55 protein-coding genes and 1 pseudogene (2 of these 56 only partly in view) are annotated in these 54,510 nt (G+C 70.6%); 35 read left to right on the forward strand and 21 right to left on the reverse strand.

The window, feature by feature from the left end:
• Window positions 1-242: the final stretch of an FAD-binding oxidoreductase gene (locus ACZ7L4_RS12820; protein WP_472101792.1), read on the forward strand. The gene continues 1,177 nt to the left of window position 1, outside the view; the window shows 242 of its 1,419 coding nt (coding positions 1,178-1,419); the start codon falls outside the window, past its left edge; the stop codon is at window positions 240-242.
• Window positions 243-269: 27 nt separating this feature from the next.
• Here the strand turns inward: ACZ7L4_RS12820 and secD are convergent, their stop codons facing one another.
• The 4 genes from secD to ACZ7L4_RS12840 form a co-directional block, all read right to left on the reverse strand.
• Window positions 270-2,606 carry a protein translocase subunit SecD gene (gene secD / locus ACZ7L4_RS12825; protein WP_472101794.1) on the reverse strand — a complete coding sequence of 779 codons (2,337 nt, stop codon included), beginning with the start codon at window positions 2,604-2,606 and terminating at the stop codon, window positions 270-272.
• An 89-nt stretch (window positions 2,607-2,695) separates the two neighbouring features.
• Complete coding sequence (locus ACZ7L4_RS12830) at window positions 2,696-3,142, reverse strand: hypothetical protein (protein WP_472101796.1); 447 nt, start codon at window positions 3,140-3,142, stop codon at window positions 2,696-2,698.
• Between the two features lie 208 nt (window positions 3,143-3,350).
• Window positions 3,351-3,974 (reverse strand): AAA family ATPase, encoded by a 624-nt coding sequence (locus tag ACZ7L4_RS12835; protein ID WP_472102034.1) that lies wholly within the window; start codon window positions 3,972-3,974, stop codon window positions 3,351-3,353.
• A gap of 58 nt (window positions 3,975-4,032) precedes the next feature.
• A complete protein-coding gene (locus tag ACZ7L4_RS12840; RefSeq protein ID WP_472101798.1) occupies window positions 4,033-4,881 on the reverse strand; it encodes an NmrA family NAD(P)-binding protein in 849 nt (282 codons plus the stop codon).
• Window positions 4,882-5,012: 131 nt separating this feature from the next.
• On the opposite strand from ACZ7L4_RS12840, the gene ACZ7L4_RS12845 reads away from it, so the two are divergent.
• The 3 genes from ACZ7L4_RS12845 to ACZ7L4_RS12855 all read left to right on the forward strand — a co-directional run bounded on the left by ACZ7L4_RS12845 (window position 5,013) and on the right by ACZ7L4_RS12855 (window position 7,328).
• Window positions 5,013-5,627, forward strand: a complete 615-nt coding sequence (locus ACZ7L4_RS12845; RefSeq protein ID WP_472101800.1) for a TetR/AcrR family transcriptional regulator — start codon at window positions 5,013-5,015, stop codon at window positions 5,625-5,627.
• A 239-nt stretch (window positions 5,628-5,866) separates the two neighbouring features.
• Entirely contained in the window at window positions 5,867-6,571 is a 705-nt protein-coding gene (locus tag ACZ7L4_RS12850) for an HAD family hydrolase (protein ID WP_472101802.1), read from the forward strand.
• 1 nt (window position 6,572) lies between these two features.
• Window positions 6,573-7,328, forward strand: a complete 756-nt coding sequence (locus ACZ7L4_RS12855) for an SDR family NAD(P)-dependent oxidoreductase (RefSeq protein WP_472101804.1) — start codon at window positions 6,573-6,575, stop codon at window positions 7,326-7,328.
• Window positions 7,329-7,444: 116 nt separating this feature from the next.
• Here the strand turns inward: ACZ7L4_RS12855 and ACZ7L4_RS12860 are convergent, their stop codons facing one another.
• From ACZ7L4_RS12860 to ACZ7L4_RS12875, 4 genes are all read right to left on the reverse strand, one after another.
• Window positions 7,445-8,605, reverse strand: a complete 1,161-nt coding sequence (locus ACZ7L4_RS12860; protein WP_472101806.1) for an LLM class flavin-dependent oxidoreductase — start codon at window positions 8,603-8,605, stop codon at window positions 7,445-7,447.
• 113 nt (window positions 8,606-8,718) lie between these two features.
• A complete protein-coding gene (locus ACZ7L4_RS12865; RefSeq protein WP_472101808.1) occupies window positions 8,719-9,324 on the reverse strand; it encodes an AAA family ATPase in 606 nt (201 codons plus the stop codon).
• 93 nt (window positions 9,325-9,417) lie between these two features.
• A complete protein-coding gene (locus ACZ7L4_RS12870) occupies window positions 9,418-10,122 on the reverse strand; it encodes an AAA family ATPase (protein WP_389281173.1) in 705 nt (234 codons plus the stop codon).
• A gap of 226 nt (window positions 10,123-10,348) precedes the next feature.
• Entirely contained in the window at window positions 10,349-10,975 is a 627-nt protein-coding gene (locus ACZ7L4_RS12875) for a TetR family transcriptional regulator (protein ID WP_472101810.1), read from the reverse strand.
• A 374-nt stretch (window positions 10,976-11,349) separates the two neighbouring features.
• On the opposite strand from ACZ7L4_RS12875, the gene ACZ7L4_RS12880 reads away from it, so the two are divergent.
• From ACZ7L4_RS12880 to ACZ7L4_RS12925, 10 genes are all read left to right on the forward strand, one after another.
• Window positions 11,350-12,315, forward strand: coding sequence for a helix-turn-helix domain-containing protein (locus ACZ7L4_RS12880; RefSeq protein ID WP_472101812.1), 966 nt, complete (start codon window positions 11,350-11,352; stop codon window positions 12,313-12,315).
• A 77-nt stretch (window positions 12,316-12,392) separates the two neighbouring features.
• Window positions 12,393-13,868, forward strand: coding sequence for an MFS transporter (locus ACZ7L4_RS12885; RefSeq protein WP_472101814.1), 1,476 nt, complete (start codon window positions 12,393-12,395; stop codon window positions 13,866-13,868).
• A gap of 290 nt (window positions 13,869-14,158) precedes the next feature.
• A complete protein-coding gene (locus ACZ7L4_RS12890) occupies window positions 14,159-14,944 on the forward strand; it encodes an HAD family hydrolase (RefSeq protein WP_472101815.1) in 786 nt (261 codons plus the stop codon).
• Complete coding sequence (locus tag ACZ7L4_RS12895) at window positions 14,941-16,287, forward strand: class I adenylate-forming enzyme family protein (protein ID WP_472101817.1); 1,347 nt, start codon at window positions 14,941-14,943, stop codon at window positions 16,285-16,287. Before ACZ7L4_RS12890 ends, ACZ7L4_RS12895 begins: the two co-directional genes overlap by 4 nt.
• Window positions 16,284-17,033 carry an SDR family NAD(P)-dependent oxidoreductase gene (locus tag ACZ7L4_RS12900; RefSeq protein ID WP_472101819.1) on the forward strand — a complete coding sequence of 250 codons (750 nt, stop codon included), beginning with the start codon at window positions 16,284-16,286 and terminating at the stop codon, window positions 17,031-17,033. The genes ACZ7L4_RS12895 and ACZ7L4_RS12900 overlap by 4 nt, the downstream gene beginning before the upstream one ends.
• Window positions 17,027-17,314 carry a phosphopantetheine-binding protein gene (locus ACZ7L4_RS12905; protein WP_472101821.1) on the forward strand — a complete coding sequence of 96 codons (288 nt, stop codon included), beginning with the start codon at window positions 17,027-17,029 and terminating at the stop codon, window positions 17,312-17,314. Before ACZ7L4_RS12900 ends, ACZ7L4_RS12905 begins: the two co-directional genes overlap by 7 nt.
• A gap of 1 nt (window position 17,315) precedes the next feature.
• Window positions 17,316-18,341 carry an AvrD family protein gene (locus ACZ7L4_RS12910; RefSeq protein WP_472101823.1) on the forward strand — a complete coding sequence of 342 codons (1,026 nt, stop codon included), beginning with the start codon at window positions 17,316-17,318 and terminating at the stop codon, window positions 18,339-18,341.
• A 90-nt stretch (window positions 18,342-18,431) separates the two neighbouring features.
• The gene (locus ACZ7L4_RS12915; RefSeq protein WP_472101825.1) at window positions 18,432-18,863 is read left to right on the forward strand and encodes an acyl carrier protein; all 432 of its coding nucleotides are present in this window, start codon (window positions 18,432-18,434) and stop codon (window positions 18,861-18,863) included.
• Window positions 18,835-19,593, forward strand: coding sequence for a 4'-phosphopantetheinyl transferase family protein (locus ACZ7L4_RS12920; protein WP_472101827.1), 759 nt, complete (start codon window positions 18,835-18,837; stop codon window positions 19,591-19,593). The genes ACZ7L4_RS12915 and ACZ7L4_RS12920 overlap by 29 nt, the downstream gene beginning before the upstream one ends.
• 1 nt (window position 19,594) lies before the next feature.
• Entirely contained in the window at window positions 19,595-20,350 is a 756-nt protein-coding gene (locus ACZ7L4_RS12925) for a thioesterase II family protein (protein WP_472101829.1), read from the forward strand.
• Window positions 20,351-20,429: 79 nt separating this feature from the next.
• Here the strand turns inward: ACZ7L4_RS12925 and ACZ7L4_RS12930 are convergent, their stop codons facing one another.
• A complete protein-coding gene (locus ACZ7L4_RS12930) occupies window positions 20,430-21,536 on the reverse strand; it encodes a Gfo/Idh/MocA family protein (RefSeq protein WP_472101831.1) in 1,107 nt (368 codons plus the stop codon).
• Window positions 21,537-21,582: 46 nt separating this feature from the next.
• A complete protein-coding gene (locus tag ACZ7L4_RS12935) occupies window positions 21,583-22,098 on the reverse strand; it encodes a flavin reductase family protein (protein ID WP_472101833.1) in 516 nt (171 codons plus the stop codon).
• A gap of 161 nt (window positions 22,099-22,259) precedes the next feature.
• On the opposite strand from ACZ7L4_RS12935, the gene ACZ7L4_RS12940 reads away from it, so the two are divergent.
• A complete protein-coding gene (locus ACZ7L4_RS12940; RefSeq protein ID WP_472101835.1) occupies window positions 22,260-23,180 on the forward strand; it encodes a LysR family transcriptional regulator in 921 nt (306 codons plus the stop codon).
• 56 nt (window positions 23,181-23,236) lie between these two features.
• Here the strand turns inward: ACZ7L4_RS12940 and ACZ7L4_RS12945 are convergent, their stop codons facing one another.
• Window positions 23,237-24,781: an amino acid adenylation domain-containing protein gene (locus ACZ7L4_RS12945; RefSeq protein ID WP_472101837.1), complete on the reverse strand. Its 1,545-nt coding sequence runs from the start codon at window positions 24,779-24,781 to the stop codon at window positions 23,237-23,239.
• Between the two features lie 193 nt (window positions 24,782-24,974).
• Window positions 24,975-25,562: a CGNR zinc finger domain-containing protein gene (locus ACZ7L4_RS12950; protein WP_472101839.1), complete on the reverse strand. Its 588-nt coding sequence runs from the start codon at window positions 25,560-25,562 to the stop codon at window positions 24,975-24,977.
• 142 nt (window positions 25,563-25,704) lie between these two features.
• Between ACZ7L4_RS12950 and ACZ7L4_RS12955 the strand changes: the two genes are divergently transcribed.
• The 17 genes and pseudogenes from ACZ7L4_RS12955 to ACZ7L4_RS13035 form a co-directional block, all read left to right on the forward strand.
• A complete protein-coding gene (locus ACZ7L4_RS12955) occupies window positions 25,705-27,030 on the forward strand; it encodes an MFS transporter (protein ID WP_472101841.1) in 1,326 nt (441 codons plus the stop codon).
• A 218-nt stretch (window positions 27,031-27,248) separates the two neighbouring features.
• Entirely contained in the window at window positions 27,249-27,503 is a 255-nt protein-coding gene (locus tag ACZ7L4_RS12960; protein WP_472101843.1) for a phosphopantetheine-binding protein, read from the forward strand.
• Complete coding sequence (locus ACZ7L4_RS12965) at window positions 27,500-30,682, forward strand: non-ribosomal peptide synthetase (RefSeq protein ID WP_472101851.1); 3,183 nt, start codon at window positions 27,500-27,502, stop codon at window positions 30,680-30,682. The genes ACZ7L4_RS12960 and ACZ7L4_RS12965 overlap by 4 nt, the downstream gene beginning before the upstream one ends.
• Window positions 30,682-31,413 carry a thioesterase domain-containing protein gene (locus ACZ7L4_RS12970; RefSeq protein WP_472101853.1) on the forward strand — a complete coding sequence of 244 codons (732 nt, stop codon included), beginning with the start codon at window positions 30,682-30,684 and terminating at the stop codon, window positions 31,411-31,413. The genes ACZ7L4_RS12965 and ACZ7L4_RS12970 overlap by 1 nt, the downstream gene beginning before the upstream one ends.
• Window positions 31,410-32,150, forward strand: coding sequence for an SDR family NAD(P)-dependent oxidoreductase (locus ACZ7L4_RS12975; protein ID WP_472101855.1), 741 nt, complete (start codon window positions 31,410-31,412; stop codon window positions 32,148-32,150). Before ACZ7L4_RS12970 ends, ACZ7L4_RS12975 begins: the two co-directional genes overlap by 4 nt.
• Window positions 32,151-32,156: 6 nt before the next feature.
• Window positions 32,157-33,440, forward strand: a complete 1,284-nt coding sequence (locus tag ACZ7L4_RS12980) for a glutamate-5-semialdehyde dehydrogenase (protein WP_472101857.1) — start codon at window positions 32,157-32,159, stop codon at window positions 33,438-33,440.
• Window positions 33,441-33,471: 31 nt separating this feature from the next.
• Window positions 33,472-33,750: an acyl carrier protein gene (locus ACZ7L4_RS12985; RefSeq protein ID WP_472101859.1), complete on the forward strand. Its 279-nt coding sequence runs from the start codon at window positions 33,472-33,474 to the stop codon at window positions 33,748-33,750.
• Window positions 33,747-35,114 (forward strand): TrpB-like pyridoxal phosphate-dependent enzyme, encoded by a 1,368-nt coding sequence (locus tag ACZ7L4_RS12990; protein WP_472101861.1) that lies wholly within the window; start codon window positions 33,747-33,749, stop codon window positions 35,112-35,114. The genes ACZ7L4_RS12985 and ACZ7L4_RS12990 overlap by 4 nt, the downstream gene beginning before the upstream one ends.
• Window positions 35,104-36,306 (forward strand): acyl carrier protein, encoded by a 1,203-nt coding sequence (locus ACZ7L4_RS12995; protein ID WP_472101863.1) that lies wholly within the window; start codon window positions 35,104-35,106, stop codon window positions 36,304-36,306. Before ACZ7L4_RS12990 ends, ACZ7L4_RS12995 begins: the two co-directional genes overlap by 11 nt.
• Window positions 36,306-37,823 (forward strand): class I adenylate-forming enzyme family protein, encoded by a 1,518-nt coding sequence (locus ACZ7L4_RS13000; protein WP_472101865.1) that lies wholly within the window; start codon window positions 36,306-36,308, stop codon window positions 37,821-37,823. The genes ACZ7L4_RS12995 and ACZ7L4_RS13000 overlap by 1 nt, the downstream gene beginning before the upstream one ends.
• Window positions 37,807-39,123: a type III PLP-dependent enzyme domain-containing protein gene (locus ACZ7L4_RS13005; protein WP_472101867.1), complete on the forward strand. Its 1,317-nt coding sequence runs from the start codon at window positions 37,807-37,809 to the stop codon at window positions 39,121-39,123. The genes ACZ7L4_RS13000 and ACZ7L4_RS13005 overlap by 17 nt, the downstream gene beginning before the upstream one ends.
• Window positions 39,120-39,395 carry an acyl carrier protein gene (locus ACZ7L4_RS13010; RefSeq protein WP_472101869.1) on the forward strand — a complete coding sequence of 92 codons (276 nt, stop codon included), beginning with the start codon at window positions 39,120-39,122 and terminating at the stop codon, window positions 39,393-39,395. Before ACZ7L4_RS13005 ends, ACZ7L4_RS13010 begins: the two co-directional genes overlap by 4 nt.
• Entirely contained in the window at window positions 39,392-40,579 is a 1,188-nt protein-coding gene (locus ACZ7L4_RS13015) for an acyl-CoA dehydrogenase family protein (protein WP_472101871.1), read from the forward strand. The genes ACZ7L4_RS13010 and ACZ7L4_RS13015 overlap by 4 nt, the downstream gene beginning before the upstream one ends.
• Window positions 40,572-41,714, forward strand: a complete 1,143-nt coding sequence (locus ACZ7L4_RS13020; protein ID WP_472101873.1) for an acyl-CoA dehydrogenase family protein — start codon at window positions 40,572-40,574, stop codon at window positions 41,712-41,714. The genes ACZ7L4_RS13015 and ACZ7L4_RS13020 overlap by 8 nt, the downstream gene beginning before the upstream one ends.
• A complete protein-coding gene (locus ACZ7L4_RS13025; RefSeq protein ID WP_472101875.1) occupies window positions 41,711-42,352 on the forward strand; it encodes a 4'-phosphopantetheinyl transferase family protein in 642 nt (213 codons plus the stop codon). The genes ACZ7L4_RS13020 and ACZ7L4_RS13025 overlap by 4 nt, the downstream gene beginning before the upstream one ends.
• Window positions 42,343-43,290: a hypothetical protein gene (locus ACZ7L4_RS13030; protein WP_472101877.1), complete on the forward strand. Its 948-nt coding sequence runs from the start codon at window positions 42,343-42,345 to the stop codon at window positions 43,288-43,290. The genes ACZ7L4_RS13025 and ACZ7L4_RS13030 overlap by 10 nt, the downstream gene beginning before the upstream one ends.
• Before the next feature lie 7 nt (window positions 43,291-43,297).
• Window positions 43,298-44,236: pseudogene (locus ACZ7L4_RS13035) on the forward strand (hydroxyacid dehydrogenase); the annotation flags it as partial.
• Window positions 44,237-44,359: 123 nt separating this feature from the next.
• Here ACZ7L4_RS13035 and ACZ7L4_RS13040 read toward each other — a convergent pair.
• Window positions 44,360-45,301, reverse strand: a complete 942-nt coding sequence (locus ACZ7L4_RS13040) for a ScbA/BarX family gamma-butyrolactone biosynthesis protein (RefSeq protein ID WP_472101879.1) — start codon at window positions 45,299-45,301, stop codon at window positions 44,360-44,362.
• Between the two features lie 254 nt (window positions 45,302-45,555).
• Between ACZ7L4_RS13040 and ACZ7L4_RS13045 the strand changes: the two genes are divergently transcribed.
• A complete protein-coding gene (locus tag ACZ7L4_RS13045; RefSeq protein ID WP_472101881.1) occupies window positions 45,556-46,185 on the forward strand; it encodes a ScbR family autoregulator-binding transcription factor in 630 nt (209 codons plus the stop codon).
• Between the two features lie 205 nt (window positions 46,186-46,390).
• On the opposite strand, the gene ACZ7L4_RS13050 is transcribed toward ACZ7L4_RS13045, so the two are convergent.
• The 5 genes from ACZ7L4_RS13050 to ACZ7L4_RS13070 all read right to left on the reverse strand — a co-directional run bounded on the left by ACZ7L4_RS13050 (window position 46,391) and on the right by ACZ7L4_RS13070 (window position 49,971).
• Complete coding sequence (locus tag ACZ7L4_RS13050) at window positions 46,391-46,723, reverse strand: hypothetical protein (protein ID WP_472101883.1); 333 nt, start codon at window positions 46,721-46,723, stop codon at window positions 46,391-46,393.
• Window positions 46,724-47,475: 752 nt separating this feature from the next.
• A complete protein-coding gene (locus ACZ7L4_RS13055; protein WP_472101885.1) occupies window positions 47,476-48,297 on the reverse strand; it encodes an SDR family NAD(P)-dependent oxidoreductase in 822 nt (273 codons plus the stop codon).
• A gap of 104 nt (window positions 48,298-48,401) precedes the next feature.
• Window positions 48,402-48,836 (reverse strand): DUF2267 domain-containing protein, encoded by a 435-nt coding sequence (locus ACZ7L4_RS13060; protein WP_472101887.1) that lies wholly within the window; start codon window positions 48,834-48,836, stop codon window positions 48,402-48,404.
• Between the two features lie 70 nt (window positions 48,837-48,906).
• Complete coding sequence (locus tag ACZ7L4_RS13065) at window positions 48,907-49,302, reverse strand: DUF2267 domain-containing protein (protein WP_472101889.1); 396 nt, start codon at window positions 49,300-49,302, stop codon at window positions 48,907-48,909.
• 237 nt (window positions 49,303-49,539) lie between these two features.
• The gene (locus ACZ7L4_RS13070; protein WP_472101891.1) at window positions 49,540-49,971 is read right to left on the reverse strand and encodes an Hsp20/alpha crystallin family protein; all 432 of its coding nucleotides are present in this window, start codon (window positions 49,969-49,971) and stop codon (window positions 49,540-49,542) included.
• Window positions 49,972-50,146: 175 nt separating this feature from the next.
• Between ACZ7L4_RS13070 and ACZ7L4_RS13075 the strand changes: the two genes are divergently transcribed.
• Window positions 50,147-50,806, forward strand: coding sequence for a type III effector protein (locus tag ACZ7L4_RS13075; RefSeq protein WP_472101893.1), 660 nt, complete (start codon window positions 50,147-50,149; stop codon window positions 50,804-50,806).
• A 196-nt stretch (window positions 50,807-51,002) separates the two neighbouring features.
• Here ACZ7L4_RS13075 and ACZ7L4_RS13080 read toward each other — a convergent pair whose 3' ends face one another.
• Entirely contained in the window at window positions 51,003-52,013 is a 1,011-nt protein-coding gene (locus tag ACZ7L4_RS13080) for an NADP-dependent oxidoreductase (RefSeq protein WP_472101895.1), read from the reverse strand.
• A 111-nt stretch (window positions 52,014-52,124) separates the two neighbouring features.
• Between ACZ7L4_RS13080 and ACZ7L4_RS13085 the strand changes: the two genes are divergently transcribed.
• Window positions 52,125-52,715, forward strand: coding sequence for a TetR/AcrR family transcriptional regulator (locus ACZ7L4_RS13085; RefSeq protein WP_472101897.1), 591 nt, complete (start codon window positions 52,125-52,127; stop codon window positions 52,713-52,715).
• A 368-nt stretch (window positions 52,716-53,083) separates the two neighbouring features.
• On the opposite strand, the gene ACZ7L4_RS13090 is transcribed toward ACZ7L4_RS13085, so the two are convergent.
• Entirely contained in the window at window positions 53,084-53,545 is a 462-nt protein-coding gene (locus ACZ7L4_RS13090; RefSeq protein ID WP_472101899.1) for an AsnC family protein, read from the reverse strand.
• Between the two features lie 57 nt (window positions 53,546-53,602).
• Window positions 53,603-54,510, reverse strand: the 3' portion of a protein-coding gene (locus ACZ7L4_RS13095) for an LLM class flavin-dependent oxidoreductase (RefSeq protein ID WP_472101901.1). The gene runs 82 nt beyond the window's last position; 908 of the gene's 990 nt are visible here — the last part of the coding sequence; its start codon lies off the right edge, out of view; the stop codon is at window positions 53,603-53,605.

Here is a 54,510-nt window from a genome sequence, read left to right on the forward strand (position 1 = left end):
ACGTCATCTTCGACCGCGACGACGCCGACGAGGTGCGCCGCGCCCACGAGACGTTCGGCGCCATCATGGACCTCGGCCTGCGCCTGGGCGGCACCATCACCGGCGAACACGGCGTGGGCCTGCTCAAGCGCGACTGGCTCGCCAAGGAACTCGGACCGGCCGGTGTGCGCGTTCACCAGGGGATCAAGGAGGCTCTGGACCCGCACGGGATTCTCAACCCCGGGAAAGTGCTTGCCAGTTGAGCGGCCTCGTCCTGTCTTGTCGTGTGTCTATGTCGCTGCCTTGGCGCGCTCGGTGCTTCGTACGCGTCCGCCCCCTCTCCTCGGCTCCGCCATGACGATGGCCAAGGGTGACGCCGTGAACACCGAGGAGTACGTGCCGACGGTCACGCCGATCAAGAGGGCCAGGGCGAAGTCGGTGAGGGAGTCGTCGGCGAGGACCGCGAGGGACGCGAGGATGAGGACGGCGCCCATGCCGGTGTTGACCGTACGGGGGAGGGTCTGCAGGATCGCGTCGTTGGTGAGTCGGGCGAACGGTGTGCCGCGGCCCTTGCCCCACAGTTCGCGGATGCGGTCGAAGAGGACCACCGAGTCGTTGACCGAGTAGCCGATCACGGTCAGCAGTGCGGCCAGGAAGACACCGTCGATGGGCTTGCCGAGCCAGGCGAAGACACCGACCAGGATGATCACGTCGTGGACCAGTGCGCTGACCGCTGCCGTGCCGAACAGGAGGCGGAACCGGGCTGCCAGGTACAGGAGTTGGGCGCCCAGCGCCAGGCCCAGGGCGATGAGGGCGCTTCGGCGCAGCTCGTCGCCGAGGCTGGGGCCGATCAGTTCGTCGCGCTGTTTGTCGGCCCCGTCGCCCAGGTCCGCGACGGTGTCGGTGACGGTCGCCGCCTCCGCGGCGCTCAACTCCTGGGTCCGTACGGTGAGGTTGCCGTCGCCGGATGACTGGACGACGGTGTGCGGCAGCCCGGCGTCGGAGAGTGCGTCCCGGGCCCGGTCGGGGTCGACGTGGGTGGCGGTGGAGTATTCGACGAGGCGCCCGCCCGTGAACTCGATGCCGAAGTCCAGGCCGCGGACGAGGATCCCGGAACCTGCCACCACGAGGGCGACGAGCGAGACGGCCAGCCAGCGGCGCGGTCGGCGCATCAGGAAGGGGTTGCGGCGCAGCAGGGCGTCGCGGACCGGGCCGGTGGTCGAGATGCCGGTGATGCGGGGGCGGGCGAGGACCGCCGGGCGGCTCGCCGCGAAGTCGGCCAGGACCCGGGTGATGAGCAGGGCGCTGACCATGGAGGCGAGGACGCCGATGCCGAGGGTGACACCGAAGCCCTTCACCGGCCCGGACGCGAGGAAGAACAGGAGCACCGCGGCGATGAGGGTGGTGATGTTGGAGTCGGCGATCGCGCTGAACGCGTTGCGGAATCCGGCGGTCAGCGCGGAGCGGGGGCTCGGCCGGGCGCGGGCGGCTTGTTCCTCGCGGGCCCGTTCGAAGACAAGGACGTTGGCGTCGACCGCCATGCCGATCGCGAGGACGAAGCCGGCGAGGCCGGGCAGGGTCAGGGTGGCGCCGATCGCGGCGAGTGCGGCGTAGGAGATCAGGCCGTAGCAGAGCAGCGCGACGGTCGCGAGGGAGCCCATCAGCCGGTAGACGACGGTGATGAACAGGGCCGTGAGAGCGGTGCCGATGACGGCGGCCCGGGCGCCGGCCTCGATGGCCTCGTCGCCGAGGGTGGCGCCGACGGTGCGCTGCTCGATGGTCTCGACGGGCACGGGCAGGGCACCGCCCTTGATGAGCAGGGCGAGTTCGCGGGCCTCGGTGTCGTCGAACGATCCGGTGATCTGGGTGGAGCCGCCGGTGATGCCCGTCCCGCAGGCCACGGAGGGGTCGACCTGCGGCGAGGAGATGATCTTGTCGTCGAGCACGATGGCGACCCGCCGCTGCGGGGCACCGTCCGGGTGGCAGGCCGCATCGCCGGTCACCTGCGCCCAACGGTCGCTGCCGGCGTCCTTGAAGTCGACGGTGACGTGCCAGCCGGCGCCGCCCTGCTGGTCGATCCGGGCGTCGGCGCCCTTGACGTCCTGTCCGGTCAGCGCAGCGGCCTTGAGGTGCAGGCGCTGCCCGGACTCGTCCGCGAGGACCCGGTCGTCGCGATTGCGTGTGGGGGCGTTGTTCTTGTCGGCCTGGCCCAGCACCGGGTGGACGGTGAGTTGTGCCGTGCGGCCCAGGACGTCGGCGGCCTTCTTCGGGTCCTGTACGCCGGGCAGTTCGACGACAACCCGGTTGTCTCCGGAACGGACGATGGTGGGCTCGGCGACACCGAGGGCGTCGATGCGGCCGCGCAGTACTTCGACGGTGCGGTCGGTTGCCTCGCGGTCGGCCTTGGTGGTGGCGGTGGATCGGGTCTCCAGCACGATCTGGGTGCCGCCGCGCAGATCGAGCCCCAGGCGGATCGGCGTGGTCAGTGCGATGGCCACGGACGCGGCGAGCACCGCGAGCGCGACGAGGGCGCGGACGAGCGGGGCGCGCGAGCGCCTGCGCGTACGCGTACGTGGGCGGGGGCGTGGACGGCTTTGGGGACTGTTTTGGGGACGGGAGCGTGTCAACTCGGGCCTCCGGCAGGCATGCCGCGGCGGCGGCCGAGCGCGGCCGCGGCAAGAGGTGTGTGATGTGCGGGGGTTGGGTCGTTGGTGTCTCAGGTGCCGGAGGAGACGGGTGGGGCCCGGTTGCCGTCGTGGCCGGGGCGACCGGGGGAGACGGGTGGCGCATCGGGGCGGGGTGCGGCGGTTCGGTGCGCGGACGCGGCAGGGCCGAGACCCGCGCCGTACGGGGTGACGGGCGCGTGGGCGGGCGGCGGGGCGGTGCGTTCGGAAGGCTGCTCGTGCCGGACTCTCGGCTGGTTGGCGCAGAGGGGCGTACAGCCGTCGTCGGCGTGGTGGTCGAGGGCGGCGGCGAGGGTGGGGTGTGATGCGGGGGCCGATGCGGATGTCGATGCCGGTGCCGCGCTGCCATGGGTGTCGGGTGCGGGCGGGGCGGTGGTCAGCAGTACCGACAGGAGTGCGATGAGGAGCAGGGCCAAGCGGTGGCCCGTCGCAGTGGTGGCAGGGGTGCCTGTGGGGGCGGCGGCGCGTGTCGGGCGCATGCACCGTCCCCTTTCGCAGTGGCTGCCGGTCATCGCGCGCCCTCGGTGGGACCTGCGGCCCAGGTGGGGACCGAGCAAGCGTCCAGCTTGCCCGTTCGTGGCCGTGGGGGCGATGGGGTCCGGGCCCCATTCCTGGTGGTGTGGGATGCCCATCCGGCGGGCCGGGCGACGGCGCAGACCGCACCCCACGGTGCGTCGCCGCGAGTGATCACAGTCCCGTGGCTGAACGCCCCACCGCGACCTGCGCGTCGGCCGCCGCGAGCACAGTGTCGGCCAGCTCCTCGGCGGACTGTCCACGGCCCGCGTCGATCCGGTCCAGGCCCAGCCTGTCGATGGCGTCGAGCATGAGTGACTGGAAGCGCTCCGTGCGGGCCAGGAACTTGTCCATCAGTTCCCGTTCCTCGCCGGTGGCCGCTTCGTAGCGGCCTGCTGCGTGAACCCGTGCGCGTACGACGGAGTCGTCGGCGGTGAGCCACACGGCGGCGGTGTGCGGGGTCTGCAACTGCGCGACGCGGACGGGCCAGAGCGCGGACCCCTCCAGCACCAGGCCCGTCCTGCCGTGGTCCGCGGTCGCGCGGTCCGTGACCAGCTCTTCGATGCGGGGCCACAGCCGGTCGTAGTGGGCGAGAACGGACGTGATCAGTTCGTCGACCGAAAGCGACCCGTAGTGCTCGGCGACGTGCGCCGGCACCTCCCGCTCGGGGGTTCTCCAGGGCCGCCCGGGGTGCCGGGCAAGCCCGTCGGTGCTCAGGTACTCGAACCCGAGCCTCTCCGCCGCCACTTGGGCGACCGTCGACTTCCCGACGTTCGACGTCCCACCGATCAGCACCACCCGCACATCAGACACATCACGCACATCGACGACCCTACGGGCCGGAAGAAGCCGAACATCAGACTTGGGCCGCAAGCCGCTCCGCAGCACTGCGTGGCTCGCGGCCCAGGAGTTCACCGAGCAGGGGGCCGGTCTCGGCGAAGTAGCCGGCCCGGCCGGCCTGGTGCCAGCTGAGGATGAGTCGCGCCACCGGTTCGGGGACGCCGCTTGCGATCTGGTCGGCAACCCACTGCTCGTCGTCCACGACGACCCGCTCGACGGTGCGGCCGGTGAGGCCGGAGGCGATCTTGGCGAGGTCGTCGAAGGTGATGGCCGTCGGCGCCGTGAGGTTCACGGGCCCTTCGACGGCGCGGTCACCGGCGAGGAGGGCCGCGGTGGCCTCGGCGATGTCGTCGCGATCGGTGTACGGGACGGGCCCGTCCTCCGGCTGGACGATCCGGCCGGTCTGCCGCCAGGGGCCGAGCACCTGGTCGAGGGGACCGTAGGCGCCGTTGCGCAGCGCGGTCCAGGCGACCCCGGACTCGGCGAGGATCGCTTCGGTGGCGATGTGGAACTCCGAGGGCAGGTACGGGTTGCCCGGGACGGCGCCCTGCTGGCTGGTGTAGACGATCCGTTGGACGCCGGCCTCGACCGCGGCTTCGACGGCATTGCGGTGCAGGCCGATCATGTCGGCCGACGGGTCGTTGCCGGACACCACCAGCACCTGCTCGGCGCCCGCGAACGAGTCGCGCAACGCGGCCGGCTCCTCGTACGAGCCCTGCCGTACCCGGACACCACGGTCGGCGAAGTGCTTCGCCTTGGCGGCGTCGCGGACGCTGACGGCGATCCGGTCGGCGGGCATGCGCTGGAGGAGGTGCTCGACGGTGGCACCGCCGAGCCCGCCGGTGGCGCCGGTGACGACGATCATGACGTGGCCCTTCAGTAAGTTGACTCAATGAGTCAATTTAGATCTCGGAGGTGACCGTAGGTAAACTGACTGGCCGAGTCAAGTTATGCGGCGGTAGTGCAGCGCAGCGCAGCGAGAGGCGGGGTTCAGTGATGGCCGGTGCATCCGGAGCGACGACGTCCTCGGGTCAGGGGCGGCCACCTCGGCTGCGCGCCGACGCCAAGCGCAACGCCGAGCAGATCCGCGCTGCCGCGATCGGCGCCTTCCAGGGCCGCGGCCTGTCGGTGCCGCTGGAGGAGGTCGCCAAGGCGGCGGGGGTGAGCAAGGGCACGATCTTCAACCGGTTCGGCGGCCGGATCGGCCTCATCGAAGCCGTCATCGCCGAGGTCGTCGCCACGGAGATCCACGCCATCATCGACCGCAGCCGAGCCATCGAGGACGTCTGGGAACGGCTGACGTGCTACGTCACCGCCATCCGCGACCTGCAGTACCGTCAGCCGGCCACCGTGGACACCATGTTGCAGGTCTATCCCGACGCGCCGAGCCTCATGGAGATCTGCCGGGTGGGAGGCGAGATCAACGAAGAGCTCGCCGCCGCGGGCCGGGCCGCCGGCGTACTGCGGCCGGAATTCACGGCCGGCGACCTCCACGCGCTCCTCCACGACAGCGCACTCGTCCTCAAGCACGGCACCCGCCCCCGCCGGGAGGACTACGACCGGCGCACCGCCTACGTCCTCGATGGCATGCGGGGGCGCGGGAGGCCCTGAAGCGGGGCACTCCGGGCGGGTCGTGCCCAGATCGCGCCTCCATTCCCTCGGTCTCATCCACCAGGTGTGCGTGTGGGCCGTTGCGCTACGACGGCCAGGCCTGTGAGTCGAGGGGCTGTAGACACGGGCTGCGTGGATCCATAACATAAAGAACGTTCTGATTGTTGGGTGAGTACGGCCGTTGCGATCCTTCGACGGAGCACGGCCCCGCCCGCGCTTCCGCCGACGGAGAGGCATTCATGTCGCACGCTCACGGTTTCGCCCGGTTGCGTTCAGTGGCGCTGAACATCGACGGTGTTCTGCTCAACGACACGTTCAGCCCGGTCATCCATCGCTACATCACCAGCCGCGGCCGTGCCTACACGGCGGATGTGGAGCGGACGATCTTCTCCCAGCCGCAGAAGGTCGCAGGGGAGCGCATGGCCGAGGTCCTGGACAATGGGCTGAGCGGCCCGCAGGCGCTCGCCGAGTACTTCAGGGAGCGAGAGGAGTATCTGCGGCAGAACCCGGTCACCGTGCAGCCTGGAGTCGTCGAGCTTCTGACGCGGCTGCGCGCCCTTGGGCTGCGGACCGTTTGCTACGGAGGCTTGGCCAAGGACCACTTCGACCGGTTTCTCGGTGCGCATGCCGCCCTGTTCGATGGCCCCGGCTACGTCTGTACCGACGCCATCCGCCCAGGACTTCACGAGATCACGACCGAGGTCTTCGCGCTCCAGTGCGCTCAGGTTCTGTTCGTCGACGACGTGGCGCGGGTGGCGGAGGCCGCGAGGGGGCACGGCATACCGTTCATCGGGTTTCCCACGTCGTTCGAGCACAGCTTCCAGGGGCACCTCATGAAGGAGGCAGGTGTCCGTCACACGATCCGGTCCCTGGACGAGATCGACGAGGAGCTGTTGCGGACCCTCGACGAAGAGTCCGCCGCCGGCACGCTGTGGGAGGACTGACATGCTGCACGGCAGAGTAGCCATGATCACTGGCGCCTCCAGCGGCATAGGCGCGGCGGCGGCCCAACTGTTCGCCGCCGAGGGGGCGGCCGTCGTCCTCATGGCGCGTCGCGAGGACCGGTTGGCCGAACTGGTGGCGCGGATCCGCAAGGACGGTGGGCGTGCGGTGGCCGTCGCCGGCGACGTCTGCCGACTGCCGGACGTGGAACGGGCTGTGCACGCCGCGGTGGAGACCTTCGGCGGGCTCGACGCCGCCTTCAACAACGCCGGCTTCGCCACCGCGGGGACCAGCCTGCACGAGACGGGCGTCGACATCTACGACCGCACGATGGATGTCAACGTCCGCGGCGTATGGAACTGCCTCGCCCAGCAGATCCCGGTGATGCTGGCGGGCTCCGGCGGTGCGGTGGTCAACACCTCGAGCGTCGCCGGTGTCGCGGCGACCGGCGCCTCCGCGGCCTACGTCGCCGCCAAGCACGCAGTCATCGGCATGACGAAGGCTGCCGCCGCCGAGTACGGGCAACAAGGGGTGCGGGTCAATGCTCTGGTCGTCGGGGCGACGAGGACCGAGATGATGCAGCAGGTCATCTCGGCGAACCCGGCTCTGGAGGGCGACTTCATGGCCGAGTCGGTGCAGCACCGGATGGCGGACCCGCTCGAGGTCGCCCGGGCCGCCGTCTGGCTGTGCAGCGACCAGTCCTCGTTCGTCACGGGTGCCGCCGTGCCCGTCGACGGTGGCGCCACGGCCACCGCCTGACCTGCGCGCTTCGTCCACGGCACGCGATACGGGGCAAGGGGGCCGCAGTACGCGATCGACGGTGCCGGCCCCGGGCGGCAGGTCCGCCGGGGCCGGCACCGTCGATCGCGCTCGCTCTACGAGTGGATGGAGCGCCCCTCCTGCTCGGCCCGCTCCCGGCGGGCCTGGGTGTGCGGGAAGACGTGCCTGTTGTCGACGCTCCACTGGATCGACTCGTCCCCGCGGGCGGTGCTGCCGGAGAAGCGCGGTGCGACCTGCTCGGCGAGCAGCTCGTAACTCCGCTTCGTCTTCTCGAACGAGGCCCAGTTCATGGCGTAGACGAGGAAGGTGCCGAAGCCGCCCGTCTCGTCCTGCAGACGCTGGATGGCGGCGGCCGCATCCTCGACGGACCCGACGATCGCGAGTCCCTTCTCGACACCGGCCTCGAGCTCCTGCGAGGACTTGACGCCCTCCATGCTCGAGGCGACATCGAAGCCCGCGGCCTTGCCCCAGTAGTCCCACAGCCAGGTCGAGAAGCCCTCCCGGGCGTCGCGATAGGCCTCTTCCCGGGTCTCGGCGATGTACAGGGGGGCCACGACACGCCACTTGCTCCGGTCCATCGTGGTGCCGTGCTCCTCGGCCGACTCCTCCGCGTAGCGCCACTGCTGCGCCAGGTCGGTGGCCGGGGCGCCGGGCGGGGGAGCGCCCCAGGAGACCAGGCTGAGACCGAACTGCCCAGCAACCTTGGGGCTGTTGGCGGAGCCGATGCTGGAGATCGCCATTTCGATGCCCGGCTTGCTGTAGCGGGGCAGCTGCATCTTGGCGTCCTGCAGCACGAACCAGTCGCTCTTGGCGCTGACCCGCTCCTCGCCGTTGACGAGCTCGCGGACGGCGGGGATCGCCTCGCTCGCCATGCGCTTCAACTCGTCCTGGTCCACGCCGAATTGGTGGGCATCGTTCGGTGTCGCGCCGGGGCCTATGCCGAGGATGTAGCGACCGCGGGACAGGTGGTCGAGCATGATCGCTCGGCTGGCGACGTTGTACGGGTGGTGGAAGGGGAGCGGGACGACGCCGTTGGCCAGCTTGATCTGGCGGGTGCGCTCCGCGGCGGCGGCGATGAAGGTCTCCGGTGCGCCGATCGTCGGCCAGGCCAGGGAGTGGTGCTCGCCGAACCAGCACTCGTCGTAGTTCAGCTCATCGAGGTGCTCCACCAGCTGCAGGTCACGGCGGATGGTCAGGTGCGGATCCTGGCCGGGCGCGTGCAGCGGTGAGAGGAAGGCTCCGATTCCGGTGTGCAAGGTGTGTCTCCTCGGTCGGTCTGGGCAAGGTGTGGTGACGCTGCGTCAAGAGCCCGGCCCGGGCCGGCGGTTGGTGTCTCGAGTCCTGCCCGGGCCGGATGGGGGCGGCGCGGTCAGGCGGACTCGGACACGCCGGGAATGCTCAGGATCTGGTTCAGGCGCTCCTCGAAGGTCCCGGTGACGATGTGTACCGGGGCGTCGAGCGTCTTCAGGATGTCGAGCATCAGCTCGTCGGACAGCGTCCGGAAGCGCTCGCTGATCGGGCTATGGCCCTCCGGCAGCGGGAACTCGACCGGGCAGTGGACGAACACGTCGTAGCCCGTCCGGGCGTGCTCCTTGGCGAGCAGGCCCAGCTGGTCGACGACGTCCTCGAAGCCCTGGGTGCGCGGGTCACGAACCGCCGTCTCCAAAGTGGCCTTCGGTTCCGGGTGGCGGCCGACAGCCAGGCGGACCTTGCTGTACACCCACTCGTGCAGGATCGAGCCGTCCGACAGGAAGCCCTCGGGGTGCGCGGCCTCCTCGACGGCCCGTTCGGTGTAGCGACGCACGGCGAGCTGGATCAGCTCGGGCTCGTTGGTCTCCTCCAACGCCTTGGGGGTGCCGCCGGCCGGGTCGCGCATGGCGCTCCCGTGGGTGCGCTCCAGGCCGAGCTTCTTGGACAGTTCGGTGGTGAGGGTCGTCTTGCCGTTCCCGTATGCGCCGACGAAAGCGATTCGCACGTGTGCCTCTCAGGAGTCAGTGGTGAGTGCAGGCGCGGCGCCTGCCTTGGGTGAAGTGCCCGGTACGGGCGGTGCTGGTGGCGGGGGAAGCCGTCAGGCGGCAGTGTCGGCGAGGCGTTCCAGCTCGCCTCGGGTGTCGAGCTGCGCGTACTCCTCCTCGGCGCGGGCGATGGCCTGCTCGATGGTCATCACCTGCGGGAAGTCGAAGATCTCGACGATCCGCGCGAGTCGCTGCGGGATTGTCCCGCCGACGATGTGCACCGGAATCTCGAGCTCGTCGAGGGTCTCCAGGAGCAGCTGTTCGGCGAGCTGACGGAATCGCTCGTTCACCGGGCGGTGCCCGTCCTCGACGATCGGGAACTCGATGGGCAGGTGGACGAACGCGTCGTAGTTGCTCTTGGTGTGCTGCTTCGCCGGGATTGCGATCTGCTTCATGACCTCGGCGTAGAAGCGGACGTCGTCCGGCATCTCGACGTTGTCGAGGTCGACGGACTCGTTGGGGTTGATGCCGACCTTGACCCGGACGTTGGCGTACGACCACTCGTGCAGGGCGGAACCATCCGATATGTATCCGCCGGGCAGGTGGCTCTCGGCAACTGCGCGCCCCTGGATCCGCCGCGTGATCAGCATGATGAGCTCGGCGCCGTTGCACTCCTCGAGCGTCTTCCCCGGCAGGGAGAGGGGGAGGAGTTCGCGCATGGTCGGGGCCGCGGTGCGCGGGATCCCGGTCAGGTGGGAGATCGCCATGCTGGTGATCGTCTTGCCGACGGAGTAGGTACCGGAGATGGACAGGTTCACTGATGCTCCCGGTGGAGTCGTGAGGGCGAGAAGTTGGGGTGAACGCGGCGCGCCACACTGCGAGTCGAGGACTCGACGGCCCATGTGAGAAGCATGGCAACGGCTCCAGAAGGTGCCCAGACTCCGGATTCAACAGCGTTGGTGGGCCAGCCATTGCGCACACCATTGCTGTCACCAACAGGGCGCCGGACACGGCCGGCGCCCTGTTGGTGACATGGTCTGTGGGTCAGGTGTCTCGATGTGTGTGCTGCACGAGCGTCGGGTGGGCGGCCTTCAGGCCCGAAAGGATCAGATCCCACACGTCGGCCAGCTCGGCGACCGGTGCCGTTCCGCTGTCGGGCAGGGCGGACTCCTCGAGGCCCGAGACCAGGTAGCGCGTCAGCGTCGTGACCGTGGCGGGGGCCACGCCCGGACTCAGCTCGTCGGCCTCGCGTGCCTCGTCGAGCAGGAGCCGCACGCTGGGCAGCCAGCTGTCCTTCCAGTCGGACTGGCTCGGTGTCCGCTCCCGGGTGAGACGCGCGGCCGCCCGGACCACGGCATCTTCCGCGAGGAGCTCGCCCAGGGCCAGCGTGATCTTCACGATGCGTGACAGGTGGGTGTCGGCGTCGTCGGGCGCCGTCGCCTCGGCGAGGGCGGACACGGCCTTCCGGGTGCGGGCCGCGCCTTGCACATGGATCGCGTATGCCAGGTCCAGCTTGGCGGGGAAGTGGAAGGTGAGGGCCCCCATGGTCACGCCGGCCGCCTTGCTGATGCGCTGTAGGGACGCGCCGTCGTATCCGAACTCCGACATCTCCGCGGCTGCGGCGTCGAGCAGGCGCTGTCGCGTGCGCTCGGCCCGCCGCTGGCTCGCCATCATCATCTGTCTCCTCGCGTCGAAGGGTGCCGCCGTGGCCGGAGCTAAAAAAACCAATCAATCTCTATAATTACCCAGGGTCATGGGTGGGGTGCAAGCTGCATGCGGCACGCACTCTGCCCGAGTGGGAGAGCGAATGTTCTGGTTCCATGTTCGGGTTGCGGGTCACCCGGGCGGCTAAATACCGGCAAAAACGGGCAAGTTGCACAGCCGTGTCCAGTGGTTCCGCCCCTCTTCGCGGGCTGGCGCCGTGTAAAAACAGAGCAAGGTCTCTGTTTGGGGTGGAGAACAAAAAGAGCGAACGCTATGTTGTTCAGTAGTGCCGCGCCCAAGGGGGGCGAGTGTTCGTCGACGCGCAAAGGAGGATGGCCACGATGACTGTCACGGGACCACCGGCACCCCGTGTCGCGCTATGGATGCGCGACGCGGGGCGACAGGGGGACAAGGGGGGTTGCCGGCAGAAGCTGACTCAGGACCTCGTAGCTGCCAGACCGTCGAGCCTGAAGTTCGCCGAGCTCGGCAGCTTCCTCGCGGCTCGCAGGGCCGAGGTGACACCCGAGCAGGTCGGCCTGCCGGGCGGCGGTTCGCGGCGGCTGACCGGGTTGCGCCGCGAGGAAGTGGCGATGCTCGCGGGGATCGGGGCGTCCTGGTACGCGTGGATCGAACAGGGGCGGGCGAAGAACGTCTCTCTCGAGATCCTCGAGGCCATCGCCCATGTGCTGCGTCTGAACGAGGTCGAGTGCCTGCACATGATGCGCCTCGCGGGATACGCCGTGCCGCGGCGGCCGCAGAACCCGGCGGACGGCGACCGTCGGCTGGCGGCACGAGTGGTCGACGGCTTCCTGCCCAAGCCGGCCTACTTCATGGACCGTTACTGGGACGTCCTGGCGGCCAACAGCACCGCGATGCGGCTGCTCGGCCTCGACGGAACGAACCACAACTATCTGGAGACGCTCTTCCTCGACCCGCGGGCCCGCGACCGGTTCGCCGACTGGGAACGGGTTGCCGACGAAGCCGTCGCGCGGTTCCGGACCCGCAGCGGCGAATTCCTCGGTGATCCGCGGCTCGCCGCTCTCACTCAGGACCTGTGCGAATCGAGCCCCGCCTTCGCCGAGTTGTGGGAGAGGCACCGCTTCGGCGACGGGACACATGTCACGCAGGATGTGTGTCACCCCGATCTGGGTCAGGTGTGCCTGTCCCAGATCTGTCTCGATTTCGCCGCCCGTCCGGGACTCCAGCTCATCCTGCTCGATCCGCAGTCCGGCGCCGTCGCGGACCGCGTGGCGCGGTGGGCCCGCGAGGTTCCTCTGTCGGGCACGCCGGCCCGCGTACCCGCCTGAAGCGGCCCTCGCCGACCGCTCGACGCGCGCACCACACACCTGTCAACTCCGGAACATCCAGAAAGGCATTCAGACCCATGACTTCATCGGGTTCCGCCCGCCGCCCGGCCTTGATCCTGGCCGCGCTGGCGCTGGCGCAGCTGATCATCGCGCTCGACTACAGCATCGTGTTCGTCGCGCTGCCGGACATCGGTGAGGGGGTGGGCTTCTCCGGCCAGCAGTTGCAGTGGGTCATCGGGGCCTACGCCGTAGCGTTCGGCGGCTTCCTGCTCCTGGGAGGACGCCTGTCCGACCTGCTCGGGCGCCGCCGCATGTTCCTCACCGGGCTCGCCCTTTACGCGATCGCTTCCGTCGTCGGCGGTCTGGCCACGACTCCGGGCATGCTCGTCGGCGCCCGCGCCGTACAGGGCATCGGCGGAGCGTTCCTGGCCCCCGCGACCCTCTCGCTGCTCACCACCACCTTCGCCGAGGGGCGCGAGCGCAACCGGGCGCTCGGGATCTGGGGCGCCACCGGCAGCAGCGGCATGGTCGTCGGGTCCCTGCTCGGTGGCGTGCTGACCCAGGCCTTCGGCTGGGAGGCGATCTTCTACGTCAACGTTCCCCTCGCGGTCGGCGTCGGACTGCTCGGCCTGCGGGTGCTGCCCGCCGACCGCCCGGTCGAGCGTCGTCAGGGCTTCGACCTGCCGGGTGGCATCTCCGTGACGGCCGGTGCACTGCTCCTGGTCTTCGGGCTCGTCCAGGGCCCCGAAGCCGGCTGGGCCGCGCCCACCACGCTGCTCAGCTTCGTGGCCGCGGTGGCGCTCATCGTCGCCTTCGTCGTCATCGAGTCGCGCACGTCCGACCCGCTGGTGCCCCTGAAGGTCTTCTCCTACAAGAGCTTGCGTCTCGGCTCGCTGATCACGTTCATGTTCATGGCCACCTTCGGCGCGAGCGCCTACTTCATCACGCTGGCGCTGCAGACCGTGCGGGACTGGAGCGCGCTGGCCACCGGCCTCGCGTTCATCCTGCCCTGCGCCTGCGTGCTGATCGGTTCCATGGTCGGCGGCAAGCTGTCCACGGCGATCGGCGTCCGCGGCACGCTGGTCATGGGCCTGTCCGTGGGTGCCGTCGGCACCGGCCTCTTCGCCGCCTTCCTGGGCGCCGACGCGAGCTATGCGCAGATGAGCCCCGGCATCGTGATCTTCAGCCTTGCCCAGGGTGTCATCTGGACCGCCATGTTCGCGGCGGCCACCGCGGGTGTCGAGGAGCGCCTGCAGGGTCTGGCCTCCGGCCTCGCCACGAGCGGGCAGCAGGTCGGCGCCGCCGTCGGCCTGGCCGTTCTGGTGGCCGTCTCCAATGCCGTCGCCGGCACCGACCCCACGCCGGCCAAGCTGTCCGACGGCCTGCAGGCCGCGACGTATACCTCGGCCGTGCTCATCCTGCTCACCGTCGGGCTCGCCCTGGCGCTGGGCAAGCAGCCCAAGGAGCAGCCCGTCGAGGCTGCGGCGACGAGCCCGCAGCCCGCCGAGAGCCCCGCTCCCGCGGAGCAGGACGCGCAGCCGCAAAAGATCTGACAGACGATCAAAAGTAGTCGGAGCAGACCGGGGCCCGGTATCGATTCACTCGATACCGGGCCTCACCCGTGAAGGGGGTGCCGCTGTGCGTATTGGTGGCAGCGGCAGGATTCTTGACGGTTGCGTCGTGGAAGCCGGTGACATTGAAGTCTGGGGCGCTGGGCTCTTCGCTGCGATGATTCATTTCGTAAGCAAGAACTTCCATTCGAAGTCCACGAAGAAACCGAACACCGCATTCAGTGTTCCGTCGCGTCGCTTTCCCCTCGCCCAGGCCCAGGAGGTACCGACAGATGAGACGCGCGAAAGTTGCCTTCTTCGATGTGGATCACACCTTGACCACCTCGGGCAGCATGTCCCGGTTATTGGCCTACTATCACGCGGCATTGGGCCACCCCCGCCGGGATTTCGACGACCGGATGTGCGAACTCAAGGCCATGACGGCCCTCGGATGTCCGCGTGAGGCGGTCAACCGCGCCTACTACGCCGGTCTCGCGGGCCTCGACGCGGAGCTGATGACCGCGATGGCGCGGGCCTGGATCGACGCCGAACTGGCCACCGGCGGCTTTTACCACGAGCCCGCCGTCGCCGAGCTGCGCCGGCACCAGAGCCAGGGCGCACACATCGTCCTCGTCTCCGGGTCGTTCCTTGCTCCGCTGCGCCTCATCGCCGAGCACCTCGGCGCGGACGACATCCGCTGCACCGTCCCGATCATCCAACAGGGCCGCTACACCGGCACGTTGGACGGGCCGCCCATGATTGCCACGGCCAAGGCCGACGCGGCGGTGAAGATCCTCATCGAACGAGCGGTGGACGCCTCCGAGTCCATCGCCTACGGCGACCACATCTCGGACCTTCCGCTGCTCAAGGCGGCGGGATCGGCCGTCGTCGTGGGAGGGGACGATCGGCTGCGCACGCTGGCACGCGCGCACGGGTGGCCCCTGCTGCCGGGCACACCTCCGGCACCGGGCCTCCCTCTGCCGAACTGGCCTGCCCGGCCCGCCCCCTGGGCCACGCCCGGACGCACCGCACAGACCCATCTCGCCCCAGCCCTCTATGACATGTCGGAGAGCGCATGACTGCCTGGTTCTTTCAACGACTGGAACAATTCGGGGACGCCGATGCGATCGTCTTCGACGGCCGAACGTACAGCTATGAGCGCGTACTTGAGCTCACCGCCCGGTGGGGCGCGCTGCTCGACGAGCACGGCATCAGGGCCGGGGACGTCGTCGCGCTGGAGGGCCCGAGCGGTGTCGAGGCCTGCGCCGGGCTGCTCGCCCTGATCGAGCGGGCGGCGATCGCCGTTCCGATGGCCCCCCTGCCCACCGCCAAGCGCGCCGAGTTCCTCGACGTCGCCGAGGTGGAGGCGGTGGTCACCCTCGGGGCCTCCGCCGCCGGGCACCGGTTCGAGCGCACGGGGCGCCGCGCGGCGCACGAGCTCTACGGCAACCTGCGCGGCGCCACGACCCCCGGCCTGGTGCTCTTCAGCTCCGGAACCACCGGGCGAAGCAAGGCCACCGTCCTCGACATGGCCAAGATGCTCGGCAAGTACCGCGAGATCCGCAGGGCGAGCCGCACACTCGGATTTCTCAACCTGGACCACATCGGCGGCATCAATACGCTGCTGCACACCCTCAGCCAGGGCGGGGCGCTGGTCACCATCGCCGAGCGCACCCCGGCCACGGTGTGCGCCGCGATCGCCGCCCACCACATCCACGTACTGCCCACCACACCGACCTTCCTGAACATGCTGCTGATCTCGGGGGAGTACGCGAGCCACGACCTGAGTTCGCTACGGCTGATCACCTACGGAACGGAGCCCATGCCGCTCGGCGTGCTCCACAAGCTCCACGAGGCACTGCCCGAAGTGCGTCTCAAGCAGACCTACGGCCTGTCGGAACTCGGCATCCTGGCCACCAAGTCGCGTGGCGACGACAGCCTCTGGGTCAAGCTCGGCGGCGAAGGGTTCGCGTACGAGATACGTGACTCCATCCTGTGGATCCGCTCGGACATGGCCATGCTCGGCTACCTCAACGCGCCGGCGCCCTTCGATGAGCAGGGCTACTTCAACACCCAGGACGCGGTCGAGGTCGACGGCGACTACGTGCGCATCCTGGGGCGCAAGTCGGAGCTCATCAACGTCGCCGGGGAGAAGGTGTACCCGAGCGAGGTCGAGAACGTCCTGCTGGAGATGGACCTCATCGCCGACGCCACCGTCTCGGGCCGCAGCAGCCACATCACCGGCCAGGTCGTCCAGGCACTCGTGAAGCTGACGCGTCCCGCCGACCCCAGGGACGTGGCCCGCCAGGTGCGGCTGTTCTGCAGCAAGCGCCTGGAGTCGTACAAGGTGCCGCTCCTGGTGGAGGTGTCACAGGACGACCACCATTCCGAACGCTTCAAGAAGGTCAGGGCCGCGGCATGAACGCCAACCCGATGCCGACGGGCCGCCGTGTCGCCCTAGTGAGCGGTGGCAGCAGGGGGCTCGGCCGTGTCCTGGTCGAGCGGCTGCTCGCCGACGGCTGGTGCGTGTCGACCTTCAGCCGGACGTCCAACGAGTTCATCGCGCAGATGTCCGAGAAGCACCAGGACGCCTTCCATTGGGAGTCCGTGGACCTGGCCGACTCCCAGGAGCTGCGCAGGTTCGCCCGAGACTGCGGCAGCCGGTTCGGCCGCCTCGACCTGCTCATCAACAACGCCGGCGTACTGCACCAGGAGCTGTTCCTCACCGCCGCCCCCGGGCGGATGGACGAACTGATCAGGGTCAACCTCCTGGCGCCCCTGCACCTGTCCCAGGCCTGCGCCCGGCTCATGGTGCGGGCCGGCGGCGGAAGCATCGTCAACATCTCGTCCATCAACGCCATCCGGGGATACCGGGGCGTGGCCGTCTACGCGGCGGCGAAGGCGGGCCTCGAAGGCCTCGGCCGCAGCATGGCACGCGAACTCGGGCCGCAGGGCGTGCGCGTCAACACCCTGACGCCCGGGTTCTTCGACAGCGACATGACGGCGGAGGTCACCTCGCGCAACCGCGAAAAGATCCAGCAGCGCACACCGCTGGGACGGCTGGGAACCGTGGACGAGATCGCCGACGCGGTCCTCTTCCTCGCCACGCCCCAGTCACGCTTCATCACCGGACAAACCATGGTCATCGACGGAGGCATCACATGCTGAAGAACACCCAAGCCCCGAACAGCGCAGTGCAGCGGATCATCCTGCGCGAGATCGACAACGTACTGCTCAACGACGAGGGCAGCGTCCAGTACGACCTCGGGGACCCGCTGCTGACCGTCGGCCTCAACTCGCTGCTGCTCGCCCAGCTGCTGCTGCAGCTCGAGGCCGAACTCGGCGTCGACCCGTTCGCCGGGGACCGGTCCATCACGGACGTCCGTACCGTGCGCGAACTGATCGCCGCCTACGAGGAGTCCATACAGGCCACAGGGGCGGGGGTGTGACGTGAGCACCGCCGAACGCGTACTGCTGCAGTCCATCGACGACTACCTGGGCCCGGGCGAGACCCGGTTCTTCTCCCGCGGCTACCAGCGGGCGGAGTACCGCGTCGGCGACCTCGTCGTCACGCCGGCCGACGCCCCGGACGCCGGAGTGCGGGGCACGGTCGACGTCGGCTATCCGGCCGACTGGTCCCGCAAGAAGGACGGCACGGACCTGCGGCCGCACCTCAGCACCGTCGATGCCCTGGTCCTGGGCGTCCAGCTGGCCGAACTCCACCTGACGCACGGCTACGGCCTGGACGGCGCGGCCCGCCGTCGCCTGCGGCTGCAAAAGGTCGTCCTGCGGGCCGGCGGCGCACCCCAAGAGGAGCTGCGCGACATCCCGCTCGCGGCCCGCCTGGTGGAGACCGCGGAGCTGCCCGGACACCGTGGCCGCTTCCGGTCGGTGCACGACTGCACCGTCGGAAATCTGCGGGTGCGCTGCGAGATCGAGCACGAGATCGCCGCCCGCGCCGTGGAGGAGGCCCACCACAGCGACCTCACCGCGGCGCTCGGCCCGGAGGGAGAACGCTTCTGGGGCGCTGGGTTCAAGCGCCGACGCCACCACATCCGCGACGTCGACATCGATCTGCGGGACTTCTCCGCGCGCGCCGACATCACCTTCGACGCGGAGCCCGAGTCCGCGCGCGAGGGGATCGAGGGCGACCGGCAGCCGGCCGTCTCCCTGGTCGACGCCTTCGTTGTGAACCTGCAACTGGCCCAGGTCCTGATGTACGAACTGGACTCGATCAGCCGGGCCGAGAGCAACACGCTGTGGATGATGCAGACCGTCCTCGAAGCGGCGCCCGAGGCCTCCTGGCCGGTGGGAGCCGACCCCCGCGTCGCTCGGACCGCGCTGAGCAGCAGGCGGCTGTTGCCGCTGCGCGGCGGACTGTGGCGCAGCGTCGAGATCACCGGCGAGCTCGCGGGCATGAACCTGCGCTGCGGATTCGCCCACGAACTGCCGCCGGGCGCTGCGGCCGCGGACTGAAGCAGGCCCGAAAGGCCTGGCCGGTGGCGCGCCGCGGAGACCCGCGGCGCGCCGCCTGCCGCCCCTTGACCACGCCCCACAGAGAGACAGATGACAGTGGATCAGGCCGTACTCGACTGGTTCTCCATCAGCCCGTCGGACATGACCCAACAACCCCCGGAACCCGAAGAGCAATTCATCCCCGACCTGCCGTCTGCACCCGTGGCCGCGATACACGACGCGGCCCCCGTCGAGCAGGAGCGCCTGCTCGAGGACCTCGTCTGCCAGGAGATCGCGCGTGTCCTGCAGTGCCCGGCGGAGGCGGTCGACCGGCACCAGACGATGACCGACCTGGGCGTCGGATCCATGATCGGGCTGGAGCTTCAGCGCCACATCGCCGCCGCCCTGAAGGTCGAGGTCGAACTCACCTTCATCCTGCGTGCCGCCGACACCGGAACGCTCGCCCGGCATCTCGTCGGGCTCCTCACCCCCTCCAAGGCAGGGACTGACCAGCGTGACATTGCCGATCCCGCCGCAAAGTAGCGCCGACCTGTGGATCCTGCGCCAGCCTCCGCTCGGCAGCTGTACGGGCGTACTGGACCTCACCGAACTCGACGCGGCCGAGCAAAGCCGTGCCGGGACCTGCCGACGTGAGGCGGGCCGGCTCCTGTACAGCTCCGCGCACGTGGGTCTGCGCCGGCTGCTCAGCGCCTACCTCGACACCGATCCGCGCAGCCTCCGGATGGGCAGGGAGCCCTGCCCGTGCTGCGAGGAGCCGCACGGGAGGCCCGTCCTGGAGTCCCCGAGGACGCCCGTGCACTTCTCGCTCTCCCACAGCAACGGCATGGCCCTCATCGGGATTTCGACCGTGCCGATCGGTGTCGACGTCGAAAAGGTGCCGACGGCCGGCACGACACAGGTGTGCACGCCCGCTCTGCACCCGGAGGAACAGCGGGAGTTGGCGGCCGCGCCCGCGGGCGTCGTCGAATTCGGGCAGCTGTGGACGCGCAAGGAGGCCTACCTCAAGGGCCTCGGCACCGGCCTCGGCCGCCCCCTGGCGGCCGACTATCTCGGCGCCGACCCGGCGCGGCGGCCCGACGGGTGGGAGGTGGTCGACGTGCCCTGCGGTCCGCAGCACGTCGCGGCGGTCGCGCTGCGCACCGCGGCGCAGGTCCGGGTGCGGGTGCACTGGCTCGCCATGGAGTGCCTGTACAAGGACGATCCGGCACCGCTCGACCAGCAGCGTTCCTTCCTCGCGGAGTTGGCGGCCTGAGGTGCCGATCCTGGATCTCAACCCCGCCCTGCGCGTCGAGCCCGCCCACACGTTGGTGCTGCTGCACCACGCGGGCGGCTCGTCGCGCGGCTTCGCCCCGCTGCTGCCCCATCTGCCCGCGGACTGGCGGGTCTGGGGAGTCGATCTGCCCGGCCGGCTGCTGGACCGCGGGACGCAGCCGTGCCATACGGCCGTGGAAGCCGTCGACTATCTGTGCGCCACCCTGGCGCCCGTACTGTCCGGCCCGTTCTCCGTCTTCGGCCACAGCATGGGCGCACTGCTCGCCTTCGAGGTCGTCCGCACGCTGGAGTCCGAGCGCCGGGCCCCCTGCTGGCTCGGCGTCTCGGGCAGCCGGGCGCCGCGCCGATTCGGCACAGGGCGCCCCCGTGCCTTGGAGGGGGCGGGGGCGGCGCACCGCATGCTGCGTCAGGTGCACGGCCTGGGTGGTCTGCCCGGCGGTTACGGCGACCGTGACGCGCTGACGAAACTGGTGGTACGCGCACTGCGTGCCGACCTGAGTCTCGTCGACGACTATGCCTACGCCCCTGGCACCCCGTTGCGCACGGCGCTGTCCGTGTTCGGGGGCGAGGACGATCCGCTGGCCCCGCCGGCGGCACTCGCCGAGTGGTCGGCCCACGCGAGCCGCCCGGTGTCCTGCCACACCTGGCCGGGCGGGCACTTCTATCTCTACGAGCACGCGGAAGCGGTGTGCGCCCGGCTCGTCGCGTCCTGCCGGTCCCAAGGTGCCGTGGCCTGACATCCTCTCGTATGCACGACGGCCGATGCCCTGCCGGCAGCGTCCGGCAGGGCATCGGCCGTCGTGCAGTAGCGGGCCGCTACTGGCGCGTCCCGGTCTCGGCGGACCTGGCGATCCGGTCGAGGAGCCGGTGATGCTCGACCGCATGCCGGAAGTCGGGAACGGTGCTGCTGCCGGTGTGCAGGTCCTCACGCAGCTGGGCGTACGCGTTCGCCACCACGGCCGCGGGCCCCTCGAGTCCGGACACGTCCTGGTAGCCGTCCGGGACGGGGAGCGGCGCGAGCCGCGTGTCCTTGCCACGGGCACCGCTGATGGTGAACTGGCCGAACTGGAGGTGCCCGAGGCTTCCCGACACCACCAGGTCGCCGTCGGTCCCGTTGATCTCCCAGTGCAGGTTGGTGGCCCGGCTCGACCCGCCGCGGTAGTGCAGGGAGGCGACCGCCCCGCCGTCCAGCAGGCCGGAGACGGCGATCTGGTCCTCGGCGGTCATCGGGATACGCTCACCGGTGTCCGAGACCTGGACCGTCGGGCGTCGCGTGGCCGTCGTCGCGCTCAACTCCTCGAACGGGGACAGGCACATGGTCAGGGCGTCGAGGGTGTGACCGAACGGGATGGTCATCAGGGTCGCCCCATTGCGCCGGTCGACCGTGTACGCACCGCCCGACCCCACGGCCGGGCCCCAGCCGCCGCCCGAGCCGACCAGCGTGGTCGACAGGACCTCGCCCACGTAGCCGTCCGCGATCAGGTCGCGGAGGTGGCGCACGGCGGGGGCCGAGCGGGCCTGGAGGCCGACCGCGGTGCGCACGCCGTGTTGCTCGGCGAGCAGGGCGAGCTCCTCGGCCTGTGCCAGGTCCGTGGCGAGAGGCCACTCGCTCAGCACGGCCTTACCGGCCCGGAGCGCCGGCAGGATCAACTCGCGGTGCCGGGGCACGCGTACGGCGATCACCACGAGGTCAACGTTCTCGTCGCGGGCCAGGTCGTCCACATGGGCGTAGGCCGCCGGGACGCCGTACGCCTCGGCGGCGCGCTCCGCGGACTGCGCGGAGGAGGTGGCGAGTGCGCGCAGCTCGTAGCCGGCCACGGCCTGGAGCGCGGGTACATGGCCCCGGGAGGCCCACCCGCCGTCGGCGCTCAGGCCGACGATGCCGACGCCAATGGGCTTGCGGGGGTCGGTGCTTGCTGTCATGGAGAGGTACCTCGCGTTGGTTCGGTGGGAAGGGTGAGGCAGGTACTCAGTCGGCCATCCGGCCGTACGAGCCGCGATAGAAGAGCAGGGGCGTGTCCGCCCCGTGGCCGCCGATGCGGTGCACCCGGGCGACGACCACGTCGTGGTCACCGGCCGGGTACTCGGCCTCGGTGGAGCACTCCAGCCACGCCGGCGTCCCGTCCAGAACGGGCGTTCCGCTGGGCGTGGTGCTCCAGCTCAGCCCCTGGAACTTGTCCCCTCCCCGGGCGGCGAGCCGGGTGCTGATCTCGCGTTGGCTGTTGCCGAGTATGTTCACGCAATACCGCGGCGCTGTACGGATCTTGGGCCAGCTGCTGCTCGTGGTGGCCATGCAGAACAACACCAGGGCGGGATCCAGGGAAACAGAGGTGAACGAATTGACGACGACGCCCGCAGGCTCGTCGTCGATTCCGTGCAGGGCCGTGATGGCCACCACCCCGGTGGCGAATCTGCCCAAGGTGGCGCGGAATTCATCGTGGTCGACGGGACGCTGAATCTGAGGAGGCGCGGCTGGCGAGGACATGCCTCCATGGTTCGCCCGGCAGCGCGCTGCGAGCAAGTGCCCACCAGTGGTATTGGTGACGGCAACACCGAGGTCCGGTGCAACTCCCTTTCAATATCCGTAGGGTCCCACCCTGGGTATCGAGCTTCGTATCACGAATGATTGGGGGATCGACCGCAGCCATGAACATAAAACAACTCGACGCCTTTCTGGCGGTCGCGGAGTCACGGAGTTTCACCCAGGCCGCCCGCCTGCTCGGGCTGGCTCAGCCGACGGTGACGGCACGCATCAAGGCGTTGGAGCAGATCCTCGACGCGCCGCTGCTCGACCGCACGGCCGGCGGCGCCCGGCTCACCTCCGCGGGTCGGCGCCTGCACAGCTACGCGAGACGGATCGTCAAGCTCAGCGAACTGGCGCAGACCTCCGTCTCCGAACCCGCGGGCCAAGCGCCCTCGTTGGCGATCGGCGCAGCCGAGTGCATCACTACGTACCGGCTCGTCCCTCTGATCGAGTATCTGCATCTGCGTCACCGCACCCTGGGGGTGTCCCTGCGCACGCTCGACGACGACCCCGTCGCGCTCGTGCGGGAGGAGCGTGTGGACTGTGCGTTCTTCATCGGACCACGTCCGGTGACACCCGACGTGCGCCATCACACCTTGCGCCGGGAAAGCCTGAGCCTGGTGGCCGCGCCGAGCCATCCGCTGGTGGGGGTGTCCCTCGGCTCGGCACGGGAGTTCGCCGCGAGCACGGTGGTGTGTGCGCATCGCTGGAGTGGCTACCAGCACACCTTCGAGTCCGTGCTGGCCGCCGGCGGTGAGCCGGCCGGTGGTGTGCTCGCGGTGGGCTCGGTCGACGCGGTGAAGCGCAGTGTCAGCGAGGGCATCGGGATCGCTCTGCTGCCCACCGTGGTGGTCCGCGACGAGCTGCGGGACGGTCTGCTCGGACGCATCGGGTGGTGGCCCCCTTTCGAGGTCTACTCGCAGTGTGTCTGGCGTCGGGGCCTCGACGAGGACCCCTCCTTCGCGACCGTCCTCGACGCGGCCCGTCAGGTGACGGCCGAGGACGACCCGAGGGACGGCGCCGTGCTGCGTGCCGCGTGCTGACGTCGACCGGGTTCCGTACTGCGGAGCCCGGTCGACGCTGTGGTGCGGTGAGTGGCTCAGACGGTGACCGACGCGGTGAGCCGGTTGGTGAGTGCCTTGCGGTCGACCTTGCCGTTCGCGTTGAGCGGCAGGCCGTCCAGTACAGTGACGGACCCCGGGACCATGTAGGCGGGCAGCCGGGTGCCGAGACGCTCCAGCAGGGCGGCGGTGTCCGGGACCGATCCGGTGCACGCGGCCACGAGTTCGACGTCGTCGCCGTGGCCGGGCACGGCAAGGACGACGGCCTCGGCGATGCCGGGAAGATCGAGCAGGGCCGACTCGATCTCGCCGAGTTCGACGCGGTAGCCGCGGATCTTGAGTTGGTGGTCGAGCCGACCGAGGTGGACGAGTTCCCCGTCGAGAAGGCCCACCCGGTCGCCGGTGCGGTACCAGTGGGCGTCCGTGAGGGGCTGCGTGCCGTCGTGGACGCGGGCGCGGCCGTCCTCCATGCGCACGAACCTGCCGGCGTTCTCGGCGGGATCCAGATAGCCGGGGAAGCGCTGCGAGCCGCGCACGACCAGCTCGCCGTCCGGGGCGGGCCTGCCGTCCTCCCCGAGCACGAGGTGCTCCTGGCCGGGGTAGGGGGTTCCGATGGGGACGGTGCCGTTGGCCGGTCGCGGCCAGGCCGCTCGCTCGCGCGGCAGCCGGAACTCGGTCCAGGTAACGGTCATTTCGGTGGGCCCGTAGATGTTCTCGAGCACGGACTGCGGGGCGGCGGCCTGCCACGCCTCCGCATGACGCAACGTCAGGGCCTCGCCGCAGAACAGGCTCCAGCGCAGTGTCGGCATGGAGCCGGGCCTGAGCGCCCGAAGGCGCATCGCGATCGAGGCGACCGAGGGCACCGAGTTCCAGTGGGTGATGCGCGCCCGGTTCACGAACCGCACCGGCGCCAGGAGGTCCGCCTTGTCCGGCACGATGAGCGCGGCGCCCGAGCCCCAGGCCGCGAACATGTCGTACACGGACGGGTCGAAGGTGAGGTCGAAGGTCTGCGAGACACGGGCCCCGGGGCCCAGTTCGTAGCGCGGGATCACATGGCTCAGATACGCGGACACATTGCGGTGGGCGATGGGCACCCCCTTTGGGCGACCGGTCGAGCCCGAGGTGAACAGGATGTAGGCGAGGTCGTCGTCCCCGGCCGGCGAGTTCGGCAGCTCGGGGACCGGGGCCGTCCGCAGGGTGTCCATCCGGGCCGCGGAGAGTTCCACTGCCCGGACCCCCAGGTCCGTGCGGTCTTCGGTGATCACGAGGTCGAGTTCCGCGTCCGCGGCGATCGTCGCGTTGCGCGCGGCGGGCCAGAGCGGGTTGAGCGGTACGACGACGGCGCCGAGACGCTGCACGGCGAGATACCCGGCGTAGGCGGCCGTGCTGCGCGCGGCCAGCAGGCCGACCCGGGCGGGCACACCGCCGTGCGCGGCGACGAGCTCGCCCGCGACGCGTGCACTGAGTGCGTCGAGTTCGGCGTAGGTCACGACCTCGCCGGCGACCTCGAGCGCGGTCTGTCGGTCGCCATGTCGGGCAACGGAGTGCGCGAACCAGTCGTACAGGGTCCTGGTGGCGTTCATCTGGACTCCTCGTGGATACTCCGCCCCTGCAGGGGCGGAGAGGGAAATGAGCGGCGGCGGGAAATCGGGCCGAGGGCGTCCCGAGAATGTTTTGCCGCGCATTCAGGTGGAGTCAAGGGGGCGGCCCCGCGGTGCGGGGCGGCGATAGAATATCGAAATGCTCTATTTGCGGTGACGGGGTCGAGAGCGGAGGCTATTCGGCGGGCGTCCCGGAAGTCGCCTCCGTGCTCTGGCGGGCGGCATACCGGCGGGCCTTCGCGCGATTTCCGCAGACCCGCATGGAGCACCAGCGGCGGCTGCGGTTCTTCGAGGTGTCCCAGAAGACCCAGGCGCAGGCATGTTCGGAACAGCGCTTGAGTCGCGCGGCCTCGCCGGTGACGGCGAGCTCGCTCCAGGCGATCGCGAGAGCCGCGAGGGCCTTCCGGGGGGCCGTGAGATCCGGGTCGGGGGCGAGGACGCCGTGGCTGCCGGTGGCCATGCCGGCCGTTCCCGTGGTGACCACGACCGGTAGCTCGCGCAGCGCCGCGGTCGCCTCGCGCAGGAGCGCCGGGTCGGGCTGGTCGCCCACGTGGACGCCCAGCTCTTCGCGGAGGCCGGCGCGCATGCGCAGGCACAGGGAGTGGTCCGGGGCGTGCACCCGCGTGCCACCGCGCAGGAGCCCCTGCTCGCGCAGCCACGTGTCGAGCTTGTGGGCCGTGTCGAGCTCGTCGGTCCCCTCCTCCACGTCGAGCGTGTTGGCGAACGCCTGGACCAGCTGGGCGGATGCCGGGGCGTCGAGCATGAGCCACCTCCTGGGAAGAGGGCCAGTTTACATGTGGCTAACCGGCTATCGCGTTGACCGGGTAGCGGCGGAGGGGCTTCCGTGCCAGACTCGGTCGGGCGAGATTCACCAGCAAAACCGTTTAGACGGTTAGGGGAGACTGATGAGTGAACACAGCGTCGACATCGCGAAGGCGCCGGTGGCGCTCGCCGACCCGCCGCCGGCGTCCGAGCCCGTGCCCTCCGCGCCGCCCCCCAGCGCCCGGCGCGGCACCCGCAACACCGTCGTCCTCCTCGTCTTCACGGCGATCACCAATCTCGCCGACGGCGTCACCAAGATCGCCCTGCCGCTCATGGCGACCCAGGCCTCCGGCTCCCCGGCCCAGGTCTCCGCGGTGTCTCTCACGCTGTCCCTGCCGTGGCTGCTGGCCGCGCTCCACGTCGGTGTCCTGGTGGACCGCCTCGACCGGCGCAGGCTGCTGTGGGGCGCCAACGCGCTGCGGCTGATCGCGCTCGGCTCGCTGATGCCGCTCGCGGCCGCCGATGCCGTCACCATCCCGGTGCTCTGCGCCGCGGGCGCGGTGCTCGGAATTGCCGAAGTCATCGCCCTGACCTCGGCCACCGCCCTGATTCCGGCGCTGACTCCGCCGGAGGGCCGGGAGCGGGCCAACACGTGGATCGCCGGCGCGGAGACGGTCTGCAACGAGTTCGCGGGCCCCTTCGTCGGCGGCCTGCTCCTGGCGGGGGGCACCGGCATCGCCCTCGGTACGACCTGGGTGTCCTACCTGGCCGCATCGCTCGTCGTGATCCTGCTGGTCGGCCGGTTCCGCGCCGTCCGGCACGACAGTGAGCGAGGCGCGCCCGCGGCCGTGCGCGTACAGATCGGCGAGGGCCTGCGCTACCTGTGGCAGCACGTGCTGCTGCGCACCATGGCCCTCATCCTGACCGTGCTGTGCGCGTGCTGGGGCGCCTGGCTCGCGTTGATGCCGCTGTTCGCCACCTCCGTGATGCACCTGAACTCGCGCGAGTACGGCACGTTGCTCAGCGCCCTGGGGGTCGGCGGCCTCGCCGGCGCGCTGGCCATCACCTGGCTGAACCGCTTCTTCGGCCGCCGTTGGGTGATGTTCGCCGACCTGTTCGGCACCTTCGCGATGATGGCCGTACCCGCGCTGACGACCAATCTGTGGGCCGTGGCTGCCGCCGCATTCCTGGGTGGCATGGGTGGCACCCTGTGGACGGTGAACGCGCGGACCCTGGCGCAGCGCCTCGTGCCCGACGACATGCTCGGCCGGTTCGGTTCCGTCAGTCGCCTCTTCAGCTGGGGCGCCATGCCGGTGGGTGCGGGGCTCATGGGCCTGCTCGCCGAGTGGTTCGGCCTGCGGCTCGCCTTCGGCGTCTTCGCCGTGTCGGTCGCCCTCACCGTTCCGCCGTTCCTGCGCGTCCTGACGAGGCCCGTCCTGACGGAGGCGTTCGGCGACCCGCGCGCCTGAGGAGGGCCGGTACGCGGGCTGCGCGTCGCCCAGCAGCAAAGAGGAGGCCGGGAAACCGGCCTCCTCTTTGTCATTGAATTCCTTGATGAACTCCTCCGGGTGGGGCGCGCAATCAAACCCTTCAATGGGCGGGCAAGGCAGTCATTGACCGCCGCGACCGCTCTGCTGAATGATTTGCGGTGCGCCAGGAAGCGACCTTTTCCCGAGGAGTCTGAGTAATGAAGCATGCGGGCGAGAGGGCTGACGGGGAAATCGGCTCAGCCATTTCCAGGCACATCCGAGTGCCTTTCGACGACCATGCCCCGCTGGCTGAAGTGGGGTTGCATTCGCTTTCCGTACTGCGAATAGCCAGTGAGCTGATCACCGACCCGGATCAGGAGATCGACCCGACCGGGCTTGCCGCCGTGCACACGGTGGGCGACCTGCGGCGGTGGCTGCACGGACTCCTCGCCCCCAAGGAGAGCGTCCGATGACCATCGCGCCGCAGACCCCGGCCACGACTACGGGCACCGTCACCACCACCCTGCCGTTGACCGCGGCCCAGAAGGGGCTGCTCGTCGTGCACCGCACGGTACCGGTCCCGCACCTGTACAACGTCGTGGCCGAGCTGGAGCTCGACCCCACCCTGAGCACCGCAACCGTCTCCTCGGCCCTGACCGCGGTCCTCGCCGTACAGCCGGCGCTCCGCGTGGCCGTCCGCGAAGGAGCCGACCCGTGCGCCGTCCTCCATGACGTGCCCGACGAGGCGCCCCTGCGCACGGTCGCCACTGACCCGGCCACCTACGTGCAGCGGCGCGACGAACTCCTCGCGGACCTGGGGGAGACCGCCTTCGACCTGACGCGGTCTCCGCTGCTGAGGGCCGTGCTGCTGCGCTGCGACGACGGCTCGCGCTCGACGCTGCTGATCGTGGTGCACCACCTCGTGTTCGACGGCTTCTCGTTGCGCCAGCTCGTCCGCGACCTGACCGCCGCCGCCCGGCGGACCCTGGACGTCGAGACCGTACGCGTCGCCCGGGAACGGGCGCTGCACCGGGAGCTGGAGGCCCAACTGGCCTCCGCCGCCGACGAGCGGACCGAGCGCGCGGCCATCGCGCTGGCCGACCGCCTGCGGGCGACGCCGGCCACCGTCCTCGGTCCGCGGCCGAACCGCCCCACCAGCACCGCCTTCACCGGGGCCCGGCGCGAGATCCGGCTGTCCGCGCGGCACTCCGCCGACCTTGACGCCCTGTGCGCGAGGCTCGGCGTCAGCCCCTTCGTCTTCTTCACCGCGGCCCACGCCGCTGTGCTGGCCCGGCACAGCGGCAACGCGACCGTGGTCATCGGCAGCCCGGTCATGGCCCGCCGCACCCTGGGCTCCTTCGACCTGTGCGGCTTCTTCGTCAATACGCTGCCGCTCATGGTCGACGTCACCTGGGACGCCCCGTTCGACGTCTTCGTCAAGGAGACCGTCCGGGCCGAGACCGACCGGGCAAAGACCGACGCGGCGGTCCCCTTCGACCGCATCGTCCGGCACGTCGACCCCGACCGCTCGACGAACCGCAACCCCGTCTTCTCCTGCATGCTCGCCGCACAGGACGCGACCGACGTCGAGCCGGGCTCCGTGGTACGCCGCGTGCGGGAACACGGCAACGGCACGGCCAAATTCGACCTCTGGCTGGGTGTCACCCCCGACGCCGACGGCTGGCTGCTCGAGCTCGAGAGCGACCGCGAACTGCTCCCGGAGGCCCTGGCCAACGCGCTGGCCGCCTCCCTGACCGGGCTGCTGACGCGGGCCGTCGCCCGGCCGGACCGCACCGTCGCCGACCTCTTCGTGGACTCCTCGCCCGAGGATTCCCGCGCCCACGACGGCTTCCGACGCCCCCTGGCACAGCCCGACCTGTACCGCGTGGTCCAGGCTGCCGCGGCGGACCGGCCCGGCCGGATCGCCGTCGAGGAGGGCGAACGCCGCCTCACCTACGCCGAGTTGGACCACCTGGTCACGGCCGCCGCGCAGACATTGGCGGTACGCGGTGTCGGCCGGGGCACCGTGGTGGGTCTCACCACGACGACGCTCGTGGACACGGTCGTTGCCGTCCTGGCCACCCTCGCCCGCGGCGGCGTCTTCCTCCCCCTCGACCTGACCCTGCCCGGCGAGCGGCTGACCTACATGACACAGAAGGCGGACTGCCGCCTCGTCGTGGGGCCGGATCCGGTGGACGGCATCGACCTGGTCACGCCGGCCGAACTGGCCACCGGGCGGCCTGACATGACGTACGAGCCACCCGCCACGGTCGGCCCGTCCGACGGCGTCTACATCATGTTCACCTCCGGGTCCACCGGCCGGCCCAAGGGCGTGCTGATGAACAGCGGCCCGCTGATGAACCTCACCGAGTGGCAGCTCGACGCCCTCGACATGGACGAGCACACCCGCTTCCTGCAGTACGCGCCGCTCGGCTTCGACGTCTCCTTCCAGGAGATCCTGCCGACCCTGGCCGCCGGCGGCACTCTCGTCTCGCGGGAGCCCGCCGACCGCAGGGACCTGCCCGCCGTCCTGGAACGGGTGCGTGCCCACCGCGTGTCTCACGTGTATCTTCCGGTCGCCGCGCTGCCCGCGTTCGTTCGGGCCGCACAGGACGCCGGCGACCAGCTGCCGCATCTGCGGCAGGTGTGCGTGTCCGGCGAGCAACTCCTGCTCGACGACCGGGCACGGGACTTCTTCGACGCGCGCCCGCACCTGCGACTCGTCAACCTGTACGGGCCCACCGAGACCCACGCCGTCACCACGCACCGGCTCACCGCAGACAACCGGCCCTGGCCCTCCCACGTCCCCATCGGCCGCCCGATCACCGGTGTGACGGCCCATGTCGTGGACTGCACAGGGCACCTGGCCCCGCGTGGAGTGCCCGGCGAGCTGTATCTCGGAGGCGACTGCCCCGCGCTCGGCTACGTCAATGATCCGGCCCGCACCGAGGAGCGGTTCCTGCCCGATCCGTACATCGACGATCCCGAAGCCCGTATGTATCGGGCCGGGGACCAGGTCCTGCGCGACGAGAGCGGCGCACTCGTCTTCCTCGGACGCGACGACGACCAGGTCAAGATCCGCGGATACCGCGTCGAACTCGGCGAACTGGAGACCGCCGCCCTCACACACCCCGACGTGCGCCGCGCGGTAGCGGTGGTGCACGGCACGGGCCACGAACGTCGACTGGCGCTGTTCTTCCTGCCGGAGGACGGCTCCGAGGCCGACCCCGAAGACGTGCGCCGCCATGTCGCGGGCGCCCTCCCCGGCTACATGGTGCCCGCGCGGGTCTTCCCCCTCGACACCGTCGCCACCACCCGCAACGGCAAGGTGGACCGCGCCCTGCTCTCCGACCGGGCTCAGCAGGCCCTGCGCGAGGAGGCCGATGCCCACGACACCGCGACCACCACGTCCGACGACCCGCTGATCGCCGCGCTCCAGCGGATGTGGGGGAGTCTGCTGGGACTGGGCGAAAGCCAGGTCCCCATCGACCGTTCGCTGGTGGCACACGGCGCGCACTCGCTCACCGTCATGGCCGCGAGCGCCGCCATCGAGGAGGAGCACGGCGTCCAGATCCCGATCCTCGACTTCTTCCAGGATCCGACCATCCGCGCGCAGGCCGCGTGGATCACCGCACTGCGCGAGGACACCTGATGCCGGCTACCACCCACGACTCCCGGCTGCTCGTGCCGCTCGCCCGACGCCCCGGACCGCTGCACAGCGTCCTCGTCCACCCGGCGGGTGGCGGACTCGGCCAGTACCTGGCCCTCGCCGCCCGGCTGTCCCGGTACGGCAGTGTGTCCGGCATCCGGGCCGCCGGGCTGCTGCCCGGTGAGACCCCGCACGACAGCGTCACGGACATGACCCGTAGCTACCTCGACCTACTGGCGCAGCTGCCCGAACGGCCCGGCCTGTTGGTCGGCTGGTCCCTGGGCGGCGTGCTCGCCTGGGAGCTGGCCGCACGCATGGCCGACGAGGGCCCCGCCCCCGCCGTCGTACTCGTCGACAGCTTCACCGAGCACACCACCGTCAGCGCCGGCGACCGCAGTGAGTTCCTGGACGCCATCGAGCGGTCCGTCAGCCACCTGGGTGGCAGCGCGGACGCCGCACGTGCCCGCAGCACGGCCATGGCCCACGTCGAGGCCAGTGCCGCACACCGAACCCGGGCACGCCACGAAGGCCCCGCGCTGCTGGTGGCCTGCGACAGTCCGGGCCGCACCGAACAGATCGACAGCTGGCGTGAGTTGACGCACCGGCTGACCGTGCGCGCACTCGAGTGCGGACACTTCGAGGTCTTCACCCCGGAGCACACGCCCCCGCTCCTGTCCCACCTGGACGGCTTCCTGACTCGCCTTGCCGACACACCACAGGAGACTCCCCGATGACCCGCCAGGAACCCCTCGCCGTCGTCACCGGCGGCACCCGCGGCATCGGCCTGTCGCTGTCCCGGCGGCTGCGAGGGCTCGGCTACCGCACGCTTGCCCTGTACCGCTCCGACAAGGACGCGGCGCTGCGCGCCGCCGACGAGCACGGACTGGTCACGGTGCAGGCCGATCTCGGCGACAGTGCGTCCGTGCGTGCCGCCGCCCGGCACGTACTCGCCGAGCACGGTGTGCCCGACGTGCTCGTGAACAACGCGGGCATCAACATCGACCGCCCCTTCCTCGAACTCACTGAAGAGGACTGGCGGCGCGTGCTCGACACCAACCTGTCAGGCCCCTTCCACCTCACCCAGGCCTTTGCCCCGGCGATGCTCGACGCCGGCACCGGAACCGTCGTCAACGTCGGTGCGACCACCGGCCTGCGCCCCCGGAACAACGGCGTCAACTACGCGGCCTCCAAGGCAGGGTTGCTGCAGCTCACCAAGTGCCTGGCCCTGGAGCTCGCCCCCACCATCCGGGTCAACTGCCTGATCCCCGGGATGACCGAGACCCAGGAACTCGTCGAACGGTTCCGGCTCGACGAGCCGGAGCACCGCGCCGCGGTCCTTACCGAGATCCCGCAGCGACGCATCGGCACTCCGGACGACATCGCCGACGCCCTCGAATACCTCGTGGGTCCGCTCAGCCGCTACGTCACCGGTCAGAAACTGATCGTCGACGGCGGCCAGTTCATGTGGTAGGAGATCATGACTGAAGAGTTGCTCGTATCCGCCCGCGCGGCCGTCGCTGCCGCCCCTCCGGTCGGCGACCCGGCGTACGCGCGCTACTGCGGCGAACTCGCCAAACGACTCGCCGCCCACTGGCCGATCGTCCTGGCGGCCAATGCCGAGGACGTCGCCGCTGCCGAGCAGCGCGGCCTGCCGCCGGTACTGCTCGACCGACTCCGCCTGACCGAAGCCCACCTCGGTCAGCTGGAACGCCTCACCGAGGCGGTCCTGTCCGAACTCGACGCCGTCACCGAGCCCGATGCCGGCGTGCGCGTGGGGGAGTGGGGGACCCGCCTGCGGGTGCCCAAGCCGCTCGGCATCGCTTTCATGGTGTACGAGGCACGCCCGACCGTCACAGTGGAAGGCGCCCTGCTGCCCGTCGCCGTCGGCAACGCCGTGATCCTGCGAGGCGGCAAGGAGATCGCCCGTACCAACCAGGCGCTGGCAGCCGTGGCCCGGGATGCCCTTGAGGCCGCCGAGCTGCCCACCGGCCTGATCACCGTGCTCGACGACCCCGACCGCGCCCAGCTGCGGTCCCTGCTCAAGCGCCCGGACGCGATCGATGTACTCATTCCGCGCGGCAGCCCCTCCCTCATCAACCACTGCCGCAACGCGTCCACGATCCCCGTCATCGCCAGCGGCGGCGGCGTCAACCACCTCTACGTACACCGCAGCGCGGACCTCGAACTCGCCGCCGAGGCCGCCCTGGACAGCAAACTCCCCGAGCCCACGGCATGCAACACCGCCGAGGTGGTCCTGGTCGACGAAGAGGTCGCGGCCGATTTCGTGGAGGCCGTGCTGCACGCCTCCGAGCGTGGTGAGCGGCGGGTGAACGTACGGCTCGCAGCGCGCACTCCGCGCCCCGACACCGCGGCCGCGGACGACCGCCGGCGGCCGTGGCGCATCGAGGAGTTGCAGGAACACGACCTCGGCCGGGAGTTCCTCGACGCCACCATCGGCGTGTACCCGGTCGCGGGCGCGGGCGAGGCGCTGGAGCACATTCGCCGCTACGGATCAGGGCACACCGAGGGCGTCGTCGCCACCGACATCGAGGTCACCGAGGACTTCGCCCGACGGGTCGACGCCGCCGCGATCGTGGTCAACGGCTCGCTGCGGCTGCATGACGGCCCGACACTCGGCCTCGGTTCCGAAATATCCATCAGCACCGGACGCATGCACGTGCGGGGCCCCGTCACGCTGGGCTCCCTCGTCACCTACAGCTGGGTCGTCGATGCGCGCGGAACCCTGCGCAGCGCTCTCTGACCACATCCCCGTCACCTTCACGGAGCATCCAATGATCACAGGACTGGACCGGACCGCGGTCGCCGCATGCGTCAAGCGCGTGGTGCTCGCCGAGTCACGCCTGCCCCTGCAGCCCGCCGACATCGATGACCACGAACTGCTCAACGGGGAGGTCCTGCACGTCAATTCGCTCGGGTTCGTCGGCATGCTGGTGCAGCTGGAGGACGAGCTGGACATCGTGCTGCCCGACGATCTGTTCGTCGGGCGCACCTTCCGCTCCGTCAACGATCTGATCGAGGTCGTGCTGCTCGGGGCGGAGGCCGCCCGATGACCGTCACGCAACCACCCACCACGTGGCGCAGTGTCCTGCCACACCTCGACGAACGGCTGCCGCCGGACCGCACCCCCGAACACGCGGGCGCCGACGGCGTCCAGGTCAACCTGCCGATGGAGCTGGTGCGCCAGAGTGTCCTGCACAAGGAGCACTGGGACATTCCCGCCGAGGTCGTTGAGGCGTACAGGGCCTTCCGGCCCACACCCCTGTGGCGGGCCAAGGGTTTCGAGCGGGCCGTCGGGGCGCGCGTGCCGATCTACGTCAAGTACGAGGGCGGCAACATATCCGGCAGCCACAAGCTCAACACCGCTCTCGCGCAGGCCTACTACTACGCGAAGGCCGGCGTGAAGGAGCTTGTCAGCGGCACCGGTGCCGGTCAGTGGGGCACCGCTCTCGCGGCCGCCTGCGCCATGTTCGGCATGAAGTGCACCGTCTTCATGGTGGGCAACAGCTTGCGGCGCAAGCCCTACCGGGGGACGCTCATGCGCACCCTCGGCGCCACTGTGCACGCAAGCCCCAGTCCGCTCACCGAGGTGGCGGCCCAGAGCGAGGCCGGTGTCAACAGCCTGTCCCTGGCCATCGGCGAGGCGGTGGAGTACGCCGCTCGCACGGAGGGCGCCGCGTTCTGCATAGGCAGCGGGGAGACGTACAGCATCCTGCACCAGTCGGTGATCGGGCTGGAGGCCGCAGACCAACTTGCCTCCCAGGAGGCGGAGTTCGATGCCGTGGTCGGGTGCGTGGGTGCCGGTTCCAACTTCGGCGGGATAGCGCTGCCGTTCTTCGCCGCGGCGTCCGCCGCGGGGGCCGAGCCACCGCTGCTGCTCGCCGCGGAGTCGAGCACCACACCCAAGCTGACCCGCGGCACGTACGCCTACGACCGCACGGACGCCACCGGCACGGGGCCGATGGAGGCCATGTACACCATCGGCAGCTCCTATCCGATTCCCGACTCGCACTCGGCCGGGCTGCGCTTCCACGGCGCCGCGAAGGTGCTGTCGGCCATGCGCCACCGCGATCAGATAGCCGCGACGGCCGTCGGCCAGGTCGACGCGCTCGACGCCGGACGCCTGTTCACGCGGAGCGAGATGGTGCTGCCGGCACCGGAGTCGGGGCACGCGCTGGCCGCCGCCGCACGGCTGGCCGCCGGGGGAGCGGAGGGGAACAACGGTCCGCTGCGCTCCGACAAGGGCGTCCTCGTGTGCGTCAGCGGCCACGGCTACCTGGATCTGGGGGCCTACCAGCAGCTGCTGGACGGCGAGTTGAGCGATGTCGCCCCCGACCCCGGGGAACTGCGCCGTGCCATGACCGACCTGCAGCCGGCGGGCGCGCTCACCGGGGTCGGAGCGAGCCATGAGCGCTGACCCGCCAATCGACACCGATCGCTCGATCGCCACGGACTGCCGTCTGTTCGACTGCGTGCAGGTCAACCTGGCGATCCTCGCGGACCGGTGGCACGGCGAAGGCACCCACCTCAACCTCGGCTCCGTCCTGCGTTTCCGCCCCGTGCCAGGGCCGACGGGACTGCCCACGGTGGAGCGGTCCGTCACTGTGCAGCTCCGCGAGGCGGCACCGTTGTTGGGGCTCGAGGAGCTCGGCCAGGAGCGCACCCGGGCGGGCGAGCCGCCCGAGCCCGCCCCCGGCCGCTACATCGTGTCCGACGCCTACCACCTGCCGTGGGTCCCGTACGCCGGGCAGCGCCACATGGAACACAGCTTCCTGTTGGAGCCGCACGCGGACGGCGCCGTGGTCGTGGACGGCTACCACAACGAGACACCATGGGGCAGCGCCAGGCCCCTCACACGCTCCTTGGACCGCACCGAAATCGCCTCGGCCGTACCCGAGGCCGCGACCGTCGTCACCTTCGCACCCGCGCAGCTGGCTCCTGTCACACCCACCACGGTCATCGACCTGGCGGACGACGCGGCCGTCGACGCCTATGTGGCCGCGTATGCCGAGCACCCCGACCGTGTCGCCGCCTTCGACCGGCTCACTCTGGAGATGTGGCTGCTTGCCCGCTCCCGCCGGCTGCACGCGGCCTTCCTCGGCGGGCCCGCAGGCCTTGGCGACAACCCGACGAGGGATGCGCACGTGGCCGCATGGGAGGCTCTCGCCGAGAGCGTCTACGTCGGCTACCGCAGGGTCGCCCGCGGCCGCGCGGAACCGGCGGAGACCTTCGCTCGGCTCGCCGCCCAACTGCGTCGGGACCGTGAGGTGTTCGGGGGCGCTGCGACACACCACGTGCCCGGTGGCGAGAGCGCCACCGTGGTGGTGCCCGCATCGCTGCGCAGGCGCGTCGCCGACATCGTCGGCGCGGCGCTCGCCGTGAACGCCGCGGACGTGCTGGGCGCCCACTCTCTGGCAGAACTGCCGGGATTCACGTCCTTCCGCGTCGTCGACATCATCGAGCGCCTGGAGCGCGAGCTGTCCGTGGAGTGCGCCGCCGACGACCTCGTTCCGGAGAACCTCCACCACCTCGACGGCATCGCCCGCGTCCTCGTGCGCGCCACACACACCGCACCGCAGTCCGCGCCCGCCCGCACCGGAGGGAACTGATGTCCGCCCACCCAGAACTTCTGCACCACCTCCTCGACCGCGCGGCCGCTGCCACGCCCGAGGCATCCGCCGTGACCAGCGGCGACGACAGCCTCACCTACCGGGAGCTCGACGCGGCCGCACGCCGGCTCGCCGCGTGGCTGCGGGCCCAGGGGCTGAGCCGTGGCGACCGTCTCGTGGCGTGCGCGGCCGGCTCCGTCGTCCAGCCCGCCCTGGTGTACGCCGCCGCACGGGCCGGGGTGATCTTCTCCCTGTTGCACGAGCAGGTGCGCGGCGTCCAGCTCGAGCACGTACTCGACGACTGCGAACCCGCCCTGCTCGTCACCGACGATGCCGCCGCGATGGAATCCGCCCACCGGCGCGCCGTAGCCACGCACACCACCGCGACCCTGTCCGCCGTGGCCTTCGCCGCGGGCCCCGTGCCCGAGGTGGCGGAGCCCGGCACGATCGCCGTCGATCCCGTGTGCCTCATCTACACGTCAGGCACGACCTCGTTGCCCAAGGCCGTCGTCACGACCCACCAGCAACTCCTCTTCTCCGCGGGGGCCATTCAGAGCGTCCTCGGCTACCGGCCGGACGACGTCGTGTACAGCCCGCTGCCGCTCTCCTTCGACTACGGCCTCTACCAGCTGTTCGTGTCGACTCTGGCCGGTGCCCACGTCGTGCTCGGCCGCCCCGCCGAGGTCGGGCCCGGGCTCGTCAACAACCTGGTGCGGGCCGGTGCGACCGTACTCGCCGCGGTGCCCTCCGTGGCCGAGGCGCTGGCCCGGCTGCTGCGCCGAGCCCGCCGACAGGATCCGCCGCCGCTGCGGCTGCTGACCAATACCGGGGCCGCGATGCCCGCCGAAACGCTGCGCACTCTGCGTGCCTGCCTGCCCGAGCTGCGCGTGCAGCTGATGTTCGGGCTCACCGAGTGCAAGCGTGCCACGATCATGCCGCCCGACGGCGACCTGGAGCGGCCCGGTTCGAGCGGCCGTGCCCTGCCGGGCACCGAGGTCTTCGTCGTCGACGGCGAGGGCCGCCGGCTCACCCCCGGAGAGATCGGCGAGATCGTGGTGCGGGGACCCAATGTGATGGCGGGCTACTGGCGCCGCCCCGAGCTCACCGCGCAGCGCTTCCCCCGCGTCGAGGGACTCCTCCCTCAGCTCAACACGGGCGACTACGGGTGGGTCGACGAAGAGGGCTACCTCTACTTCGACGGCCGTCGCGACGACATCTACAAGGAGAACGGCTTCCGCGTCAGCGCCACCGAGGTCGAAGCGGCTGCTCGCCGGGTGCCCGGTGTCACCGCGGCGGCGGTGCTGCCGCCGCACCACCCCGCCCCGGCCCTGCTGTTCGTCGTGGGCGAGTGCTCCGCGGGCGAGGTGCTGTCCGGCATGCGGGAGGAGATCGAGGAGTTCAAGATCCCCCGGCACTGCCTGCTGCTCGACGCGCTCCCGCTGACCGGCAACGGCAAGGTCGACCGGAAGGCGCTGGCCGCCCTGACCGAGGAGGCCACACGTGTACGCACCCGCTGAAGCGGCCGCACCGGCCGTGTCGCTGCCCCCGCACACCCTGGACCGGATCCCCACCCCGGCCTACGTCTACGACCTGGCCGAAGTGCGGCGCAACCGGCAGGCATTGAGTGAGGCGCTGCCTGTCGGCAGCGACGTGTACTACTCCCTCAAGGCCAACGCGCACCCGTCCCTGCTGCGCGTGCTGCGGGAACAGGGAACGAGCCCCGAAGTGTGCTCGAGCGGCGAACTCGACGCGGCACTCGAGGCCGGCTGGCCCGCCGCCGACGTGCTCTACACCGGCCCCGGCAAACGGGACGAGGAGATCGACAAGGCGCTGCGCGTCGGAGTGCGCCTCTTCTCGGTGGACTCCCCGCATGCCATCGAGCAGCTGGACCGGATCGCGGGACGGCTCGACGCTGCCGCACAGTGCCTGTTGAGGATCAACGACGACCAGCCCGTGCCGGGACAGGGCCTCGCGATGACCGGCGTGGCTTCCCAGTTCGGAGCCGACACGCAGTGGGTGCTCCAGGAGCCGGCCAGGTTCGCCGGACGGTCGCACGCCGAACTCGTGGGCCTGCACCTGTACATGGGCTCGAACCTGGTGGAACCCGAGGCGCTGGTCGGGCAGTTCGCACGCTCCCTGCGGACCGCGAAGACCCTGCGTGCGGCCCTTGCCGCGCACGGCGCGCGGCTGCGCGTCCTGGACCTCGGCGGCGGGTTCGGTGCTCCCTTCGCGAGCGCCGGCGAGCGGATCGACCTCAGCGGACTGCGCCCAGGGCTCACCGCACTGCTCGACGAGGAGCTGCCGGACCGGCACACCGACGGCACCCGCATCGTGTTCGAGTCGGGCCGGTATCTGGTGGGAACCGCGGGCACCCTGCTGACCTCGGTGCTCGACGTGAAGCGCTCGCACGGCAAGGACGTCGTGGTCCTGGAGTCCGGCATCAACCACCTCGGCGGCATGTCAGGGATGCGCCGCCTGCCGCCGCTCAACCCGCAGCTCGTGTCGGCGGCCACGGGCCCCGCCGCCCCGCGCTCGGACACCCTCGACGCCCTGGTCAGCGGCCCGCTGTGCACCCCCCTCGACACCTGGTCACGGTCGGCACACCTGCCCGAACTGCGCCCCGGCGACGTACTGGCCGTACCCAATGTCGGCGCCTATGGACTGAGCGCGAGCCTCGTCGCTTTCCTCGGGCACCCGCTGCCCCTGGAGGCCGTCGTCGACGGCGACCTGCCCGACACCGACCCCGAGATCACCCGGCTCCACCTGACTCGCACCCCCACCCCGGCCGTGGCCGGCACCACCCTTGGAGAGACATGATGGACCCCCGATTCACCGATGCGCTCGTGCCGTTCCTGAAGTTCCTCGACGGCCAGGAGATCGAGCCCGAGGCGTCCCTGCGGTCGTACGGACTCGACTCCATGCAGGCCATTGAGCTGCTGTTCGCCCTGGAGGACGCGTTCGAGGTGACGCTCCCCGACGACGCCATGAACGACGCCACCTTCGCCTCCGCGGGCAGTCTGTGGGCGGCCGTGTCCGCGGCGGTCGAGGCGCAGGGCAGCCTGAGCGACACCTCCCGGGCGGCGGCATGAGCACGACCGCGCTGCTCGCCCCGCCCCCGGCCGCCCTGACAGTGAGCGGACGTGTCGAAGAGGTCGCCGCCGTGGCCGCCGAGCACCTCGACCGGCACGAGCGGGATGCCACCTTCCCGGTGGAGGCACTGTCCCGGATGCGCACCAGCGGCCTGTTGGGGCTGCTCGTGCCCGAGGAGTACGGCGGGCTCGGCGGCACGCCCGCCGACGTGACACGGGCGGGCACCGCCCTCGCCCGCGTCGACCTGTCCGTGGCAATGATCTTCGTCATGCACTGCCAACAGGTCGCCGCACTGGTGCGGTTCGGCAATCGGCGACTGAGCGAGGAACTGCTCCCGGAGATCGCCGCAGGCCGGCAGTACCTGGCCTCGGTCACCACCGAGTCCGGCACGGGCGGACACCTGCTGACCTCGCAGACGGCGCTCGCCGCACAGGCGGACGGACTGGCCCTCGACCGGTTCGCGCCGATCGTCACCGGCGGTGAACATGCCGACGGCTTCCTCGTCACCATGCAGAGCCCCGGGGCCACCTCACCGCACCAGGTCTCCCTCATCTACGCCCACCGGGACCAGCTGGAGATCGAGCGGTCGGGGGACTGGCAGCCACTGGGCATGCGCTCCAGCCACAGCGTCGCACTCCGTCTCTCCGGAACGGTCCCCGCGCACCAGGTGGTGGGTGAGCACGGCGACTTCCGCACGATCGTGACCACCGTGTTCGGCCCCATGGCCCACCTGGGCTGGTCGGCCTGCTGGCTGGGCACCGCGGCCGGCGCGCTCTCCCGCGTCGTCAAGCTGCTGCGTGCCCCGCGCGGCAGAGGCCGGGCGGACCTCGACTCGGAACTGCTGCTCACCAGGCTCTCCCGGGCCAGGCAGCGGATCGACACCGTGCACGCCCTGCTGGAACACACCCGCACCGCCGTCGCCGACGCCCCCGACGTGAGCGCCCCTCGTGTCCAACTGCTTCTCAACGGGCTGAAGATCACCGCAGCCGAGGAGTGCTACCGGGCCGTCGACGACCTCGTGGACGCCGTGGGCATGCGCCACGGCTATCTCAAGGACTCGCCCACCCGGCTCGAGCAGAGCCTGCGCGACCTGCGCTCGGCGGCCCTCAACTACAGCAACGACCGCCTCCACCTCGTGGACGGCAAGCTCGCCCTGCTGGATTCCGAGGTGCGTCTTGACTGACCGTCAGGTGCAGGCGAGTGTCCGACTTCTGTCCCCACCGCCCGAACGGACGGAACCTGCCACCGTCCTCGGCTCCCTTCCCGATCGCCCTTCGGCCGCGCTTGTCTGGGAGGCCTGCGGTGCGGCCGGGCTGATCGAAGGCCTCTACGGCCGGGCGGGGCACGTCGTCCCCGGCCGGCTGGCCGAACTGCTCGCCGCTGTCGACGCTCGCGGCGACAACGGCGTGACGCTGAGCGTGCTGGTCCAGGCGGCGAGCGCCCTGCCGGTGCTGGCCGCGGGCGCGCCGGACAGCGGAACCGTCCGCGCGGCACTTGCGCACGTCATGACCGGCGCCGCGAGCCTCGCGCTCGCCGCCACGGATCGCGCCGCGGCAGGCTCCGACCTCGCCGACCTGGGTACGGAAGTGACGATCGGGCCGGACGAACTGGTGCTGAACGGCGGCAAGCGGTGGATCACCACCGCATGCGCGGCCCGGTACCTCCTCGTTCTCGCCCGGCACCGCCCCGGCCGCCACTTCACCAGCTTCACGTGGGTGCTGGTGCCGGCCGACGCACCCGGCGTCCGGATCGCCAGGGCCGACACGGACCTGCTGGCCGGCGCCGACACCGGGCACATCGAGTTCACGGACGTCCGGCTCGCGCCGGACCACCTGGTGGGCCGCCCCGGGCGCGGCATGGTCGCCTTCGCCCAGCACATGGGCACCGAACGGCTCGCGGGCGCCCTGTGGGCGGTGGCCCTGACGAGCCGGGTGCTCGCGGACACCAAGGAACGGCTGACCCGGCGCCACGTGGACGGCCGACCGCTGTGGCACAACCCTTCCGTGCGCCAGCGCTTCGCTGCCTGCCTCGTCCAGGTCGGACAGCTCAACGCTCTGTGCGCCGGCCTGGGAGACCGGGTCGCCGGGCACCACGACCTCGCCGCGGCGGCTGTGCTGAAGTCCGCCGTCGGCCTGATCGTCGACCCCGTCCTGGCTGTCTGCGCCCAACTCCAGGGAGCCGACGGGATGTTGCGAGACGGAGTTCAGCGCATCCGCAGCGAAGCCGCCGTGTTCGCGATCGGTGGCGGCGTGAGCGAGCTGGTACTCGACACGGTCGCCGATCACGCGGACTCGCTCCTCGCGGAGCTGCGCACATGACGTCACTCATCACCCGGGCGGCCCCCGACGTATGGGTGGCGACCGGCGGGCTCGGAGCGTGGGCCCGGCAAGAGGCGCACCCCGACGACCTGGCCATGACGGCAGCCCTGTCCCAGCGGCGGGCAGCCGAATTCCTCGCCGGTCGCGCCCTGCTGCGCCACCTGCTGCGCCGCACGGTGCCCGAGCGGGCCGGAGCGCCGATCCGGGCCGACGCCCACGGACGGCCCGTCGTCGCAGGCGACCCAGGGACGGGCGTCAGCGTCTCGCACGACGGCCCGGCGCTTGCGGTCGCGGTCGGCCGTCGACGGAGCGTGGGCGTCGACATCCAACGCCCTCTGGACGACGTGCCGGACGGGCTCCTGCGCCGCTGCCTCGGGCCGTACGCCCAGGAGATCCGCCCGCTGCCCGAGCGCCAGCGAGCCCTCGAACTCGCCTGGGTGTGGACCGCCCAGGAGGCCTGCGTCAAGGCCGCGGGCACCGGCCTGCCCGGCAGCCCCTGGTCGATCGACATCGCGCCGGGCCACTGTGCGGGCCAGTGGCAGAGGTTTCATTGGATCAGCCTGCGCGACCGCTCCCGCACGCCCCTGAGCTGCGCCTTCTCAGATCCCGACGACGACCTGGAGGCCACGTGTTCCTGACCGGCGCCCCGGACACCATGCCGGACCTCAGCTGCTACACGACCAACCTGCTCGCCCACCTCACCCCGGACGTCCCCGAAGTCCGCCGCCGGCTCGCCAGCGGAGTCCGTCTCGCCGTCCGCACCGATCTGCCCACCGGCGAACTGGCCTTCTCCCACCACTCTCGTATCGACAGGACAGCCGACGGCCGACAGCTCGGCTACGCCGGCGCGCGGGACTGGCCGACGACGCGCAAGGCCCTGCACGCCGCGTTGCGGCGCGACGGAAAGGTCCTGGCCGTCGGCAACACCAGGCATCTGCCCTGGGCGCCGTCGCGAGGGCAGGCGGACGCCCCGCACTGGGTGGTGATCAGGGAGCGGCACAACGGCCGGTGGCTGGTGGCCGATCACTTCTCGGCCCTGACCCCGTTCGGCGACCAGGAGCCCTACCTGGGGTGGATCGCCGACAGCGAACTCGCCATCGTCCTGGCGCCCTGGACCCGGCCGCCCGGGGAAGTCGTCCGCCGCGACGCGCTCGCACTCGGCGAGGAGATCCCCGTGCCACCGGCCGACCACTACCGCTGGCTGGACTGGGTGCCCGCGCCCGAGCGCCGCAACGTCACGCCAGGGCGTGGGAGTTGGACCCTCGACCTCGAGGTGTCCTTGCTGCGGATCTCCGAAGTGCTGCGCGCGGAACCGCTCGCCGTGGCCCGTCATGTGGACGACCTGTGGGCTGCTGCCCGCCACCACACCTTCAAGCTCGCCTTCGACGTGGCGGACGGAACCACCCACCCCGAACCGGCCGCCGCCGCGACGGCGGCCTGGGACGAGCTGCCGCGGGCGCTGCGGTTCGCCGCCCAGTCCACCGCGCGCGGCCGGCCACGCCCGGGCGCGATCGAGCGCTCCATCGAACAACTCCTCACCGCACTGCGGGACGTGACCGCATCCGACAAGGAATGAGACTCCCATGAGCAGGCCGATCGCCCTCATAGCCGAAGCACTGGCACCTGCCGCCGTCGACGCCCTGGGCCACGACCTCGACATTCGGTACTGCGACGGCTCGGACCGCCGCGATGTGCTGGCGGCCGTCGCGGACGCCGACGCGATCCTCATCCGTTCGGCCACCCAGGTGGACGCCGAACTACTGGCCGCGGCCACTCGGCTGAAGGTGGTCGCGCGCGCAGGAGTGGGACTCGACAACGTCGACGTGTCCGCCGCCACCGAGGCCGGTGTCCTCGTGGTCAACGCCGCGCACGCCAACGTCGTCAGTGCCGCCGAGCTCGCCTGCGGCCTGCTGATCGCCACGGCCCGCAACATCCCGCAGGCCGGCCAGGCGCTGAAGAACGGCGAATGGAACCGTGCCAAGTACGGCGGGGTCGAGCTCGCACACAAGACGCTGGGCGTGCTCGGCCTCGGCCGCATAGGCGCACTGGTCGCGGAGCGCATGGCGGCGTTCGGCATGCACGTGATCGCCCATGATCCCTACGTGTCTCCTGAACGCGCTGTCCAACTCGGCGTGGAGATAGTGCCGTTGGACGCCCTGCTCGCGACGAGTGACTTCCTCACCGTGCACCTGCCCAGGACACCGGAGACGCTCGGCCTGGTCGGGGCGCGGGAACTGGGCCAGGTGAAGGAGGGGGTACGTCTGGTCAACGCCGCCCGCGGTGGCATCGTCGACGAGCAGGCCCTGTACGCCGCGTTGGTCGAGGGGCGCGTGGCGGCCGCGGGCCTGGACGTGTACGCGCGGGAACCCTGCACGGACTCGCCGCTCCTCGCCCTCGACCAGGTGATCTGCACCCCGCACCTGGGTGCGTCGACACGCGAGGCACAGGACCGCGCAGGTGTCTCGGTCGCCCGGTCGGTGCGCCGCGCTCTCGATGGCGCCCAGGTGCCGGACGCGGTCAACGAGGTCTGGTGGCACGGGGCCGACGTCGCCGGGGCGCGGACACCGGTCGGGTCCCGGGCCGCATGAATCCGCGCCAACCCGGGGGCCGGATCACGTAGCCGGCCCCCGGGGGAATCCCGCGTCCTACACCACGGCGGTGGTCACGTCGGCGGTGAACACCACCTGGTCGCTCTGCGTCAGCGTGATCCGGACGACCTGTGTCCCGTCCCGCCTCTCGGCCCCGACGGTGAGGAGTTCCGCGTCGATGTGGCACGGCGCGTCGAACTCGGTGTAGCGGATGAACCGCGTCGTCATGCCCACCACGGAAGCTCTTTGGGGGGACCGGGCAAGGGCCGCCTGCCGGGCAGCCTCGAGCAGGAGCATCCCGGGCGCGTGGTCGACCGGGTGGTCGAAGAGGAGGGGGTGCCCGAGGTCCGTCCGCAGCTGCCAGGGGTGCGGACCTGCCTCGGGCGCTGCCGAGAGCACCACGTCCGCGCCGTTCTCCCGGCCGACGAGGCCCGGATCGACCGGCGGACCGGGTGGCAGTGCGCGGGCATGGGCCGCAGCCATGTCGCCGTGGTCCCCGCGCAGTCGTTGGTAGACGGCGGGCGACTGGTTGTTGAACTTGGTTCTGACGTACGCCGCCGGCAGCCCCTGCCACGACGCCTCCACCGTCATCGTCATGCCCCCGACGCGGGCGCCGCGGCGCAGGACCTCGGAACATGTGACGTCCAGCCGCATGCTCAACGGAGTGTCCGCCCCGGCGAGCAGCGCGGGTTCGACGGCGAAGTGCAGGTCCTCCCACGCCTGCCGGAAACCGAACGGTGCGTCGTAGGCGGAGTGGCAGAGCAGCGGTATCGACTGGCGGACGCACTCGACGAGTATGAGCGCGTCACGGGAGCCATGCGCTCCCGCGTAGAACCGATGGTGGGCCGGCCATCGCGCGGAGATGGCGAAGCGGTCGGCGTCGACCTGCTGCCAGTCGCTGAGCAGCACCTCGGTCGGGTCCAGCTTGTGCACCTCGGCCGCGGACACGGGTTGCGCGGCGAGCGTTGTCGCAGATGTTCTGGGCAGCGTGCTGAGCATGTTGTCCCCCATCAGGACGTGCGGAACGAACGAGTGTGGGGCCCCCGGGATCCGGTGGGTCGCCCCGCAGGCAGCAACATAAAGAGTGTTCGGTTTTTTGGGAAGGGAAGGTGCAATGGGCACCGACCCTGCCCCGCGGGGCAGGGGGTGGCTGGGAGCGCGCGAGCCTGCGGAAATGCTCAGGTGTGACGCTTGCCGCTCTGTAGGCGGTGACATAACATAGAGAGCGTTACGTTTGTGGAGAGTGAGAAACCGTGGCCGAACCCAAGCAAGAACGAGCGGTGCAGACCCGCAAGGCGATCCTCCGTGCGGCGGCCGAGGCCTTCGACGAGTACGGCTACGCGGGTGCCAGTATCAACCTGATCCTGAAGCGGGCGGGGCTCACCACCGGAGCCCTGTATTTCCACTTCGACTCGAAGGAGGATCTGGCCCGTGCGGTGATGAACGCGCAACCCGAGCTGATCGTCCCCCAGTTGCATTCCGAGGGGCTCCAGCGGCTTGTCGACATCACCCTCATGTGGTCCCACATGCTCCAGATCGACCCGCTGCTGAGGGCCGGCGTGCGTCTGACGGGGGAGCAGGCGGCCATGGGAACCCGGGACGTGACGCCCTACCGCTCGTGGGCGGGCGTGATGACCGACTGCCTGCGGGATGCCAAGGACTCCGGCGAACTGCAGGCGGGTGTCCTGCCGGACGAGCTGGGTGAGTTCATCACCGAGGCATGCACCGGCATGCAGATGTACTCCGCCGTGGCCAGCGGACGTGAGGACCTGACCGAACGCACCCTGCGCATGTGGCGGTTGCTGCTGCCCGGTGTGGCGGTCCCCGCGATCATCTCCCGCACCGAGATCACGCACGAACGCCTGAAGCGCCTCATGAACTGAGGGTGGCCAGCTAGGTGGACGGCGCACTTCTGCCCGGCGCCCCGCTCCCGAGGACTCCCTCGTGCGAGGGCGCCGAGAGTCGATCCACCTCTGGCCTACATGGGTTCGGACAGGTTGCTTCGCAGGCGATTCGACTGCCGGCCCGAGCCGTGCATGGGGCCTGGCCCACGACGACTACGACCTGATCGCGTTGCCGGCGCAGCCGTCAGCCCCCGAGCTGCCTGGCGGCGTTCTCGGTCTTCGAGAGAAGGCCCCCGGCGAGCAGGTTGTTGGCATCCACGTTCAGCAACCCGCCGCTGCTGGGTGGAGCGACGTTGTTGGCGATGGTGTCGGCGTCGCCCGCCAGCTGAGCGGGGGTCGTTTTGATGTCGTCCATCGCATTGCTGTCGTTCGGGAGCGGAGTGTCAGCCGGCAGGTCAATGTCGGCCACGACGTCCGGGCCGTCGACCGGGTCGGTGTCGGCGCTGGCGGCGACAGCCCCGCCGAGCACGGCGGTCGCGGCAAGTGCGGCACTGGCGAACACGGATCGCATGCGCATGCGGTTCTCCTTCGGCGGGCTCCAGATGATCAACCTGTAATCGCCTCAACCGAACGCAAGGTCACGGAAGACGTACGAGAGTCACCCGAACGGGACGCCCGTTCCCGCCGCAACTGCTTTCCGGCGCAGCGTCGTGAACCGGGCGTTCCGTCCTGGTGGCCCGAACGTACCTCTGACCTGTGACGATCCACCAAGACCCTGTCCGAGAAAGGGCCTTGAGGTCAAAGTTGCATCTGACTTACCATTTCCGGCGCGCAGGGGAGCGCCGCTGCGCTGCTCGATCCCCAGACCCCGGATCGGTGACTGAAGCCATTGAGCCGGCTGGAGCTGCATCGCCGACAAACGCGGCTCCGGCCGCTCCGCCGCGGCTGCGGTTCTCGGGGCGAACCTCCCGCACGCTCCTGGAACGCATGCCGCTGGGCGGAGCTGTGAGGCCGCGCGAGAAGGGGAGCCGCGCGGTCTCGCCGGCGGCCCTCGCTGATGTTCCTGGCGATTCCCGGCGGGGGCCGTTGTCGGCAGTCTTCCACCAGTGGGTGCCCGATACGCCGGATCGGGCGAAAGCTCGGAGCTGCGGTGGCATTGACCGTCACGAACCCGCCATCGAGGAAGTGAGTGGGGAGGCACGCCGGTGCTGCACCGGCTCATCGCCATGACGCTAGGGGAACCGGCACACGTTCAGCGGGCCAGCAACCGGCGATCCTCAGTGCTCCGCCGCCGCACCCCTGGATCTGCGGCGAGTTCCCGAGTGCCCGTTATTCGGGGAACGGGCCCCGCACGGATACTCCTCCGTCAAGGACGATCTGCTGCCCCGTGACGTAGCGGGCCGCGTCCGAGGCCAGGTAGACGGCCGACGCGGCCATTTCCTCCGGCGTTCCGTAGCGCCCGGCCGGAATCTCCGGGACCCAGTCACCGGCGGACTCGACCTGGTTGACCGCGGTGTTGATGGCTCCGCCGGCGACGACGTTCATCCGGATGCCGTCGGCCGCGTACTCGGCGGCAACCGTGCGGGCCAGGCTGTAAAGGCCGGCCTTCGCGGCGCCGTATCCGGCCTGCTTCGGTGCGGCCATGAACCCGGCGACCGAGCCGATGCTGACGATGGTCCCGCCCGTGCCCTGTTCCAGGAACAGCCGGAGTACGCGCTGTACGGCGCGCACCACGTAGCGCAGGTTCACCTCGTAGACGGTGTCCCAGTCCTCGTCCCTCATCTCGTGGAGCTTGACCGCGGGTACGAACGCGACCTGCCCGCCGACCACCGTGACCAGAGTGTCCAGACCGCCGAGCCGCTCGGCGGCGCCGGTGACCAGGTCGTCGAGCTGCTCACGCGAGCGGACGTCGCCGCTGAGCGCGTGGGCCGAGTGTCCGGCCTTCCGTGCCTCCTCCGCGGCCTCGGTCGCCCGCTCGGCGTCCACGTCGGCCACGACCACGTGCGCCCCGGCGGCGGCGTAGGCGCGGACGATCGCGCGGCCGATGCCCTCACCGCCGCCCCCCAAAATCAGCGCGCGTGTGCCGTCGAGTCTGCCGCTCACCTCGGTCATGTCCCCTCCGAACTCGTCGAGTTGACCAAGACTAGTCACGGCGAACTCCCGAGCGCCCAGCACTTTCGGTCTCCCCGGAGGGGCGAAGCGGTCCGCTCGCAGGCGGTTTCGTGCTGGGGCGGCGTTCGGAAGGTTCGGTCCGGCTATGCGGCTTGGGTGAGTTCGGCGCGGCCGAACAACAGCGCGTAGCCGGAGGGGAGTTGGCGCAGGATGCGGGTGACGAGGTCGGGGCCGGCGTAGGCCGCGACGGCGGAGAAGACCGAACCGGTGTCCCAGCGGGTGGTGGCCAGGGAGGCGCCGGTGTGGGCGGCGAGCTCCTTGACGAAGGCCCAGCCGCCCAGCGGCTGGAGGGCGGGCATCTGGGCGGTGAGGATGCGGGCGGCTTCCAGGGGGAGGCAGGCGGCGAGGTCGACGCGTTCGTCGCCGGTCAGTTGGCGTCCCAGCCCGGCGAGCACGAGGCGGACGGCTTCCTCGGCCTTCTCGCGGGTGGGGTACGCGCCGTCGTAGCGGACCTTCTCCAGCATGTGTTCGTACGCCTCACCGTAGGACTGCTGAAGCGGTCTGCTCTGGTGGGTCATCACTGCGGGGGTGCCTTTCTGTGGCTGTCGCCACGGTCGTGGTGGCCCGTACGTACATGGCCACCGGGGCTCAGGTCGGTCGGGGGCGGCCGAAGAGGAGGTCGTACCCGGCGGGGAGTTGGAGCAGGATCTCGTCGAGGAGGTCGTCTCCGGCGGCGTCGGCGGCCGTGGACAGCACGGCGCCGACATCCCACGTGGCGGTCTGTTCCGTCGCGCCCTCGATCCAGGCCGCGGTCGCGCGCACGAACCGCTCCGGGGAGAGGGGCTCGGCGCTCTGCAGCGGGTTGAGGAGGATCAGGGCGAAGCCTTCCGGCAGCCGCGCCGCCAGTTGGGCTCGCACCTCACCGACCAGATGTGCGCCCAGCAGGGCGAGCACCACGCGGGCCGCGCGCTCGGCTTCCTGAAGGGTGGCGTACTCGCCGCGTTCCTTGACGTGGTCGAGGAACGCCTCGCGTCGCATCGTCACCGTGGCTGTCACCCCTTCCCAAGGGCCGGGCGGCTGCCGCGGCCCGCAGGCCTTCCTCGATCCGCGGGGGCGCGGAGGACGGGCGAGGGGGAGATCAGGTACCCGTCCTCCGCCGCTGTCGACGCTCGCCGATCCGGGTCAGTGCTCGCCGATCCGGGTCAGTGCTCGCCGATCCGGGTCAGTGCTCGCCGATCCGGGGCAATGCTCGCCGGGCGGGCTCAGTGCTCCCGGTCCGGCTCAGCCGGAGATCTCCTTGTGGCCGGACCCGCTGCCGATGGAGATCTTGCGGGGCTTGGCGCGCTCGGCGATCGGGATGCGCAGGGTGAGCACACCTGCGTCGTAGTCGGCCTGGATGCGCTCGGTGTCCAGCGTGTCGGCGAGCACGATCTGGCGGGAGAAGACGCCCAGCGGCCGCTCCGACAGCTCCACCTGCACGTCCTCGGACTTCGTCACGGGGCGGCGCTCGACCTTGACGGTCAGCATGTTCCGCTCGACGTCGATGTCGATCGCCTCGACGGTGACGCCGGGGATGTCGAAGGCCACCACGTACTGGTCACCCTCGCGATAGGCGTCCATCGGCATCGGGGACGGCCTCGACCAGGTGCCCGGTTCCATCAGCTGCTGCGTCAGCCGGTCCAGCTCACGGAAGGGGTCAGTGCGCATCAACATCGTGAGAACACCTCCAGCGGTTCGGGCAGTTGCTGCCAATGCGCTTCACTGACACCGTTGTAGCATGTCGTCCAATGGATGACAAACACTGTGTCGTCGCATGGATGACATGCCCGATGGCCTGCTGGACAACTGACCAGACGGCCGACCAGCCGACCAACCAAGGGAGGTGCCCATGACCCCGGCCGACCCGTCGGCATCGTCGAGTGCCGACGCACCGAGCCCGACGTCGTTCCTCGCCGCCGCAGCAGCCCTCGAAGCGATCGACGACGCGCTGCACACCGCCGGGCGCGCGGACCCGGGCGGTGCCGAGCCGCACGACGTCGGCGCGGCTCAGGCCCTGGCCTCTCTGCTGCTGTTGCGGCAGGTCCGCGAGCAGCTCGCCGGATGGGAGACCGGGCTGATCGAAACGGCCCGCGAAGCGGGTGCCAGCTGGGCCGATCTCGCGCACCCTCTCGGCGTCGCCAGCCGCCAGGCAGCCGAGCGCCGCTACCTGCGAGGGCAGCCCGGCCCCGCCGGAACCACCGGCGAACAACGCGTCCAGGCCACCCGCGAGCGCCGCGCCGCCGAGCGCACCACCGCCACCTGGGCCCGGCGCCACGCGGCCGACCTGCGCCGCATCGCCGGCCAGATCACGGCCCTCACCGACCTGCCGACGACGGCCCGCAAACCGCTCGGCCGGCTCCACGAGGCCCTCGCCGACAACGACCCCGCCGCGCTCATCCGCCCCCTCAACGCCACCCGCCCCCACCTCACTCCCGGCCACGCCGACCTCGCCGCGCAGCTCGATGCCCTGACGAAGTCCGCCTCCGCGACAGACCCGGACGGCCCCTAGCGTCCGCGGGCGGTCGCGCCGGTGCCGACCGGACACCGCGCCCGGCGTACGGGGGCAAGGGCGCCACCCCGCTCCGGTGATCCGTCGTGTTGTCCCGCATCCATCCGGGGCGCCGCGTCGCCGCATGACTTCGGACTTCGACGGCTGTGCACCACGACGCGGTGCGAAGAGCGCCGCGCGCCGTGGGCACGCCGCGCTAGTCGACGGTGAGCACGATCTTGCCGCGGATGTGCCCCTGGGCGGCTCGCTCGTGGGCGGCTCGTGCGTCCGCCAGCGTGAACGTGCTGTCGATCGCGACGCGGACCGTGCCCGCGTCGAGCAGGCGTCCCAGCTGGGCGAGCTGCGCGCCGTTCGACCGGACCTGGGCAGTGGAGACCGTGACGTCCAGCTTCGCGACGTCGTCTGGGTCGAAGTCCCCGGGGAATACCTGGAATTGGGCGCCGCCGCGCTTGATCGTAGGCAGGAAGCGACTGCTGTGGGGGCCGCCGACGGTGTCCAGGACGAGGTCGACGTCGCGTACGAGTTCCTCGGGACGGCTCTTGGTGTAGTCGATGAACCGGTCGGCGCCGAGGTCCTTCAGGAACGGTTCATGCCCGCCGGATGCCACCGCGATGACCTGCGCGCCCTGCCACTTGGCGAGCTGCACGGCGAAGTGCCCGACGCCGCCCGCTGCCCCGTTGATGAGCACCGTCGTGCCGGCGTCGAGCGCCCTCGGGCGATGCCGCGCCTCCTGGAAGGGGGAAGGGTGATCGTGACCGACGTCGATCAGGAACTGCCACGCGGTGAGGCCGGCCATGGGTGCCCCGGCGGCGTGCACGTGGTCGATGCCGGCCGGTTTGACGGCGAGGTCGGAGGCGGGAGCGGCGACGTACTCGGCGTAGGTGCTGCCGTTGAAGCTGGGAAAGCGCAGGAGGCCGAAGACCTCGTCGCCCACGGAGAGGCCGTCCACGTCCGGGGCGACGGCCTCGACCACACCCGACACGTCCGTCCCCGGAATCACCGGAAGCGTGACCGTCGAGTCCGGTTCGCCGGGGATCGTGGTCAGCCCGCCACGCAGGTACCAGTCCGGAGGGTTGACGCCGATGGCGTGTACGCGGACGAGCACCTCACCCGGACCCGGCTCGGGAATCGGCACCTCGTCGTAGCGCAGAACCTCGGGGCCGCCGTGCTCATGGAGCCGGACCGCCCGCATCGTGTGTGTCGGCATCTTCTTCCCCTGCCTGGACTGCGGGATACGCTGATGTGGATCGGCGGTCCACATAAGTGAACCACTGATCCGAATATATGGACCACTGATCCGGATAGTCAAGAGGGACACATGCGGGCCGACGCCAGGAAGAACCGCGACCAGCTGCTCGCCGTAGCGGGCGCCGCCATCAGCGAGGAGGGCGTCGACGTGTCACTGCGCGACATCGCTCGCAGGGCGGACGTCGGGCTCGCCACGCTGCTGCGGCACTTCCCGACGCGCGAGGCCCTGCTCGACGCCCTGCTGCGCACGAGCTTCGACGAGCTGACGGCCAAGGCGGACGAGCTGGAGAGGGAGAGCGACCCCCGCGACGCCCTCGTCTCGTGGCTGCGCGACTGTGTCGCGTGGACGACGGAGTACCGGGGTGTGACCGTGCTGATGGCCGCGGCCATCGAGGACACCGAATCCGCGCTCCACGCCTCGTGCGTCACCCTGCGCGCAGCCGGCGCACGACTCCTCACGCGCGCCCAGGCCGTGGGCGCGGCCCGCACGGACATCGACGGCACCGATCTGTTCGCGCTGGTGGCTGCCCTCGCGTGGCTCGGCGACCAGCCTGCGCTGGCGCCCCGTGCGGACCATCTGTTCGATGTGGTCGCGAGCGCGATTCTGGCCGATGGGGAGAGCGGCAGTGCCGAGGCGGAGCGCCGCCCTGCGGGTCGCTGAACTGGTCGCGCACGACGCACTGTTTCCACAGCGCCGGCACTCACCGGGTCCCCGGTGGGTGGCACGAGGTTCTGTACCTCTGGCAAGGACGTGGCACGCATGTGCGCCTGCCAGAGCGATTCCTTCGGGTGGGTCGTCATCGGGGCTGACTCCGAGGCGGGACGCGGCCAAGGTGAAGCAGTCCGGCGTGGGCTTGGCGTTTTCGACATCGCTGCCATAGCCCCGAACTACGGGACGAGGACGCCCCGCTGCCGAAAAGCGGGACTCGACGAACCCACGGTCGCCGGAAGTCACGATCTACTACGGGCTGCCGGACAGAACCTGCAGCAGCAGGACTCCGTCCACGTCGAAGAGCACAGCAGAGATGGTCATCCGGGCATGCCACCAGGTTCGACAGAACCGGGACCGACCGAGTGTTGAGAACTCGCCCACTTCTCCCAGTTGCTGCGCGGGCTGTTGGCCAGTCGTGCGTATCGGCGCCGTGTGGCGGATGTACTGATTCCGAGGGCACGGGCGAGGCGCTGGGGCGGGCCGCCGCCGTCCGAGTGGGCGCGGATCGCCGCGTCGTCTATCGCGCGGAGGCGGTCATGGAGGCGTCGGGTCCCCAGGAGTGCGGCAGCCCAGTCGGCAGGCTTGGGTGGTGGTGTGCCGGGGTCGCGGGAATTGACGCGGGTGCGCAGCATGCCCAGGGCCCATAGATGACTGTCCAGGACTTCGGCCATGATCTCGGCGTCTGCGCCGAGGGCTTCGACTTCTGCCGCGGTCAGGCTGATGGTGATCTGGAGGCCGGAGCCCGATTGATCGTCGCCGGGATGGCAGGTAACGCTCATGGGTCTGCTCCTGAACGCATGGTGGGGCTCCTCCAAGTCCGGTGATGGAGAGGGGTGTCAGGGGAGGACGCGGGCGAAGGAGCCGAGGGCTGTCAGGGCATCGGGCCCGACGGGCGCGAGGACTACGCTGGTCGCGCCGGCCGTGTGGCGGGCGGTGATCGCCGCGCGGGCCTGGTCGGGTGTTCCGGCGATGCTGAGTTCGCGGACCCAGGCGGCGGGCATGGTCCGGGCGAACTCCTGGGCGTTGGAACAGGCGGCACGGTGGGCGCGCAGTTCGGCGGCGAAGGGCAGTGGGTCGATGTGGGCCGCCCAGCCCGGCTCGCCGATTGCCTGCAGGCCGGCACGGACGCGAGCGAGGGCGGCTTCCTCGTCGTCGTCGACGGCTGCGGCGTCATAGGTGATGATCTCCCGGGTTCTTGAGGCGGCTGCGGGCCCCAGGTGGCGCAAGGAGGCGGTGATGTAGGCGGGGGCGGCGGGCTCGGCCAGAAGGAGCCCGTCGGCCACCTCGCCCGCGGCTTGCTGTGACCGGGGGCCGCGGACGCCCAGGACAACCGGTGGGACGGCCTCGGCGTCGGGGGTTTCGGTGAGGACGACGCCTTCGCAGTGCACGAAGCGGCCGTTCCTGGGCCCAGGCTTGCCCCGCAAGAGCAGTTGCAGCGCGGTGGTGTACTCCTTGAGGAGCGTCAGGGGGCTGTCGGGCCAGGAGCCGGCCTGGCGCATCCAGTCGGGCATGCCGTGGCCGATCCCGGCGATGAGGCGGCCGGGATGGAGCTGGGCGAGGGTGGCCAACTCCATCGCGGCGAAGCACACGTTGCGTGCGCCTGCGGGCAGAATGCCGATGCCGACCGTGATGTTCGCGGTGCCGACCAGGACGGATGCGGCCTGAGCGATGCCGCCGCGCCGGCCGAGGTCCTCCACCACCCAGAGCTGATCGAAGCCCAACTGTTCGGCTCGCCGAGCGTAGG

The sequence above is a fragment of the Streptomyces sp. NPDC107575 genome (assembly GCF_055657265.1).

Bases quoted from the DNA above. Each gene is read 5' to 3' on its own strand.
- ACZ7L4_RS12830 (WP_472101796.1), bottom strand. From the start codon at position 3,142: ATGCGCCCGACACGCGCCGCCGCCCCCACAGGCACCCCTGCCACCACT.
- ACZ7L4_RS12840 (WP_472101798.1), bottom strand. From the start codon at position 4,881: ATGATCGTCGTCACCGGCGCCACCGGCGGGCTCGGCGGTGCCACCGTC.
- ACZ7L4_RS12845 (WP_472101800.1), top strand. From the start codon at position 5,013: ATGGCCGGTGCATCCGGAGCGACGACGTCCTCGGGTCAGGGGCGGCCA.
- ACZ7L4_RS12850 (WP_472101802.1), top strand. From the start codon at position 5,867: ATGTCGCACGCTCACGGTTTCGCCCGGTTGCGTTCAGTGGCGCTGAAC.
- ACZ7L4_RS12855 (WP_472101804.1), top strand. From the start codon at position 6,573: ATGCTGCACGGCAGAGTAGCCATGATCACTGGCGCCTCCAGCGGCATA.
- ACZ7L4_RS12875 (WP_472101810.1), bottom strand. From the start codon at position 10,975: ATGGCGAGCCAGCGGCGGGCCGAGCGCACGCGACAGCGCCTGCTCGAC.
- ACZ7L4_RS12880 (WP_472101812.1), top strand. From the start codon at position 11,350: ATGACTGTCACGGGACCACCGGCACCCCGTGTCGCGCTATGGATGCGC.
- ACZ7L4_RS12885 (WP_472101814.1), top strand. From the start codon at position 12,393: ATGACTTCATCGGGTTCCGCCCGCCGCCCGGCCTTGATCCTGGCCGCG.
- ACZ7L4_RS12890 (WP_472101815.1), top strand. From the start codon at position 14,159: ATGAGACGCGCGAAAGTTGCCTTCTTCGATGTGGATCACACCTTGACC.
- ACZ7L4_RS12895 (WP_472101817.1), top strand. From the start codon at position 14,941: ATGACTGCCTGGTTCTTTCAACGACTGGAACAATTCGGGGACGCCGAT.
- ACZ7L4_RS12900 (WP_472101819.1), top strand. From the start codon at position 16,284: ATGAACGCCAACCCGATGCCGACGGGCCGCCGTGTCGCCCTAGTGAGC.
- ACZ7L4_RS12905 (WP_472101821.1), top strand. From the start codon at position 17,027: ATGCTGAAGAACACCCAAGCCCCGAACAGCGCAGTGCAGCGGATCATC.
- ACZ7L4_RS12915 (WP_472101825.1), top strand. From the start codon at position 18,432: ATGACAGTGGATCAGGCCGTACTCGACTGGTTCTCCATCAGCCCGTCG.
- ACZ7L4_RS12930 (WP_472101831.1), bottom strand. From the start codon at position 21,536: ATGACAGCAAGCACCGACCCCCGCAAGCCCATTGGCGTCGGCATCGTC.
- ACZ7L4_RS12935 (WP_472101833.1), bottom strand. From the start codon at position 22,098: ATGTCCTCGCCAGCCGCGCCTCCTCAGATTCAGCGTCCCGTCGACCAC.
- ACZ7L4_RS12940 (WP_472101835.1), top strand. From the start codon at position 22,260: ATGAACATAAAACAACTCGACGCCTTTCTGGCGGTCGCGGAGTCACGG.
- ACZ7L4_RS12945 (WP_472101837.1), bottom strand. From the start codon at position 24,781: ATGAACGCCACCAGGACCCTGTACGACTGGTTCGCGCACTCCGTTGCC.
- ACZ7L4_RS12950 (WP_472101839.1), bottom strand. From the start codon at position 25,562: ATGCTCGACGCCCCGGCATCCGCCCAGCTGGTCCAGGCGTTCGCCAAC.
- ACZ7L4_RS12955 (WP_472101841.1), top strand. From the start codon at position 25,705: ATGAGTGAACACAGCGTCGACATCGCGAAGGCGCCGGTGGCGCTCGCC.
- ACZ7L4_RS12960 (WP_472101843.1), top strand. From the start codon at position 27,249: ATGAAGCATGCGGGCGAGAGGGCTGACGGGGAAATCGGCTCAGCCATT.
- ACZ7L4_RS12965 (WP_472101851.1), top strand. From the start codon at position 27,500: ATGACCATCGCGCCGCAGACCCCGGCCACGACTACGGGCACCGTCACC.
- ACZ7L4_RS12970 (WP_472101853.1), top strand. From the start codon at position 30,682: ATGCCGGCTACCACCCACGACTCCCGGCTGCTCGTGCCGCTCGCCCGA.
- ACZ7L4_RS12975 (WP_472101855.1), top strand. From the start codon at position 31,410: ATGACCCGCCAGGAACCCCTCGCCGTCGTCACCGGCGGCACCCGCGGC.
- ACZ7L4_RS12980 (WP_472101857.1), top strand. From the start codon at position 32,157: ATGACTGAAGAGTTGCTCGTATCCGCCCGCGCGGCCGTCGCTGCCGCC.
- ACZ7L4_RS12985 (WP_472101859.1), top strand. From the start codon at position 33,472: ATGATCACAGGACTGGACCGGACCGCGGTCGCCGCATGCGTCAAGCGC.
- ACZ7L4_RS12990 (WP_472101861.1), top strand. From the start codon at position 33,747: ATGACCGTCACGCAACCACCCACCACGTGGCGCAGTGTCCTGCCACAC.
- ACZ7L4_RS12995 (WP_472101863.1), top strand. From the start codon at position 35,104: ATGAGCGCTGACCCGCCAATCGACACCGATCGCTCGATCGCCACGGAC.
- ACZ7L4_RS13000 (WP_472101865.1), top strand. From the start codon at position 36,306: ATGTCCGCCCACCCAGAACTTCTGCACCACCTCCTCGACCGCGCGGCC.
- ACZ7L4_RS13010 (WP_472101869.1), top strand. From the start codon at position 39,120: ATGATGGACCCCCGATTCACCGATGCGCTCGTGCCGTTCCTGAAGTTC.
- ACZ7L4_RS13015 (WP_472101871.1), top strand. From the start codon at position 39,392: ATGAGCACGACCGCGCTGCTCGCCCCGCCCCCGGCCGCCCTGACAGTG.
- ACZ7L4_RS13025 (WP_472101875.1), top strand. From the start codon at position 41,711: ATGACGTCACTCATCACCCGGGCGGCCCCCGACGTATGGGTGGCGACC.
- ACZ7L4_RS13040 (WP_472101879.1), bottom strand. From the start codon at position 45,301: ATGCTCAGCACGCTGCCCAGAACATCTGCGACAACGCTCGCCGCGCAA.
- ACZ7L4_RS13050 (WP_472101883.1), bottom strand. From the start codon at position 46,723: ATGCGCATGCGATCCGTGTTCGCCAGTGCCGCACTTGCCGCGACCGCC.
- ACZ7L4_RS13060 (WP_472101887.1), bottom strand. From the start codon at position 48,836: ATGACCCACCAGAGCAGACCGCTTCAGCAGTCCTACGGTGAGGCGTAC.
- ACZ7L4_RS13070 (WP_472101891.1), bottom strand. From the start codon at position 49,971: ATGTTGATGCGCACTGACCCCTTCCGTGAGCTGGACCGGCTGACGCAG.
- ACZ7L4_RS13075 (WP_472101893.1), top strand. From the start codon at position 50,147: ATGACCCCGGCCGACCCGTCGGCATCGTCGAGTGCCGACGCACCGAGC.
- ACZ7L4_RS13080 (WP_472101895.1), bottom strand. From the start codon at position 52,013: ATGCCGACACACACGATGCGGGCGGTCCGGCTCCATGAGCACGGCGGC.
- ACZ7L4_RS13085 (WP_472101897.1), top strand. From the start codon at position 52,125: ATGCGGGCCGACGCCAGGAAGAACCGCGACCAGCTGCTCGCCGTAGCG.
- ACZ7L4_RS13090 (WP_472101899.1), bottom strand. From the start codon at position 53,545: ATGAGCGTTACCTGCCATCCCGGCGACGATCAATCGGGCTCCGGCCTC.